This window comes from Saccharopolyspora sp. NPDC003752, assembly GCF_053605825.1.
Genome location: NZ_JBSGJZ010000031.1, coordinates 56,301 through 101,757, shown reverse-complemented (window position 1 = coordinate 101,757; position 45,457 = coordinate 56,301). Strand labels below are relative to the sequence as shown.

Sequence of the window (45,457 nt, the reverse complement as noted above, 5' to 3'; positions counted from 1 at the left end):
GTTGGCAGGGTTACCGCTGGGCACGTCAGGATCGGACTTGACGTGCTAACCCCACGGACAAATCCGGGGGTCTGCGCACTACGTCTACCTGATCAAACGCCCTTCAGAACACGATCAAGTGCCGCCCGGCCCACAGGTCCCCAGTTCGGCTTGCCACCGGGAAGGCCTCGATCTCCGTTCTGCCCCATGAGCATCAGGAAGAGGCTCTTCAGAGCGGCCAGCCCGCGGGCGCGCCGGATCGCCGCCTCGTCCGCATGCGCGTACATGTCGAAGAACCGTGCGGCCGTGCCCGCGGGTAGCAGCACCCATGCGGCGGCGAGGTCCCACGCCGGGTCGCCGGCGAACATGTCACCGAAGTCGACGATGCCCGAGAGCGTTCCGTCCGAGACGACGGCGTTCGCGGGATGGAGGTCGCCGTGCACCCACACCGGCGGGCCCTCCCACGCGTGGGCCGCAACGGCGTCGTCCCAGACGGCCCGGACGTCGGCGGCGATGTCGTCGGGGGCAACGGCCTGGAAGAAGTTCTCGAAGCCGTCCGTGCAGTTCCTGGGGTGGGCACCGCGGTCCGTGGCGATCGGCGCCTCGGCGGGCGCCTCCACGTGGAGCGCCCGGAGGAAGCCCGCCAGCGTGTCGGCCGCGTGGGCGCCGCGGCTAATCGAGCCGCGGTCCAGCGGCTCGCCGGGAACCCACGTCATCACGGTCCAGTGCTTGGGGAAGCGCTCGGACGGTTCGCCGAACCGCACCGGAGTCGGCACCGGGAGCGGCAGGCGCGGAGCCAGCACGGGTAGCCACCGCCGCTCCTTGAGCTGGAGCTCCGGGGTGGGGTCCATGCGCTGCATGCGCACGGCCAACTCATCCCCGAGACGCCACATCTGGTTGCCCCAGCCGCCCGCCACCTCGCGGATGGCCAGCCCCGCAAGGTCTGGATGCTGCTCCTGCAGCACGTCGCGAACCAGGTCTGCGGTGATCTCGATCTCGGTGTCGGTCATGCGAAGTCACAGTACTGCGGTGGCAGGCGGAGCGGATCTCGCTCCCCGGAACATCTCGCCATGATGCCTCTGGCATCATCGATTCGGTTTCAGAGAGCTACAGACCAGCGGCTTCGGGACGGACCGGCCAAAGTTCAGAGAAGCCGGGATCACACCGCCTTCTGCGGTGCTCGCCTCTACGCCCACCTTGGGATAGAATTCGGCAACGCCTGCGCGCGCTGCAACAGACCGGCGACATCCCGGCCCCCGCGACGCGCAGATCTTGCGACTCAAAGCCGACGAACGCGCACTCCGCGAGCGGCTCGCCGAGGCCACCGGCACGATCGACGAACTCAGCGACTTCCGCGCACAAGCCATCGCACGCCTGGCCACCCAGTCACCCGCCTACGCCGCGGCTGACGAGGACACCAGAACGTCGATCACACGCCTCCCACGGCGCAATGCGGTCATCGGCCCCTGCTGAAACGGGGCACCGGCAACCGAAACCACAAGCACAACACGCAGATCCGTCCCCACCAACAGAATCGAGCCGACAATGACATGGTCGATACCACGAATCACCACCGGCGCCGAACGCCGTTTGCTCGAGGTCATGCTCGACCGCAACCGGGCCGAGCTGATCAACACGGTGCGAGGTCTGCCCGAAGCAGAGGCCCGCCGCCGCCTCGTTGCGTCGCCGACCACCCCGATCGGATTGCTCAAGCACGCCGCAGTCGCCGAACGGATCTGGTTCCAGCACGTCCTGGCGCGCCTGCCCAAGAGCGAATGTGACGGCGGCACGACGGCGGGCGACGCCAGTTTCATCGTCGACGACAACGAGACCCTGGCCGACGTGATCGCCGAATTCGAGCGCGCCAGCGAGCGCTCGCGCGTGATCGCCGCCGACTTCGACCTCGACGACACCACGACGCACCCCGACCTCGGCGAGGTCAACCTGCGGTTCATCTACCTGCTCATCATGGAGGACTTCGCGCGCCACGCCGGCCACGGCGACATCCTCCACGAACAGATCAAGCATCCCGCCGCACCCACCGCCGACGTTTCAGAACAGCCGTGATCGAGTGATCTATGCCGCGAGGCAAGCGGCCAACCCCACGAGTCACCCGATGTGCGGTGCGGGGCCCGGCCTCCAAGGAGGCCGGGCCCCGCTCCGTGCCGCGATGCGACCGGCAGACGGCCACTGCGCCTGAGGCGCCTCGCGGATGTCCAGACCCCTCAGACGCAAAGCTTCCAGTCGCCGTTTTCCTTGACCAGCTTCAGGTCTGAGCTTTCCGGTGGCTGCCCGGGAAAAGCCGACTCGACGGTGGCACTGCCGGAGTCGCCGTTGTCCTGGACGCTCTTCACCGAGACCTGAACCGCCTTGAGCTGCTCCAGGTCCGCTGGCTTCGCCGTCTTGAGGAACTCTTCCTTCACCTGCTGCAGCTGTTCGATCTGCGGCATGGCCTGCTCGCACACGATGGGCCGGTAGTCATCCGCCGTGACGCTTCGGGGATCCTTGGTCTCCTTCATCGAAAGTGCCACGTAGTCTTCGGCGGCCGATTGCGCCGAACCACCTCCGAAGACCATGAGGCCAACGCCGCCACCGCCGGCCAGAACCACGACCGCCGCAGCGACGCCGAGGATCAGCCCGGTCTTCTTCTTTCCCGCTGCTGGGGTCGCATCAGATTCTTCCGGCTGCTCGTGGGCTGGTGCCTCGACCTCCTCGGCCTCGGCGAACACCGGGTGATCCTCCGAGGACGCAGAGTGCCCCGAGTCCTCGTTCTCCGGCTGCTCATCCAAGCCGCCCTGGTCGGGCTCTTGCCGTCGAGATGTCATACAACCCTTTCCGATGCGATCGCGGAACTACCTCTCCCCTGTGTACGCGACCGGGCCCGCCGGTTCCAACGTTCCATGAGCATCCTCGCGATATCCACGGTCCCCGAACCAGGAGTGGCCGCCTCGCCCACCGGGCCCTACTACCGCCCTTGGGCGCAAGGCGCCACACGCACCTGCGGAAACGGGCGACCGGGCGCCCCGGGGTTGACCCCTCCAGCAGCCTCCGCCAGTCTCATAGATACATAACGATGCATGCATATATGACTCACCGGGCTCTCGAATGACCGCGTTCGGGCATCGCGCCCGGACGCCGTTGTTCTGCAGCCACCTCACAGGGTTCGTCCCGGGTGGCCGCGATGGCGGGTGCAGCTGGCCTCCACAGTGGAGTCGGGCCGGGGCGGGCGCTCGTGCCGACAGCCTTATGATGATCTTCGGCCGAGGCCCACCCATCTCCTCGTCACCGCACCCGGCGCAGCGAACATCTCGCGCCGGCACATCCAGCCATCAGCCTAGGCACAGGGGCGCATGTCCTCTTTCACCGTGTCCGCCAGCGAGCAGACCCAGCCGATTCCCACCATCGTCGAACCTCGGGTGCGCCCGATTTGGTGGCAAGTCCTGGCAGTCGCGGCGCTCGCGCTGGCCGCGTTCAACGCTCGCACCGCGGTGACCGCGGTCGGCGCGGCATTGCCCGAGATCCGCACGACGCTGGGTCTCAGCACGACGGCGGTGGCGATCCTCACAGCACTGCCCTGCCTCTGCATCGCCGCGACGACGCTCCTCGTGCCACACCTTCGCCGCCGCAGCGGCACGCAGACCAGCGTCGTGGTGTTCCTCGGCGTCCTGCTCGCCGGCCAAGCAGTGCGCATCACCCACGGCCAGTGGCTGTTGCTCGCAGGAACCATCCTGGCCTGCTGCGCGATCGGAGGCCTGCAAGTCCTCTTGCCCGCCGTCTGCCGGCAGATCGGCGGCCTGCGCACCGCCGCGCTCACGACGTTGTCGGCCAGCATGATCGGAGTCGGAGCGGCCACGGCGACCGCGATCACTCCCTGGCTGACCACCATCCACGGATGGCGCGCGGGACTGGGAATCTGGATCCTCCCCGTCGCGGCCGCACTCTTCCTCTGGATACCGCTGTCACTGAGCCGAACGACGCGCGCCGAATCCCCACCACGTACGCCCCGCCGGCACCGCTCCCTCCTCAGAAGCGCTCGCGCCTGGTATCTGACCCTGTTCATGGGTCTGCAGTCGCTGCAAGCCCTTTCCCTGCTGTCCTGGCAGCCGGTCCTCCTACGAGCCACCGGAGTCAGCGCCGTCCACGCCGGCGCTCTCAGTGCCGGCAGCCTCGTGGTCAGCATCGTCGCCTCGATGGTCATCACCGCGTCCTGCTACCGCAGCACCACGCGCATCGGCATGTGGATGGTGCTGACCACCTGCAGCGGAGGTCTCGGTCTGCTGGGACTCCTCGTCGCCGCGACCACCGCTCCCTTCCTGTGGGCGGCGCTGCTCGGCGTGGGCATGGCCGCCCTCGCCCCCGCCCTCGCCGCCATACCCGCGCACACCACCGGAGACGACGAAACGACCCGGCTGTCCGCGATGGCCCAGGGCTACGGCTACCTGCTCGCTGCGGTCGGCCCCGCCCTCACCGGCACCCTCCGCGATATCACCGGCACCGTTGACTGGGCACTCGCCGCCCTCCTGTTCTTCTGCCTCCTGCAACTGCTCTTCGCCACCCTCGCGGCTCGTCGCCCCTACGACCTCGACCCACGGCGACCGTCCGACCGCGCGAGCCGACGCCACCCGCCCCACAGCGCTCCAGGAGGGAGACGATGTGCAGTGGCTGCGCGCACGACCACCAGGGTTCCCGGCTCGACGACCTGCTCCCGGTCCCCGAACGCGGGCTCGACGGTCAGGAAAGGCAGCTGATCTCCCGGCTTCGGCGCGTCACGCGGTCGGCCGGCGGTGCGCGAAACGGCGATGTCGTCGGCTGACGAGGTTGCGGCCGTTCACTCCGCCTCTGCCGTCGATGCGCCTCTCGGGAGCGGAATGCAGATCGTCTGCCCGATGTGGATGACGTCCGGGTTGGCGATGTGGTTGTAGTACCCCAGGCGCTGCCACTTCACGTTGTTCCGCTCACCGATCTCGGAGAGCGTGTCCCCGTCCCGCACGGTGTAGGTCTTGCACACGTTCGCGTTCTTCGACAGGCGCAGCGCTTGGCCGGGGAAGATGAGGTTCGGGTTCTCTATGTTGTTGATGTGCTGGAGTTCCTTCCACGGAACGTGGAACCATTCGCCGATCTCGGAGAGCGTGTCGCCCTCCTGCACCGTGTAAGTGTTGCAGTTCGTCATTGCTCAGCCTCCTCGTGGTCAGCTGCGCGCTCGGCGCACAGACGGCTCGTGTCCATGTAAGGCGCAGCCCGCGCGCTGCGGCAATGAGCAACGGGATCCATTGAGGATCCACCTGGCCGCGAACATGGCCGGTGCCGCAACAGCCGGGCATCGTTCAACGCGTTGGCAACGGCTCGACCCGGTCGGACAGGACCCGAATCGGCCGGTTGACGCCGTCGAAGGCGCTTACCGCCGAAGGCTTTCGGCCGGCAGTTCCATCGGGACGGTGGGAAGCATGATGCCCAAGTCGACCGGAGCGGCGTGCGAGACCAACGTCCCCTCCTCGGCGAGCTCCAGCAGGTTCGGGAGGGTGTAGGCCTCTGCGGCGCCCATGTCCACCTCGTAACCGAGGTCTTGCAGGCTGGCCACCGTGACTCTGCTGAGCGGATTGTTCTTCGCCGCGATGAACCCCGACATGAGTTCGTTGCGGAAGACGGTCTCGCGCCAGTGGCTGCCGCGAGTGCCGGCTCCGCCGGTGTTCTCCACCGGAACAGCCCGCGGTCGGCCGTCGCGCAAACGGCCGTATTCCTGCTTCGCGGCCCGGCCGGTGAACGTGGGGTTGTCGCTGTCCTCGTCCGCAAGCAGTTCCTTGCGGGACCACACCTGGCCGCCGACGCCGAGCACATGACCCATCTCGTGGGTGATCACGTCGTCGAGCGTGCCCTCTTCTTCCATCTTCTCCAGGTCATCGGTGTCGAACGACATCGCGCCCTTCGCAGGCAGGAAGGCCGAGGCGCCTGAGCCGGCCGTCCGGATGTGCGTCGGGCCGGCCTGGCCGAGGATCCTGCCGGGACCGTCGATGCGCACTCCTTGAGCGAGGATGAGGACGTCATCGATGACGTCACCCTCGATTTCGACCTCCGGCAGATCACCCACGATGACGCGAACCCACCGGTCCGCGGCCTGGGTGAACGCGGCCTGCTGCACCTCGGTCAGCCCGCCGAGGAACCGGACCTCGATGGCGAACGGGGACTCGGTTGCGGCAATCGCCTTCGCTTGACCTGCGTCGGCACGGGCGGTGTAGATCGAACGAATACCCGTCGCACTTTTCGTCATGACGAAAACCTCCTCCGCGAATAGGAAATTCGACAAGGTCTGGAATATTCCTTTCCAGTCCAGACGCGTTTCGAACATGGCACCACTTCCAGCGCTGGAACAACGGCCGAAGGTCCTGGCAGCATTGCCCGAAACCTTTGCAGGACAACGATAATCTCGTTCTGCCCTGCGGCTGATCGAGCGGCCGCGAGGCCGAGGAGTCGCGGCTGTCCCGGCCTCGCGACGACGGTCCAGGACCAATTGCCATACCCGCCACAGGCCCTGGCTTGGTATCGTGGATGAATCGGGCGTGCGATGCCTAGCGGCCAACTGAAGGGTTCTTGGCCAAGTGCCGCGGTGGCGCGGCGCTGGGGTGGTTCACAATGATCGAGCTCATCATCGTCGCCGCGACGAGGTTCTACCGGGAGGGGTTGGCCCTCGTCCTCCAGAACGTCGACGGGTTCGCGGTCCTCTCCACCCTTGCGCGACCGGAGGAGCTGGAGCCGGATCTGACCGCGCGCAAGCACGCCGTGGTACTGCTCGATATCGCCGACTTGCCGGACGGTCCCAGTGTCGTGATCTCCTTGCTGGCGAGGAATCCCGGACTGCGGATCATCGCCCTGGGCGTGTCCGATCAGGAACATGACGTCCTTGCGTATGCCGAATTGGGCGCGGCAGGTTACCTGACACGGGATCATTCGATCTCTGAACTGATTCGGACGATAGAGAGCGTCGCCAATGGGGAGTTGCGCTGTTCGCCGCGCGTTGCCGCTGCCCTGTGCCGCAGGGTGGCCGAGCTGTCGGCGGAGTTGCAGCCCAGTCCGGACGCGGAGGTCCTGAGTCGCAGGGAAGCGCAGGTCGCCGTGCTGCTGGAGCAGGGTTTGTCCAATCAGGAGATCTCCCGGCAGTTGTGCATCGCCTTGGCGACTGTGAAGAACCACGTGCACAACATCCTGGACAAGCTGGGGTTGCAGGGCCGTGCCGCGGCCGCTGCCTGGGCCCGGCAGCAACGCCTGGATCACTCCGTCCTTGTTCGTTCCACGCTGCACCAGGCCTTTCCGCCCAACAGCAGGCACCACTCCGACTGCCGCCCGGATTAGCCCTCGGGAGGGAATGCCACAGCGCAGCCGGTTGCCACCGGACCACGAATCGAAAGGCCTGATCATGCAACCTCGACACAAGCTGTCGGTTCCGCTCAACATCACGATCGAAGTAGGAGGATCGGCCACCGCCGAGACCGCTCAGGTCGCGCACCTCGATGGCGCGCCGCTCGAAATCGCCCGCCCCCGCTCCTACTACGAGGGCTACACCGGGTACGACCCAGGATTCCTCGGGCCCGAATTACCGCTACCGGAACTCTCCGGCGAACAGCGCCGCAATGCCGCGGAGATCGACAACGCCCCGCCCGGCGGAGATCCCACCGTCCTCCCGTACACGCACTTCAGCATCGTCGTGAACCGGCGCCGCCAACTCGCCTACTACACGGTGGTGAACATCGACGGCAGCAAGAGCGTCGATTTCGAACGGCAGGCGGACAAGTGGTACTTCGACTCCCGCATCGCGGAATCAGAGCAGATCGGCGAGGCCCTCTACCGGCGCAACGCGCTGGACCGGGGGCATCTCGTCCGGCGGCTCGATCCGGTCTGGGGAGACGACCTGGCACGGGCGAACGACGACACCTTCCACTTCACGAACTGCTCGCCGCAGCACGAGAAGTTCAACCAGGGGACGGAGCTCTGGCTGGGTCTTGAGAACTTCGTACTCGAGAACGCCGACCTCACGGACAAGAAGATGTCCGTGTTCACCGGCCCGGTCATGACCGATGACGACCCGCTGTACAAGGGCGCCCGGCTTCCCCTGGCGTTCTGGAAGGTCGTCGGCTACTGCAAACCCGATGGCGTGCTTCGCGTCTCCGCGTACCTGCTCGACCAAACGCAACTCATCGAAGACATGCTCCCCTTCGAAGCCATCTTCGATGCCGGGACGTACCGCATCTCGCTGGAACGACTGCGAGAACGCACCGGTCTTGATTTCCAGTACCTCGAACCGCACGAAACCCCCTTGACGTCCGGCGGGCTCGAAGCGCGAGCGCACAGCGTGCCGTTGAAGGACGACTACTCGAACCTGGTGCTCTAGCTTCGAGGGACGGGCGCCGGCAGGTGAACACGCCTGAATCCCGTTTGGATCGATGTGCTCATTGCTGTCGCTCACGCGCCACCGGCTTACTGGTCGTGCCCGCCCGCATTCCGGCGGACGGGCAGCTGTACGACGCGAGCGGAGGAACCATGCGATACCGCCCGATCGATCGAGATCCAGACGACGAGCGCCTGGGGCGTTTCCTCCCCGACGATTGGCGCCACGTCGAGAACTACCCGTTGACCGCCGCGAGCCGCCCCGCACAGGTACCGGTGGTGATCGGTGTCAACTGGTACACCGAATTCGACCGGCCCCAAGCGGGCCAGGACGGCGTTCCGTTCGTGGCCCGGGAGGGGGCGAAGTCGCTCACCAGGATCCGGGGCGGGCACGCCGTGTGCCTGGAACCCGGCGGCGAACCGGACCGCGAGCAGTGGTGGAAGTTCTACGACCAGGGAAGCGAGGGCGCCTGCGTCGGATTCGCCTGGACCCGGTGCATGACGATCCTGAACGACGAGTTGTACACGGCCTGGTGGCTGTGGGATCGGGCCAAGGACCGCGATCAGTGGCCCGAGACCAACCCGGGCGATTCCAACGGAACATCCTGTCGCGCCGCGGCCGAGGTGTTGGCCTCGACAGGGCACGTCGACTGGGCGGACTCCCAGGCCAACGACGACCACACCGAGCGCGCCCGCTACGTCGCCGACGCGGCCGACGGCATCAAGGTGTTCCGCTGGGCGGCATCGGTCGACGACGTGCATGCCGTGCTCGGCAACACCCGCGCGGACGAGCTCGGTGCCGTGCCGATCCTGAACTCCTGGGGCACCGACTACCCGCACCGGGTGTGGATGCCGGACGAGGTCCTGGATCGGCTGATGCGGGAGGACGGCGAAATCGCCGTGCCGACCGACCGCTAGCCCCGCCGGGACCAGCCGTTGAAGTCCAGCGCGAGCCATGGGCCGCGTGCCGGACCTGCTGGATCCCTTTTAGTTCCTCGAGAATCGCCTCTTCGTGATGGGAGTGGTCAGCCCGGTGTGACGACTCGGGGAGGAGACATGGAGTCACATCTCGGCGATGTGCCGTACTGGGAGGTCGAGTTCGACGCGAAGGGCGTGCCCCGCCAGGGTGGGAATCTGCCCGAGACCACCGCAACCGCGGGGCTGCGCGAGCTCTTCGTCTTCAGCCATGGCTGGAACAGCTCCTTCGGCGGCGCACGCGACCTGTACTCGACGATGTTCGGGCTCATCGCCGGGATGCTCCCGGACGAGCAGAGGGCGAATGCGGGGTTCGTCGGCGTGTTGTGGCCCGCGTTGCTGTTCCCCGAGGATGCCCCGGCCGAAACCGGCCCACCGGTCCCGCGGTCGTCGGCGACGCACGACCTGGGAGCTCTGGTGTCCCCACAGCCCACCGGAGAGATGTCCACCGGTGCCGACCTCGCGAAATCGCTCGCCCCTGCCTTCCCGAACCAGGAGGAGCGGCTGGAGCAGATCGGCCAGCTGCTCGACCGGCAGCCGCAGGACCGGGACCGGCTCTTGGAGTTCCTCCGCCTGGCGAGAGGACTCGTGACCACTTCCAGCAACGCGCCGGAGGACGCGGGAGAAGCGGCGTTGATGAGCGCACCACCGGGACGGGTGTTCGACGCGATGGCGGCCCTAGCGCCCGCCGACGGTGGGAGTGAACAGGCGTTCAATCCGTTCGGGCGGATGTGGCGGGGAGCGCGGGAGGCGTTGCGGGTCCTCAGCTACTACGAGATGAAGGAACGCGCCGGGGTGGTCGGTCGCGACGGTCTCGGCCCCCTGCTCGGACAGCTGGCGCACGCCACCCCCGGCGTGCGCGTGCACCTCCTCGGCCACAGCTTCGGCGCCCGGCTCGTCTCGTTCGCCCTCAGGGGGCTTCCGCCTGAGCGGCGTGGCGCGAACAGCCCGGTCAAATCCCTGTACCTGTTGCAGGGCGCTTTCAGCCACTTCGCGTTCGCACCGCGAGCTCCGGTGCGGGAGGGCGCCGGCGTGCTGGCCGATTGCGCCGACCGCGTCGACGGCCCGCTCGTGTGCACGTTCAGCGAGGCCGACCGCGCGGTCGGCTGGTGGTATCCCAACGCCAGCAGGCTGGCCTGGCAGGGCGCCGAGTTGGCGGACCGGATCAACTACCGCTGGGGAGCGATGGGCTACGACGGCTACCAGCAGAGCGGAGCCCAGACCGTCACGATGGCCCAGCAGGGCACGGACTACGGGTTCCAGCCGGGCGTCTTCTACCGCCTCGACGCCAACGACGTCATCAAGCGGAACCTGTCCTGGTTCGCCCAGGCCCACTGCGACATCCGGCATCCGGAGGTGGCGTGGGCCGCGGCCTCGGCCGCTCGATCACTGTGCAGGTGAGAGCCGTGAACGCCGCACGAAACACCGGTCAGGACGCCGTTCCACGACGAGGCTCTGACCGGCGATGGCCATGGGGGTTCAGGGCGCTGGCCCGCATAGACGAGCTGAGGGCATTCGTGGACTGGGCGGAGAACTGCTCCGCGCCGAGCGAGCTGTGCACCGAGAAGTTGGTGGCCCATGCCCGCACCCACCTGGAGTGCGCGCAGAGAGATGTCCGCGGCACTTGGTGGCCGCGGCAGGCTCACGGGGTGGACAGCGCGCTCGCCCACATCCACGCGGCCCACGTCCTCATCCTCCAGATCGTTTCGCTCGAAGATCTCCACAGCATGCTGCCCGACCTCCTCATGCTGATCGAGGCGAACCTGTCGCCCGAGGACAAACGCCGATTGTCCGTCGAGAGGATCTTCAAGAGCTCCGAGGGCGGAAGACTTGCACAATCCCAGCGGCAGACCGTGATCGATGCCGTGCGCGAGGCGTACCGGGTTCAGCGGAGTGAGGTCGTCCGCGAGCGCAGTTTCGCGCAACTCGTGTGGTGTTGGGCCATCGGCCTGCTGGGCATAGCCATCACGATCGCGTTCTTCACCACCTTCATCCCGAAACTCCTGCCGATCTGCTTCGGGCCCACCCCCAACGTGCCGTCAGCAGAAATAATCGAGCCACCCCGCGCACTGGTAGTCGTGTGTCCGCTCGGCCAAGATCGGTTCACCGGAAATCTGGACTTGAGCTCTGAATTGGCCGCATCGAGTGGCGACTACGCAGTCATCGAGGCAGTCGGGTTCCTCGCGGCGGCGGTGACCGCTGCCGCAACGCTGCACCAGCTCAGGGGCAATCCGACCGCGTCCAACGTGCCGCTCGCGCTCGCGTGCCTCAAGCTTCCCGCCGGTGCCTTGACAGCCGTGCTCGGGCTCCTGCTCATGCGCGGCGAATTCGTACCCGGGTTGACGTCCCTCGATTCGTCGGCGCAGATCATCGGCTGGGCCATCATCTTCGGAGCCGCACAGCACCTGTTCACGAAGGTCGTCGACGCCCGAGGCCGGGAAATCATGGAGGCGGCGCCACGACCGCAGCCCGCGACCGCGCCCCAAGGGGCACCGGCACAGCTGGAACCTCTCCACGGCCGCGCGTGAACCACGCCCGCCGCCAACGCATCGCCCGGCCCCAGGCGAATGGTGGGGTTATAGACCGAATGCCTTCGTGAGTAGGTTCTTGAACATGGAGGACGGCGGACCCAGCCGGACGGCGCTCATCACCGCGTACGCCCGCGCCTATCACCAGATCGCTGACCGGCCACCGATCTTCACCGACCCCCTGGCGGCACGTCTGCTCGGCGTCACCGCAGAGGAACTGATCGAATTGGCCACGACCGCAAGTGGTCTCCTCGGTGCCGGGGCGAGCGATCGGCCCCGCCGCCTGTTCTTCGCCGCCCGTGCCCGCTTCGCCGAGGACGCCGTGGCCGCGGCCATCGCCGCTGGTGTGCGGCAGGTCGTGATCCTCGGCGCGGGCCTCGACACCTTCGCCTATCGCAATCCGCGCCCGGACTTGCGTGTCTTCGAGGTCGACCACCCCGCCACTCAAGCGTGGAAGCGCGAACGCCTTGCTACGGCCGGGATCGACCGCCCTGAGACGTTGACCTTCGTGCCGGTCGATTTCGAAACCCAGACGCTTGCGGCTGGATTGGAATCCGCCGGGTTCGAACGGACGGACCCGGCCGCATTCGTGTGGCTCGGCGTCGTGTTCTACCTGACCCCGGACGCCGCCCACACCACCCTCGAATACATCGCTGGTCAGGCCCAGCCGGTCGAGGTGGTCTTCGACTACCTGCAGCCCGCGGCCACCGACGAGGACCGCGCGCACCAGCGGACACGTGCCGATCGGCTGGCCGGCGTCGGCGAACCCTTGTTCAGCTACTTCACACCCGACGACATCGCCGCACAGCTGCGCACCCTCGGGTTCACCGGCGTCGAAGACCACTCCGCCCCGGATCTCATCGCCGGCTACGACGAATCCGCAAGATTCGAGGGCGAACCGCCCGGCGCACTGCGCGCGATCCGCATACTGCGCGCGAGCCGCTGAGCCGAATGATTGGTATTCCGATGCCCGTCGGGCCGCGAAGCGAGCGTTTGGGGCCGGTGTCACGATTTCCCGCGGCATGAGCGGACGTTGCGAAACATGACGGCAATTGCCCGTCGACAAACGATGTGTTGGGCAAGGCCCAACGGGCGATCGGGAACATCAACAGTCAGCGGACAAGCATTGAGCCTTTTTCATCCTGGTCAGCCCGCAACCGCGGGTCGCAAAGCCGCACATCGATGAGGTGTCGCATGCGCCGCAGGCGCATAACCCACCTACGACACCCGCACCGCCGCGGGTTCTCAGAGGCTCCCTGGCGAGGACGGCCCCTCCGCCGTGTATTGGACATACATCAGGAGGGGCACCCACAGACCAGGGAGCCTCTGAGGTTCCGCTACCCGCACCGCCACGCAGAACGAGGCTGGAAAAACCTCATTGAGACATCCATCCTGTTGCACGACGGGGCATTTCATGGCCTGTGCGAAGGAGTTGGCCCATTGTCGGCGCTGTGACCTGCGGCGGGCCACCTTCGGTGGTCGAATGAGTGCGCGACTTCGCCGGTGAAGATGGACCGTTCGGCCTCCCTGTTGCACGAACCGGAATTTCGTGTCCTCTGTGGCAGGCCGATAGCTTCGGATTCATGGAGTGGAGCTTTCAGACGGCCGAAGAGCTCGTTGCCGCGTTGCGCGCCGGTGCGGTGACATCGGTGGAACTGACCGACGAGGCGATCGCCCGTATCGAGCGCGACGACGAGGTGATCAACGCGATCTGCGTGCCGGACTTCGACCGTGCGCGGGCCGCCGCACACGTTGCCGACCGGGCACGGGCGCGTGGTGAGGACCGGCCGCTGCTCGGTATTCCGGTGACGGTCAAGGAGTCGTACAACATGGCTGGGCTGCCCACGACCTGGGGCATGCCGCCGCACCGGAACTACGTGCCGGCCGAGGACGCGGTACAGGTGTCGCGACTCAAGGCCGCCGGTGCGGTGGTGCTCGGTAAGACCAATGTGCCCTTGGGGCTGCAAGATATCCAGAGCTTCAACGAGATCTACGGCACCACCAACAACCCGTGGGATCACGGTCGCACGCCGGGCGGATCCTCCGGCGGGTCGGCGGCGGCCCTGGCGTCCGGGTTCGGCGCGCTGTCCATCGGCTCCGACCTCGCCGGTTCGCTGCGTACCCCCGCGCATTTCTGCGGCATCTATGCGCACAAGCCGACAGTCGGACTGGCGGCAACCCGCGGCATGGTCGCGCCGCCGGCACCGCCATTGCCGGTCGACCTCGACCTCGCCGTCGTCGGTCCGATGGCGCGCACCGCCCGCGACCTCACGCTCCTGCTCGACGTCATGGCCGGACCGGACCCGCTGACGCTCGGCAAGGCGCACGACTTGACGCTGCCGCCCGCGCGCCACGAGCGGCTCTGCGACTTCCGGGTCTTGGTCCTCGACGAGCATCCGCTCATTCCGACCGGATCCGCTGTGCGGGCGGGCGTGAACCGGGTGGCCGACGCGCTCGTCGGCGGCGGCGCCCGCGTCGAACGGCACAGTCCGCTGCTGCCCGACCTGGCCGAGGCCGCGACGCTCTACATGCAGTTGCTGATTTCGGGCTCCGTTGCGCGTTTTCCCATCGAATCGCACGAGCAGCTGCGGACCCGCGCCGCTGGACTGAGCGTGGACGACCAGAGTCTTGACGCCGTGCGGCTGCGCGCCATGGTGTTCAGCCACCGCGACTGGATCGAGGCGAACAACCGCCGCGAACTCCACCGCCACGGCTGGCGGCAGCTGTTCGCCGAGTTCGACGCCGTGGTGTGCCCGATCACGCCGACGCCCGCGTTCGGTCACGACCACAACCCCAATCCGCTGGAACGCCGGATCGACATCGACGGCGTCGAGTACCCCTACTTCGACCAGCTCGTCTGGGCCGGCCTGGCCACCATGCCCGGCCTGCCCGCCACCGCCGTACCCGCGGGCCGGTCCCCCGAGGGCCTGCCGGTCGGAGTGCAGCTGATCGGTCCGATGTTCGAGGACCGCACCCCGCTGCGGCTGGCCGAACTGCTCGAGCAGAAGATCGGCGGCTTCCAGGTGCCGGAGTAGGGCGCACTGGCCAGCTGGCCGGGATACGGCAGGGACAGGCGTTGTCGAGAACTCCCATCCCTGCCAACGCGCGCTCGTCGGCAGTTGAGCGAGCCTGAAACCGCGCTGTGGGCATGACCGGGCATCGGGACGAGACCGTCCCGCCCGCAGGGCCGCCACGAACGGGGCGATTCAGGCTCGTGCGCTTGGCGGCGCGGGTCCAAGCGCGCACGTAGCCGAGGTGCCGCAGGCTGGACAGGTCACAACCGGTCCGGTCGAGTTCCAGGAACCACTTGGTGGCGAACGATGCTTCGGGCCCTCGATCTGGTCTTTCCCGCGCAATCCCGTCAGGTGCGCAGCAGGTGCCTGCGCAGCTCCGGCACGACCACATCCCACACGGCAGGAGGTGGGATCTCATGACCCACTCCCTCCAGGCGCACGAGCCGGGCTCCTGGAATCATTCGCGCGAGCGCCTCCCCGTGCGGGAGAGGAAACATCGGGTCGTCAGCGCCATGCAGGACAAGCGTCGGCACACGAATCCCGGCCGGGTCCACCGAGGGCCCGGGTTCGGCGATGAAGTGGTTCGCCATCGACGATGCCATGTTGCGACTGCGGCGCACTTCGAGCGTCGCCAGGGCGCGCACGCGCGCCTCGTCGAACCCGAGCGAGCCGGCGTAGGGGCGCTCGACGTCGACGCGGTGGTCGATGACCGCGATCTCGTCTGCCCAGTCGATCTCCGGCTCAGGCTCCTCCCAGGTTGCGGCGACCTCGGGGCTCGGCGGCGGCAGATCGCCATGGTCGCCGCCCGCTGGGCTGGTTTCGACGAGCGTCAGGGACCGCACCCGCTCGCGTGCGCGCACCGCGATGCTCTGCGCGATACCGCCGCCCATCGACATGCCCATCAGGTGCGCGTCCTCGATGCCCAGAGCATCGAGGATGCGCAGTGGATCGGCGGCGAGGTCATCGCCGGTGTAATCGGGCTGCCCTGGCGCGGACGTGCTCGATCGTCCGGTATCGCGGTGGTCGTACCGGATGACCTGCAACTCCCCGGCACCGAGCAGGTCGCAGAACTCGGGTGCCCACCAGTCCATCGATTGGCCGCCACCCGCGATGAGCAGCAGTGCGGGGGCGCCGTCCGGGCCGCGGCGCTCGATCGCCAGCTCGATGCCGTCGAGTTCGAGGATCTCCATCACTCCCCCAGCGGTTGCAAGTCGCAATCACTCGCGACCGGAAACCCGCGCTGTCGATGTCAGCGCCGAGCGTGTTCAAGGCTTCGAGCCGAGAACCGCGACCAGGTCCTCGTAAGTCTGTTCGACCGCACCTGCCACGCTCGTTACGACGACGGCTGCCGGCCTCAGCCGAAGCACATCAGTGAGTTGATCGTGCATAGCCGCCAGGCGCGAAGGGCCACCTTCGCGATCGACGATCTCCTTGACCAGGCGGTGCCAGGGATCATCGTCCCCGCCGCGGCGGGCGAAGCGTTCCGCAGACCGTTCCTTGGTATCCATCAACACGATCTCGCAGAACTCGGCGCCGTTGTCGTACGCGACGGCCGCGAAGCGCTCGATCTCGCTCAATCGCCCCAAGAACTGCGGCATGATGATGTCGCGGCCGGCTCGCAGGTGCGTGCCCGCCATGCTCAAGGCAATCGGCCGAACGATCTCCCCGGTCTCCGCAAACCGATCGCGCCAGCCACCGATCATTCCCCGCAGCTGGTCGATGTCAAGGTTGAGCACACCAGCGTGATCGTCCACATAACGTCGCGCGAGCGTCGACTTGCCGATGCCGGGCGGACCGTTGAGATGGATGAGGCGAGGCACGCCGTGCAGTCTAGGTCCTCCGGCGTGTCGCATGCGTGATTTCCCAGCTCCTCGGGCTTGTTCGCCCCTCGCCTGCAGGGCGTGCATGAGATCGGTGACGGCGGTCGAGCGCGGTGGCGGCACGGCTCGCCGGCCTGGCCGGACCGCCTACCGGTCGGACTGCCGGATGTAGCGGTGGTGTTCGCGGGCCAAGCGGGCCAGGTCGCGCAGCACGGGGCGGACGAGCCCCGAACTCGGCTGCGGTGGATCGACCGGCGCCGCTACCGCCTCCTGGAACCGCAGCAGCCGGTAGCCCAGCGACTTGGCATGCCGGTACTCGGCAATTCCCAGCAACACCGTGGTGATCAGTCCGAAGATGTTCAACGCGAGCCACAACCCGAGCGGAACGTTCTTGGTGTCGCCGCCGACGAATTCCTGGATGCTGATCGCCACCGCGAACGCGGTGCCAGCGAGCGGCGCGAGCAACGGGTGGACCTCGCTCATCCACAAGCTGGTGCGCACAGCCCAGTAGAACGTGCACACCACGAACGGCACGCACCGGCGATCGGACCGAACGGCCTCGCAATCCCGCTTCCCACGACCGCGACCGCGACCGCGTTGCCGACACCTGCCGCGATGCTACGCATTCGCTGCCGGTACCGCGGCAAAACTCCCTCATTTCCAACGACTTCCGGAAGCTGATCTGGTGCTCGAAGTCCGAGCGGCAACGTCGGAACATCGGGCGACGCAACACCGCTGTCCTGCCGCACCGGTTCCGGCCCGCCGCGGACCCGGAATCCGACCACCCGAGCCCGCCTGAACTCGAAGACCGCGAACACCAGTGTCCCGGCAGCCCCGCAACCCACCAGCACGAGCAACAACGTTCTAGCCGATCAGCGCCCCGATGCTCTCGGTGAGCGCGTTGCCCTCTTCCTCTTCGGAGATGACCGTTTCGCCGTCGTCGAAGCGGGTGATCAGGTTGCCGTCCCCGTCGCGGGTGGTCTCGTAGTAGCGGTCCGTTACGCGGCCGTCGTCCACTGTGCGCAGGATTCCCTGCTCCACCACTGGGGATTCATCGGTTGCTTGCCCCAACACCAGCAACGACAACAAGAGGCATACCGCACCGAGCAGCAGCCGCCACAGCAGCCTCAGCGCCCCCGGCAACAACTTGCTCCGCTGGCCGGACCGCGTCGCCACGAGCAGCCCGACGAACAGCACCGGAACGAGCACCGCAGCAGGCAACCAGATGTGCGCGAAGAGATCCAGCGAGCCGACGGGCACGCCCCCAGGCCACCGGAAGCCGACGATCGCCACGACCACCATCGTGGCGAACACCGCGCGCACGGACGCGAGCAGCGTACACCCGCTCGCCGGTGGCAACGGGCGTCCCGGTCTTGTCGGCGATCGTCCGGAACAACCCGGTTCAAAGGCTTGGGTCGGCTCCTCGCAATACGACGATCCCGAGCATGACCGGGATCGTCGTATCGGTGCCGATGATCGAGCGCAGATCCAGGAGGATGTCGAGTTGATCGCCGCCGGCCTCGCGAACCGCGGGCGGCCGCTCGACCGCTGGCGGCGGGTCGGCATCTCGGTCGTCTTCCACCCCATCCGGATGCCTGACTCGTTGCGTGCGACAGGTCGAGCTTCACCGCGTCAAAGCCGTCTCCGACGGCCTTCGCGCCTACCGCGGAGTAGGGCGGTACTTCACTCTGGACACTGGTCGCCGCATCCCATACCGTCCGGTCGGACAGCTGCGGCCCGTCCCCCGGAAGGGCCCGGCTCCGGTGGATCGGAACGGCTCGAGCAGGACCAGAATCCGTCTAATTCAGACAAATCCGATGCGTCGATATTCGTGAGTAGGCAAGGAGCAGGGCATGACCTTCCTCGAAGATGCCACAGCGATGCAGGGTGACCTGGTCGAGCTGCGCAAGCGGCTGCACAGCCATCCGGAGATCGGGCTCGAGCTGCCACGTACCCAGGAGGCGGTGCTCTCCGCGCTCGGGGGACTCCCCCTGGAGATCACGACGGGCACGAGGACGACATCGGTCACCGCGGTGCTCCGTGGTGGGCGACGGGAGGCAGCGGACCCGAAGACCGTGCTGATCCGCGGCGACATGGACGCGTTGCCGGTCCATGAGGAGACCGGGCTGGACTTCGCCGCGACGAACGGCGCGATGCACGCCTGCGGGCACGACCTGCACACCACCTCGCTCGTCGGCGCCGCGAAGCTGCTGTGCCAGCATCGCGACACGCTCAAGGGCGACGTGGTGATGATGTTCCAGCCCGGCGAGGAGGGCTTCGACGGCGCAGGTGTCATGATCGAGGAAGGCGTCCTCGACGCTGCCGGCAAGCGCGTCGACGCCGCCTTCGGCATGCACGTGTTCTCCAGTCAGCTGCCGTCGGGGCTGTTCACCAGCAAGGCCGGGACGGTCATGTCCGCTTCGCACGGTCTCTCCGTCACCGTCCGCGGAGCCGGTGGCCACGGGTCGGCTCCGCACCGGGCGAAGGACCCGATCGTCGCGGCAGCGGCGATGGTCACCGCACTGCAGACGATGGTGACCCGCACCTTCGACATCTTCGACCCCGTCGTGATCACCGTCGGGCGATTCGCCGGTGGCACGAAACGCAACGTCATCCCGGACACCGCGACATTCGAAGCGACCGTTCGCTGCTACAGCGAGGCGAACGCGGACCTCCTCGCCTCCTCGATCCAGCGCACGCTGGAGGGCGTCGCGGCATCGCACGGCGTCGACGTCGAGTACCGGTTCGAGAGCGAGTATCCGACGACCGTCAACACGGCTGCCGAGGTCGACTTCGGCGCCGACGTGGTCCGCAACGTCCTCGGCGAGGAGCGCTACCAGGAGATGCCCCACCCGGTGTCGGGGTCGGAGGACTTCTCCCGGGTCATAGCCGCCGTCCCCGGTGCGTTCCTCGGCATCGGCGCCACCCCGCCGGGGCTCGACCCGGATGCCGCCCCGATGAACCACTCGCCACGCGCGGACTTCGACCCGGCCGTGCTCTCCGACGCGGCCGCCATCTACGCCGGCCTCGCCGCCCGCAGGCTGGACGCATTCGCCGAGGAGGCGACATCGTGAGCGACACACCTCAGTCCAGCGGCCACATCCAGACTTCCGCTGACCAGAGCAAGGCCCGCACTCTCTTCGGCATCGGCTCCGGCAATGCGATGGAGTGGTTCGACTGGGGCGTCTACACCACCTTCACCCCGTTCTTCGCCTCGCAGTTCTTCCACAGCGGCGACCCCGTCTCCGACGTGCTGAAGACGCTCATCGTGTTCGCGGTCGGGTTCATCGCCCGCCCGTTCGGCGGCGCGTTGTTCGGCTGGATCGCCGACAAGATGGGCCGCAAGCTCTCCATGTCGCTGTGCGTCGCGCTCGCCGCGGGCGGCAGCCTGCTGATCGGCATCTCGCCGAACTACGCCACCATCGGCATCGGCGCCTCGCTCATCCTGGTCCTCGCCCGCCTCGCCCAAGGCCTCGCGCACGGCGGCGAACTGCCCTCCGCACAAACGTACATCGCCGAGACCGCGCCCAAGGAGAAGCGCGGACTGTGGTCCAGCCTCATCTACTTCTCCGGCACCATCGGGCAGCTCACCGGCACCCTGCTCGCCGCCGTGCTCTCCACGATGCTGACCCCCGAGTCGATGAACGCCTACGGCTGGAGGCTTCCGTTCATCATCGGTGGTGTCTTCGGGTTCTACGCACTGTTCATGCGCTTGCGCATGCACGAGACCGAGGTCTTCGTCGAGGAAGCCATCCACGACGACCCCACCGGCAACGAGGACGAGGATCACCTCCACACCGAGAAGGGCGCCATCTGGCAGACCGTCAAGGCGCATCCCAAGCTGCTCTTCCAGGTCATCGGCATGACCGTGGGTGCGACCGTCCTCTACTACGTGTGGGCGATCTCGGCCCCCGCGTACGCCATCAGCGTGATCAAGGTGCCGGCGGCTCAGGCGTTGTGGGCCGGGGTCGGGGCGCAGATCGTCTTCCTGGTCGCCGTCCCCCTGTTCGGCGCGCTCTCGGACCGGATCGGCCGCAAGCCGATCCTGCTGACCGCGGTCGTCGGTCTCTCGATCCTGAGCTTCCCGCTGAACGCGATGCTCAACGAGTCGGCGTGGTCGTTGTTCTTCGCGATGTCGATCGCGCTGATCTTCCTGGCCATGTCGACGTCCATCGGGCCCGCCGTCTACGCGGAGATCTTCCCGACCCGGATCCGGGCGATCGGGCTGGCCGTGCCCTACTCGATCGCCGTGGCGCTGTTCGGCGGCACCGCCCCCTACCTGCAGACGTTCTTCGCCAGCCAAGGCATCTCCAGCGCGTTCACCTGGTACAGCATTGCGCTCGGCCTGATCAGTGGCCTCGTCGTGCTGACGCTGCCGGAGACGAAGGGCATCGACCTGAAGGACAAGTCGGTCGGGCAGCACGGGCGCCGCAAGGCCCTGCGCGAGGTGTCGGGCTGAGAGCGCCGGCTGGTCAGGGGGCTACGTCGCTCCCTGACCAGCCCGGCCCGCTCCTCGTGCGGTGCCCCACAACTCGGTGCGCGGGTTGACCCCGTGCCTTGCTGATCGGAGTCAAGCGGCTCGGGCGCACTCGTTGATCAGTCCGTTGAGGACTTCGCGGCGCCGGATGGGACCGTCGTCGGATCGGGTGCGGGCGCGCGTTGGTCGCTCTGATGTGGACGATGGACCTCGAAGTGGTCCGGTTGACGTTGCCTGGTTCATACGCGCATCTCCAGCAAGGGACGGCCGGTTCCCGTGGTGACGAGCAGGAGCGACACCTGGTCACGGGGAATCGCGGACGCGCCCGACAGCCGGGCTTCACTGGTCGGAGTCCGCGACCACGTGGCAGCCTGCTCCGCTCGGCCGTCGCGGGCCACCACCCAGGCCACGAAGCGGTCGTCCGGCGGCAGGTTCTCCACGTGCAGCGACACCGCCGTCCCCCATGGACGGCTCTCCAGCTTGCCGTGCCCGTGCGATGCCACGCCCGCAGCCGCCACCAGCTCGGACCCCTGCGATTCCCACGAGACCGCGGCCATGCCGCCGAGGGTTCCCACGCCGAGCAGCACCACTGCGGCGACGGCCAGCAGCCACCTCCGGCTTCGCGGTGGCGCCGCTCGTTCGGTGCGGGCTTTCTCGATCAGCTTCGCCCACTCCGGCTCGGACGGTTCGATCGGCTCCGGCGGTGGACCGGCGCGGTGCAACAATCCGGGAAGCCCCGCGTAGCCGGACAGTTCTTCCCTGCATTCCGCGCAGTGGCCGAGGTGCTCCTCGAAACGCCGGCGCTCTTCCGGGTCCAGACCGCCGAGCACGTAGGCCCCCAGCAGCCTGCGAACTTCCGCGTGCTCCTCGTTCACCGGACCACTCCCATCTCCTCCAAGGCCGTTCGCAGCGATCGCACCGCGTAGTAGGCGCGGGACTTCACGGTCCCCTGTGGAATCCCCAGTTGTTCCGCCGCTTCGGCAACGCTGCGCCCCTGGAAGTACAGCGCCACCACGACTTCGCGGTGCTGGGCCGACAGCCGCTGGAGCGCTTCACCGACGAGCCAGCCGTCCAGCAGCCGGTCCAGGTCGTCGGCCACCGGCAGCGATTCGACGACCCCATCGTCGCGGACGAGGCGCGGGCGACGCTGCTCGGCGCGCCAGTCGTCGATCAGGATGTTCCGCGCGATCGAGAACAGGTACGACCGGGGGTCGCCGCGGCCGGGATCGATCGAATCGAGGTTGCGCCACGCGCGGAGCAGCGTCTCCTGCACGACGTCCTCGGCCCGCTGCCGGTCTTCCGTGTACCGCAGGACGAACGCGGTCAGCATGCCCCCATACTCCTCGTACATCGCACGAAGCAGTCGCTCGTTCGCACTCATCGCACTCCGTCCTGCGTCAGCCGCATTCTCCCGCGACCGGGTGTACGTCGCGCGCACCCGGTCGGTTCAGTGATCCTCGCTACCTTCTTGCGCTGAACCGCCGCGCGACCGCAGACGTACGGGGAGTCAAGGCAACCGAACGGAAGGGAACACCATGCCAATGCGCGCAATCGCGGTCCTGGCCACCGGCGCCTGCATGATCACCATCGCGGCGTGCGGGACGAGCGAGCAGCCCGGCGCCCAGCCGCAGCCGGCCGCCACGCCTGCACCCGCTGCCACCGTGGTCGGCACCCGCACCGCACCCACCGGCGACTACCTGGTCGACGCATCGGGCCGGACTCTCTACCTCTTCACCAAGGACGAACCCAACACCTCTCGGTGCGAAGGCCCGTGCGCAGCGAATTGGCCGCCGCTGAGCGGAATTCCGCAGGCCGGCCCTGGAGTGGACCTGGCGAAGCTCGGAACCGTGAACCGCCCCGACGGCAGCCGGCAGATCACCTTCGCCGGAAAGCCGCTCTACTACTTCGCAGAGGACATGGCTGCCGGAGACGTCAAGGGGCAGGACAAGATGCACGCTTGGTATCTCGTCAGCCCCAACGGCGAAGCGATCAAGACCGCCGCGCCGACCGGCTGAACCGCGATGGGCCGTTCTCGGGCAGCCGGTCCTGCCCGAGAACGGCCTGTTCCATCGCATCAGGGCAGCGCACCGCAGTCGACGCAACGGACGTGACCGGCTCGTCCCGCACCACGTCGATGTGATCGGCACCACTGCGATCGGTTGAACGATGCGGCTTCGATCCGCGTATTCCTCCCGGAGTTTCCGTGTTCGAGGAGGAGACATGAACGATGACGTGGAAGGCTCCCGCCTGCCACACCGCCCGGTGGTCAACCGTCGATCCGCGCTCCTGGGACTGACCGGGGTGGCCGCTGCGAGCGCGACGAGCCTCGGCGCATTCCTCTATTCCGGCGGGTGGTTGAGCGCCGACGAGTTGACACCGAAGCGAATCGCGGACCGGTTCGAGCAGGTGAACGGCAAGCACGAGGGGTTCAGGCGCAACCACGCCAAGGGCGTGAGCGTCTCCGGGTTCTTCGACAGCAACGGTTCGGGAGCCGCGGTCTCCAGAGCGGCGGTGTTCCAAGGTGGCCGCATCCCGGTGACAGGACGTTTCTCACTGTCCGGCGGGATGCCCTATGCCGCCGATGCCCACAGCACGATTCGCGGACTCGGGCTGCTCTTCCACGTGCCCAACGGCGAGCAATGGCGCACCGCCCTGATCAACATCCCGGTCTTCCCGGATAGGACCGTGCAGGGATTCTACGAACGACTCCTCGCGTCCAAGCCACTTCCCGGTACGGGCAAACCGGACCCGCAGAAGATGTCCGGCTTCCTCGCCCAGCACCCCGAAACGGCCAAGGCGATGGAGATCATCAAGGCGAACCCGCCGACGTCCGGCTTCGACAACAGCACCTTCAACAGCCTGAACACGTTCCTGGCGACCAACGCGGCGGACGTGACGACTGCGATTCGCTGGTCGCTGGTGCCTCCTCACTCCGCAGCGCCGGTGCAAGCGGCTGCCCCTGCCGGGCGGGACTACCTCTTCGACGAACTGGTCGGCAAGGTGGCGAAGAACCCGTTGCAGTGGCGTTTGATCCTGACCGTCGGCCGGCCGCACGATCCCACGGACGATCCGACCATCCCGTGGACGGGCGACCACCAGAAGATCGACGCGGGCATGCTCACGATCGACTCCGCGCAGACCGAGGCGAGCGGCAACGCCCGGGATACCAACTTCGACCCCCTCGTGCTGCCCGACGGGCTGGCGGCCTCCGATGATCCATTGCTCAGCGCCCGCTCGGCCGTTTACGCCCAGTCGTTCACGCGGCGAGCCGGCGAACCCAAGCACCCCGGTGCGATCGACGTAGCGAAGGGGCCCCGATGAGCAGGAATCTCCAGAGCCGGCGTTTCACCGTTCTCTCCCGCCTACTGCACTGGACGATGGCCGTCATGGTGATCGCGATGCTGTTCATCGGAGTCGCCATGGTGGTCTCCCCCACCGCCTACGACGCGTTGCGGTCTGTTCACCGTCCGCTCGGGGTCGCCGTCCTCGTGCTCGCCGTGGTCCGCGTCGTCAACCGGCTCCTGCACCGGCCGCCACCACATCCACCGACGATGTCGCGGCCTGAGCGCGTTGTGGCAATCGGGTCCGAGTTGCTCCTCTACGGCCTGCTGCTCGTACAACCACTCGTCGGCTGGGGAATGACGTCAGCAGCCGGGACGCCTGTCGTGCTGTTCGGAAGCCTGCGCCTCCCGCGCATCCTACCGACCGACCCCACCCTGTACGCCGCGCTCCACCAAACGCACACGGTCCTGGCTTACCTGCTCTTCTTCGCCTTCTTGGCGCACATGTCGGCGGTGCTGTTCCACAGTCTCGTCCTGCGCGACGGGCTGCTCGACCGCATGGCGTTCTGGCCTGCCGCACGCGGAAAGGCGCAGTCGTCATCCGACGCGGACGGCACCTCGGCCGGCACGTAGGCGGATGATGCCCTGCTGATCAGCCGCAGCCGTCACGGCCCGCATGCGCGCTGCCGCCGAGTGCCGGAGTCGGTGATCGGCCGACCTCGGACCTTCCTATATCGTCCCCATCACGCTCACGTCCGCCCGATGAGGTGTGGATCACTGAAATTGGTGCGTCGAGGCAGTCGGGAGGGGCGCCGGCCGGGTCGATTTGGCGATGCCAAACGATTTTCGGGGCGCACCACGCCAGGGTTTCGACATATCCATACCCGCCGGTAGCCAGGATGGTGTGCTTAGCGGGGCGTTGCCGCCCCCAGGAGAGATAGCTGCAGGAGGTCTGCTCGGTGTTCAGTCGTGTTGCGATCGTCAATCGTGGGGAAGCTGCGATGCGGCTGATCCATGCCGTGCGGGAGGTCGCGGCAGAAACCGGGTCCCGGATCGAGACCGTGGCCCTCTATACCGACGCCGACCGCACGGCCGCCTTCGTGCGCGAGGCCGATCTGAGCTACGACCTCGGCCCGGCGCAGGCGCGCCCCTACCTCGATCTCGGCGCCCTGGAGCGGGCGCTGACCGAGACCGGGGCCGACGCGGCGTGGGTCGGCTGGGGCTTCGTCGCCGAGGACCCGGCGTTCGCCGAGCTCTGCGAGAAGGTGGGCGTGACCTTCATCGGGCCGAGCCCCGAGGCGATGCGCCGGCTCGGCGACAAGATCGGCGCGAAGCTGATCGCCGAAGAGGTCGGCGTCCCGGTGGCACCGTGGAGCCGCGGCGAGGTCGCCGACCTGGACGCGGCGATCCGCAGCGCGAACGAGATCGGCTACCCGCTGATGCTGAAGGCGACCGCCGGTGGTGGCGGCCGCGGCATCCGGGTGATCAACGACGAGCAGGAGCTGGTCGACGCCTACGAGCGCACCCGGATGGAGGCCGAGCGCGCCTTCGGCAGCGGCGCGGTCTTCCTCGAGAGGCTGGTCACCGGCGCCCGGCACGTCGAGGTCCAGGTGATCGCCGACGGGCAGGGCACGGCGTGGGCGCTCGGGGTGCGGGACTGCTCGATCCAGCGGCGCAACCAGAAGGTCATCGAGGAATCGGCCTCCCCGGTGCTCAGCGCCGAGCAGAGCGGGGAGCTCAAGGCCGCCGCCGAGCGACTCGCCCTCGCCGTGGACTACCGGGGCGCGGGGACCGTGGAGTTCCTCTACCACCCCGGCGACCGGCTGTTCGCCTTCCTGGAGGTCAACACCCGCCTCCAGGTGGAGCACCCGATCACCGAGGCCACCACCGGCGTCGACCTGGTCAAGGCCCAGCTGCACGTGGCGTCCGGCGGCAAGCTGGCGGGTGAGCCGCCCGTCGAGCGCGGGCACGCGGTCGAGGCCCGGCTGAACGCCGAAGACCCGGACCGCGACTTCGCCCCCTCCCCCGGCAAGATCGTCCGCCTGGACTTCCCGGCCGGTCCCGGCATCCGCGTGGACACCGGGGTCGGCGAGGGCGACACCATTCCCGCCGACTTCGACTCCATGATCGCCAAGATCATCGCGTTCGGCCGGGACCGCGACGAGGCACTGGGCCGGCTGCGCCGGGCGATGGCGCAGACCACGGTCATCGTCTCCGGCGGCGCGACGAACAAGAGCTTCGTGCTCGACCTGCTCGACCGGCCCGAGGTGATCGACGCCACCGCCGACACCGGGTGGATCGACCGGGTGCGCGCGCAGGGCGAGCTCCAGGCGCACCGGCACTCCGCGATCGCACTGGCCGCGGCCGCCATCAAGGACTACGAGGACGCCGAACTCGCCGAACGGCAGCGGTTCCTGGCCGCCGCGCACGGCGGCCGCCCCCAGGCGCGCCACGAGAGCGGCCGACCGCTGGACCTCAAGCTCCGGGGCGTCGGCTACCGGGTGCAGGTGGCGCGCGTGGGGCACCAGCGGTTCCGGGTCGGCATCGGCACCGCAGGCGGCGGCGACGTCCACCCCGCGGACGTCGAGGTCGAGCGGTTCGACACGCACGCCGGGCAGATCTCGGTCAACGGGCAGCGGTACCGGCTGGTCACCGACACCCACGGTCCCGTGCACTTCGTCGAGGTCGACGGCGTCGCCCACCGGGTCAGCCGGGACGAGGGCGGTGTGCTGCGCGCACCGGCGCCTGCCCTGGTGGTCGCGACCCCGCTGGAGATCGGCGCCGAGGTCGAAGCGGGTGCTCCGGTGCTCGTGCTGGAGAGCATGAAGATGGAGACCGTGGTGCGCGCGCCGTTCCGCGCGAAGCTGCGGGAATGCAGGGTGCGGGCGGGCAGCCAGGTCGAGATGGGCGCGCCGCTGCTGCGGCTGGAGCCGCTCGGCGACCAGGACGAGGCCGGCCCCGAGCAGCCATCCGAAGAAGCCGCCGCCGACCTCGCCCTGCCCCAGCGGCCGAGCGGCCTCAGCGCGCGGCAGCGGGCTACCCGCGGTCAGCAGGACCTGCGCGGTCTGCTGCTCGGGTTCGACGTGGACCCGCACGACGAACACCGGGTGCTCGCGGACTACCTGACGGCCCGGGCGGAACTCGCCGAGGCCGGGCAGCGCCCGCTCACCGAGGAGATCGAACTGCTGGCGGTGTTCGCCGACCTCTCCGAGCTGAGCCGCAACCGGCCGGTCGGGGAAGAGACGAAGGCGGACTCGCGGGTGCACAGCCCCCGCGAGTACTTCCACACCTACCTGCAGAGCCTGGACGTCGAGCGGGCCGGGCTGTCCGAGACGTTCCAGCAACGCCTCGTCCGGGTGCTCGGTCACTACGGGGTCCACGAGCTGGACCGGGCGCCCGAGCTGGAAGAGGCCGTCTTCCGGATCTTCCTCGCCCAGCAGCGCGCCACGACGGGCGCGGCGGTGGTGACCGACCTGCTGCGGCAGTGGCTCGCCGAGGCACCTCCGTCCAGCGAGGCTCGCCAGGCCGCGGGCCTGGCGCTGGAACACCTGATCGCAGCCACCCAGCTCCGGTTCCCCGCCGTCTCCGACCTGGCTCGCACCGTGGTCTTCCGCTGGTTCGCCCAACCCATGCTGCGGCGCCACCGCGCGGAGGTCTACGCGGGCGTGCGCGAGCACCTGCGCCACCTCGACGAGCACCCGGACGCACCGGACCGGGCGGAGCGGATCTCCGCCATGGTCACCAGCGCCGAACCGCTGGTCCGGCTGGTCGGGCAGCGCATCGGCCGCGACGGCACCGACCCGGCGCCGTTGCTGGAGGTGCTCACCCGCCGCTACTACGGCAACCGGGAGCTCGAAGACGTCCGCACGACCCGGGCCGCGGGCTGCACGTTCGTCAGCGCCGGGCACCGGAGCGCGCGCACGCGCGTGGTGGCCACCGCGGTGGACTTCGCGGCCCTGCCCGACGCCGTGCGGGCGTTGGCCGAACTGGCGCCGGACGGCGATCTGGTCGCCGACATCTACCTCGTCTGGGCAGATCAGCCCGAAGACACCGACGCGATGGCGGCAGGGCTGGCCGAGGTGCTCGCGGCTCAACCGCTGCCGAGCCAGGTCAGCCGGATCACCACCACCGTGGCGGGCCGCAGCGGCGCGGTGATGCACCACCACTTCACGTTCCGGCCGTCGCCGGCCGGTTTCGCCGAGGAACGCCTGATCCGCGGGCTGCACCCGCTCATCGCCGAGCGGATGCAGTTGGAGCGGCTGAGCGAATTCGACCTCACCCGCCTGCCGTCGGCCGACGAGGAGGTGTACCTCTTCCGCTGCGTGGCGCCGGACAACCCGTCCGACGAGCGGTTCGTGGCACTGGCCCAGGTGCGCGACCTGACGCCGCTCCGGGACGACGACGGCAGGCTCGTCGCGCTACCGGCCGCGGAAGGCGTGCTCACCGCGTGCCTCGACGCGGTCCGCAAGGCGCAGGCGAAGCCCGGCGCGAACAACGGGAACAACCGGTCCGGCACCAACCGGATCACCATCTACGTGTGGCCGCCGAACGAGCTGTCCACGGACGAGCTGAACACCGTCGCGCAACGGGTGCTGCCCACGACAGCGGGTGCCGGGCTGGAGGAAGTGCTGTTCCTCGGGCGCCGGCGCGACCGGGAGACCGGCGAGCTGAGCGAATTCGCCGTGCGGATCGGCTACGACGCCGGCACCGGGATTCAGCTGTCCGTCATCGAACCGCCGACCGAGCCGATCGAGCCGCTGGACAGCTACCGCCAGAAGGTGCTGCGCGCCGCCAAGCGCGGTACCGCCTACCCGTACGAGCTGACCGGCATGCTCGCCGGGCCCGACGGCACGTTCGTCGAGCACGACCTCGACGAAACCGGCGCGCTGGCGCCGGTGGACCGCCCGAAGGGCCAGAACTCGGCGGCCATCGTCGCCGGCGTCGTCAGCACGCCGACCGAGCGCCATCCCGAGGGCGTGACCCGGGTGATGCTGCTGGGCGATCCGACCAAGGCGCTCGGCGCGCTGTCGGAACCGGAGTGCTCGCGGGTGATCGCAGCCCTGGACCTGGCCGAACGGCTGCAGGTGCCGCTGGAGTGGTTCGCGCTGTCGGCGGGTGCCCGGATCTCGATGGACTCCGGCACGGAGAACATGGACTGGGTGGCCGCCGCGCTCAAGCGGATCGTCCAGTTCACCCAGGACGGCGGCGAGATCAACATCGTGGTGGCGGGGATCAACGTCGGCGCCCAGCCGTACTGGAACGCCGAGGCCACGATGCTCATGCACACCAAGGGGATCCTGGTGATGACGCCGGATTCGGCGATGGTGCTGACCGGCAAGCAGTCGCTGGACTTCTCCGGTGGCGTGTCGGCCGAGGACAACTTCGGCATCGGCGGCTACGACCGGGTGATGGGCCCGAACGGCCAGGCCCAGTACTGGGCACCGAACCTGGGTGCCGCGCGCGATGTGCTGATGGCGCACTACGACCACACCTACGTCGTCCCCGGCGAGGCCGCGCCGCGGCGGGCCGGGACCGCCGACCCGCACGACCGGAACATCTCCGGTTTCCCGCACGCGTTGGCCGGCAGCGACTTCTCCACGGTGGGCGAGATCTTCTCCGCCGCAAGCAACCCGGACCGCAAGAAGTCGTTCGACATCCGCACGGTGCTGCGGGCCGTCGCCGACCAGGACCACCCCGTTCTGGAGCGCTGGGCGGGGATGGCCGACGCGGACACCGCGGTCGTGCAGGACGCGCACCTCGGCGGCTGGCCGGTGTGCCTGCTCGGGATCGAATCGCAGCCGGTGGCGCGCCGCGGTTTCCCGCCCACCGACGGGCCGGACTCCTACACCGCCGGGACGTTGTTCCCGCGCTCGTCGAAGAAAGCAGCGCGGGCGATCAACGCGGCGAGCGGGAACCGGCCGCTCGTGGTGCTGGCGAACCTGTCCGGGTTCGACGGCTCGCCGGAGTCGATGCGGAAGCTGCAGCTGGAGTACGGCGCCGAAATCGGCCGGGCCATCGTGAACTTCCGCGGCCCGATCGTGTTCTGCGTGATCTCCCGGTACCACGGCGGCGCCTTCGTGGTGTTCTCCAAGGCGCTGAACCCGAACATGACGGTGCTCGCCGTGGAGGGCTCGTTCGCCTCGGTGATCGGCGGCGCGCCGGCGGCCGCGGTGGTCTTCGCGGGCGAGGTCAACACCCGGACGGCGAACGACCCCGCGGTGCGCGAGCTCGAAGAGCTCGTCGCCGAGGCCGACGGCACCGAGCGGGCGACGCTGAACCTGAAGCTGGCCGATGTCCGCGCGGCGGTGCGCGCGGAGAAGCTCGGCGAGGTGGCGGCGGAGTTCGACCGGGTGCACAGCATCCAGCGGGCCGTCGAAGTCGGCTCGGTCGACGCGATCGTTCGCGCCGACGAACTTCGGCCGCGGATCATCGACGCCATCGAGAGCGGAATGCGGCGGGCGTAACCGGTTCCGGGGCATGAGACAGGCCCGTTGACCGCGCGAAAGCGTTGGTCAACGGGCCTTCTCGCGCCTGGCGCGGGAGTTCCCGGCCGTCGCCGGTCAAGACCGCAGCGCAACCGGAAGCACTGCCGGACAAGGCCTTGAACCAGATGCTCGGCGACGACGAGTTCCAGCCCCGCACCGCGTGCTTCCACCTGAGCCGCCGGACCAAGCGACTTGCTGCGTGTACAGCTCCGGCCTCCGCCCGGCGAACTCGTGCACATAGCCGCACCGGTCGCAGATCAGGCCGAAAGCGCCTTCCAGTCCAGGGCGCGTTTCTGGATCTTGCCGGTGGCGCCTTTGGGCAGGGCGTCGACGAATCGGATCAGGTGCGGCACCTTGTACGCGGACAGCTGCTCCTTCGCCCAGGCGCGGAGCTCCTCGGGGGCGATCTCCGCACCGGGGCGTGCGGTGATGACGGCAGCGACCTCCTCGCCGTACCTCGCGTCGGGCACGCCGATGACGGCCACCTCGACGATGTCCGGGTGCTGGTAGAGCACCTCCTCGACCTCGCGCGGGTAGACGTTGTAGCCACCGCGGATGATGAGGTCCTTGGCGCGGTCGACGATGTAGAGGTAGCCATCCCCGTCCAGCCTGCCGAGATCACCGGTCTTCAACCACCCGTCGGCGAGATCGGCCGCCGTCTCCTCGGGGCGGTTCCAGTACCCCTTCATCACACTCGGCCCGCGGAGGTACACCTCCCCCACCTCACCTGCCGGGAGCGCGTCACCGTCCGGGTCGCGGACCTCCACCGCGGTGCCGGGGAGCGGTAGTCCCACCGACCCGGCCCGCTGCTCGTGGTCTGGAGAGTTGTACGTCGCGGCGGCGGTGGACTCGGTAAGTCCATAGCCATCGAGGATGGTGCAGCCGAACCGCTCCGCGAACGCACTGATGATCTCGCCGGGGAGGGATGCGCCACCGGAGGAGGCGAGTCTCAGGTCGGCGAAATCATCGGGGCCGAAGTCGCCGGCGGCGTGCAGCATGGCGTTCCACATCGTCGGCACACCAGCGACCAAGGTGAGCCGGTCGCGCCGGATCATCCCGAGCATGGCCGTCGGGTCGAAGGGCGAGAGCAGGGAGATCGAACAACCGGCCGCCAGCGCCGAGTTGAGGCAGACCGCCTGGCCGAAGACGTGGAACAGCGGGAGCCCGGTCCCGCAGCGGTCCGCCGCCGTGAGGTGCAGCTGTTCGACGAAAATCCGTGCTGTGTCGAGGAGATTGGCCACGGTGAGCTCGACACCCTTGGGCCGGCCGGTGGTCCCGGAGGTGTACAGCAGGACCGCCGTGCTCTGGCGGTCCAGGTCCACCGGGGTGTGCACGGGCTCGCCCTCCTCCGCCGCAGCTCCCGGCCCGAGCACCCGCAGGTGCAGGGCGCGCTCTTCGGCCACGCGCTGCGCGGACTCCCGCGCCTCGTGCCAGGCGACCAGGAGACGGGCTCCGGAGTCCTCGACGACATAGTCGATCTCGGGCGCGGTGGCCATGGTGTTCATCGTGATGACCACAGCCCCGACCAGGTGGGCGCCGAGGTAGGCGACCGCGAACTCGGGGACGGTGGGCGCCACCAGCAGCACCCGGTCTCCCGCCCGCACGCCGTGCGCCCGCAACTCCCCGCCGAAGGCGGCAGAAGCGTCGCGCAGCCGCGCGTAGCTCCACACGTCTGCGCCTGCCCTGACCGCCGCCGCGTCCGGCGTCGCGGCGGCGTGCTCCCACAATGATCCAGCGACGCTGGGCATGTTCCTCCAAGCATCAGGCGATCGCAGCGATCGCCAGGTCGATATGGCTTCAGCGAAGGGGCGTCGTGCTCATGACGGCAGGTCGACCAGCCCAGCGAGCACCCCGCGGTGGTGAGCTGGAAGGCCCCGACCGATCTGGTCCGCCTTCGCCCGCTTGAGGTAGAGGTGCACCGGGTGTTCCCAGGTCATACCGATGCCGCCGTGCAGCTGCACCGCCTCCTCGGCAGCGTGGACCGCCGCATCGCTGCAGTACGACGACGCCACCTCGGCCGCGATCGCCGCGTCGTCCGCACCCGCGGCCGAAGTGCCGGCTGCGTACCAGGCCGCGGCCGAAGCGGACTCCACCTCGACGAAGAGGTCCGCGAGCCGGTGCTTCAACGCCTGGAACCCACCGACCGGTCGGCCGAACTGGCGCCGGATCTTGAGGTACTCCACCGTCGTCTCGAAGCACCAAGCCGCCACGCCCGCCTGCTCGGACGGCAACAGCGCCGCGCTCGTCGCCAGCGCCCGGCGGACTGCACCGGCGCCTGCGTCTGCTCCCACGACCAGCTCACCGGCGGCTCGGTCGAGCACCACGTCGGCAAGGGGCCGCGTCATGTCGAGGGACATCACCGGCGTCACGGTGGCCGCACTCGCCTGCACGGCGTGCACCTCGGTGCCCGCAGGCGTTTCCACCGCCGTTAGCAGGACATCAGCGTCGAGCACCCCCGCGACGCTGGTGACGTGTCCCGTCAGGCGTCCCGCCGCGTCCGCTCCGATCGACGGAAGCGGTGAGTCCGCAGCCGCGGAGAAGGGCACCAACAGCGCGGCCGTGCGGTCACCGGAGGCCAGTTCTCGCACCAGCTCGGAGCCGCCGGCCAGCAGCACGGTGGTGGCCTCGACGGCACTGGAGAGGAACGGCAGTGGCGCGACGGACCTGCCCAGTTCCTGCAACACGACGGCGACCTCGCGGGCGGACGCGCCCGCACCGCCGCGGTTTTCGGGCACGAGCAGGCCGGCCAGCCCGAGATCGGACGCGACGACCTTCCACAGGGTCTGCGTCAACGCGTGGTCGCCCTCGTAGGCGCGCATCACCGAGGCCGGCTCGCAGTGGTCCGCGAGCAAGTCGCGCAGCGTGCTCCGCAGGGACACCTCGACGTCGGTTTCGAGGAGGTTGATGTCGTCGCTCATCGCTTGAGGTCCTTCCAGGGGATGCCCTTGTCACCACGCGCCTCGACCGGCAGACCCAGCACGCGTTCGGCCACGATGTTGCGCAGGATTTCCGAGGTGCCTCCCTCGATGGAATTCCCCTTCGCGCGCAGGTATCGGTAGCCGGCGTCGCGTCCGGTGAAGTCGACCTCGTCGGGGCGCACCAGGGTCCAGTCCTGGTAGCGCAGGCCGTCCTCGCCGAGCAGCTCCAGCTCGAGCCCGCTCAGCGCCTGGTTGATCCGCGCGAAGGTGAGCTTCAGCACCGAACCCTCGGGGCCCGGTTGTCCCGCCGCGACCTTCTGGCGCAGTCGGGCCGCGGTGTACCGGGCGACCTCGGCCTCGACGTAGAGCCCCATCAGCCGGTCGTGCAGCTCGGGTGTGCGCTTGTCGGGGCGCTCCCGCCAGGTGCGCGCCACCGGGCCGAGGACGCCGCCTTCACGTGGGATCGGCTGCCCGCCGATGGAAACTCGCTCGTTGTTGAGCGTCGTGTTCGCAACCCGCCAGCCCTCGCCTTCCGCTCCGAGGCGGTGGCTGTCGGGAATGCGGACATCGGTGAGGAAGACCTCGTTGAACTCCGCCTCGCCGGTGATCTGGCGCAGCGGCCGCACCTCGACCCCGGGATCGGTCATGTCGCAGATGAAGTAGGTGATCCCCTGGTGCTTCGGCAGGTCGGGCGCTGTGCGGGCGACGAGGATCGCGAACCTGGCGAAGTGGGCGCCGGAAGTCCACACCTTCTGGCCGTTCACCACCCATTCTCCCCCACTCCCGGCGTCGCGGACAGCGCGGGTTCCCAGTGCCGCGAGGTCGGACCCCGCGCCCGGCTCGCTGAAGAGCTGGCACCAGATCTCCTCCCCTGTCCAAAGTGGACGCAAAAATCGCTGCTTCTGCTCCGCGGTGCCGTAGGCGAGGATCGTCGGTGCGGCCATCCCCAGACCGATGCCGTTGGTCTGCGAGCTGTTGTCCGGCGCACCGGCGGCTTCGAAGAGCTCGTCGACGAACGGTTGGAGCTCACGCGGCGAGCCGAGCCCGCCCAGGCCTTCGGGGAAGTTCACCCACGCCAGCCCGGCATCGAACCGGACCCGGTTGAACTCCACCGGATCGCTGGTAGCCGGGTCGTGCTCGGCCAGGACCTCCTCGACCCGCCGACGCAGGTCGGCGCGCAGGGGATTGTCATGTTCCATCAGAGGTGCTCCTCGGGAGAGATTGAGGTGGTGGTTCCGAAGCACCGGGTGACGGCCTTCTCCGCGTCGACGTGGATTCGCTGGTGGCAGCCTGCCGACTCACGGGACGTACACCACCCGGCCGACGGTGACGCCGTCGGCGAGGCGCTGGACGCCCTCGGCCACGGTGTCCAGGGCGAGCTTCTCGCTCACCAGCGGGCGCACGATGCCCTGGTCCGCCAGCGCGGCCAAGTCGCGATGGCACTCCCCGACCGAGGCCGGGTCGTGGGTGTTGTAGAGGCCCCAGTGCAGCCCCACGATCGAATAGTTCTTGACCAGCGCGTGGTTGAGCGCCGCGCTCTGGATCTCGCCCCCGGCGAAGCCGACGACCACGATTCGGCCTTCGAAGGCGATGCACTTGGTGGATCGCTGGTAGGTCTGGCCGCCGACCGGGTCGTAAACGACATCGGCACCCCGACCACCGGTCTCGGCCTTGACCACCTCGACGAAGTCTTCACGGCGCCGGTCCACGACCACGTCCGCACCGAGGCTGCGGGCGTACTCGGCCTTCTCCGACCCGCCGACCACTCCGATGACGCGCGCTCCCGCCGCCTTGCCCAACTGGATCGCCGCGCTGCCGACGCCGCCTGCCGCGGCGTGCACGAGCAGGGTTTCCCCTTCCCGCAGGCCAGCCCTGCGGTGCAGGCCGAACCAACCCGTCTGGTAGCCGATGAACAGCGACGCGGCCTGGGCGTCGTCGAGCGATTCCGGTGCGGCGAACGTGGTCGCGGCGTCCATCAGCGCCATCTCGGCGAACCCGCCGTGCGGGAGCACGGACCCGCCGAGCACCCGCTGGCCGACAGCGATTCCGTCCACCTCGGCGCCGACCGCCACCACCTCGCCGCAGAGTTCCACACCAGGTGTGAAGGGCAGCGGAGGGCGCGTCTGGTAGCGCCCGCGGCACATCAGCACGTCGGGAAAGTTGGCTGCTGCTCCTAGAACTCGCACCGAGACCTGTCCTGGGCCCGGCTCGGGCTCGGGCACCTCGACGAGCTCCATCACGTCGCGAGGCTCCCCGAGCTCGGCGACCTGCCACGCCTTCATCTCACTCACCACCCGTTGTCCTGATCACGAATTTCGTACAGTCGAAGGAAAACCGTGCGGCCACACCGGCGCTGAACCGCTTGCCGGCATCGGAAGCTCTCGCCGCGTTGCTCGCGCATCGCCGGCTCATGACAGCCGCTGCCCCTTGGCCGACGCCGGACGAATTGCCGGAGAATCACCGATTCCCGGCCAGCGGCACCCACCTCCGCACTGTCACGTGACGCGCTGGAGCGCGTCGGGCGTGAGGTCGGCGAGGGTCGGGTAGCCGTCGACGGCCATGATCAGATCGGCCTCGGCCAGCAGCGAGCGGAGGACGTGAACGACTCCGTCGGTGCCGCCGAGGGCGAGGCCGTAGGCGATGGGCCGACCGACACCGACGGCGGTGGCGCCCAGAGCGATCGCCTTGACGATGTCGGCGCCGCCGCGGACGCCGGAATCGAAGAGCACCGGTAGCCCATCCGCTGCCTCGACGACGGCCGGCAGGGTGTCGAGGGCGGGCAATCCGCCGTTGGCCTGACGACCTCCGTGATTGGAGCAGTAGATGCCGTCCACGCCCAGATCCTTGGCACGCCGTACGTCGTCGGGGTGGCAGAGGCCCTTCACGATCAGCGGGAGCTCGGTGAGCGACCGCAGCCACGGAAAGTCGGCCCAGGTCAGCGGATTGCCGAAGATCTGCGCCCACATCAGGGTGGCGGCCTGCGGGTCTTCCTCCGGCGCGCGGTCCAGGCGCGCCCGGAAGACCGGGTCGCTGGTGTAGTTGGCCAGGCAGTGCCCACGCAGCTGCGGGAAGTTGCTCGTCGCCAGATCCCGCGGCCGCCATCCGGTGATCCAGGTGTCGAGGGTGACCACGATGGCTTTGAAGCCGGCGCGCTCGGCTCGATGCACGAGGCTCTCGGCCAGCTCCCGATCAGTGGGTGTGTACAGCTGGAAGAAGCCAGGTGTCGCACCGTATTCCGCTGCGACCTCCTCCATCGGATCGGCGGACAGCGTCGAGGCGACCATCGGCACGCCCGTGTTCGCGGCGGCGCGTGCGGTCGCGAGGTCGCCGTGTCCGTCCTGCGCGCAGATGCCGAGGACGCCGACCGGCGCCATGAACAACGGACCCGGCAGGGTCATCCCGAACAGGTCGACGGACAGATCGCGTTGCGACGCACCGACGAACATCCGGGGAATGAGACCCCAGCGTTGGAATGCGGTGGTGTTGGCCCGCTGCGTGTGCTCATCTCCGGCACCTCCGGCGACGTACGACCACACCGACGGCGGCAGTGCCGCCTGTGCCTTGGCCTCCAGCTCGGCGTGGACCATCGGGAACCGCGGCAGGATCCCGGCAAGGCCGTTGAGGTAGATCTCGTTCTGGTAGGAGCCGAACGGATGGCTCATGGGACAGCCTTTCTTGGTCGGACGATCAGGCATCGGCGACGGCTCCGGCCGGACCGCGGGTTCAGCGCGACCAGGTCCGTTGCCCGCTGAGGTAGGTGGCCGAGACTTCGACCGCTTCGCGGAAGCGCTCGACGGGCACGGCGCGCGGGTCGCGGGAGAGGATCACGAGGTCTGCGCGCATCCCGGTGCGCAGCATGCCGATCTCGTCCTCCAGGTGCAGTTGCCACGCCGGGTTGGTCGTGACCGCGCGCAGGGCTTCGTCGATGGTGAGGCGCTGGGATGTTCCGTGGACGCGACCGCTCTGCGATCGGCGGGTGAGCGCGGTGGCGACGCTGGACAGCGGATCAGTGGGTGAGCAGACGCCGTCGTTGTGCAGGGAGACGCGGTGCCCTGCGTCCCAGGCCGACCGCGCGGACATCCAGCGGTCGGCCACTTCGGGGCCGAAGAGGTCGTCCGCCAGGACGTCTCCCCACCATCGGACGTGGTCCATGAAAAGGCTGACGGTGGCGCCCATGTCGGCCGCGCGGCGGTACTGCTCCGCGGTAACGGCTCCGCAGTGCTCCATCCGCGGCCGCATCGCCCGCAGCGCCTCCGGATCACCGGCTCCGGCGTACGCGTCGAGGACGGCTTCGAAGGTGACGTCCCCGTGGACGTGGCAGGCCAGCGGGAAGCCCTGTGCTGCGAAAGCGGTGGCCAGCTCGGCGAGTTGCTCCGGGCTGTAGTTCATCGGACCGTGCGCGCAGTGGTCCATGCCGATGCGCAGGGTAGCGTCGTTGTCCTTGAACGAGAAGCTGGTCGCGACGCTGCCCTGCCACGGGGTCCCGTCGGCCCACAGCTTCATGCCGGAGATGCCGAACATCTCGCTCGCGGGAGCGTGCCCGGCGAAGCGCCGTTCCCGCTCCGCGGCCAGCTCGGGAGTCCCGATGAGGTACGAGCGGATCCGCAGGACGGCACCGGGGCGTTCAGCGGCGGCGCGCAACGCCAGAACGTTCCGGGGATCGGTCGCCATGTCGGTCGCCGTGGTGATCCCCACCCGGGCGTGCTCGGCGAACGCCCAATCCAGTGCGGCGGACACCTGCGCATCGTCGCGGAAGTCCTCCCCCAGCGCTTCGAACAAAGCCAGGATGGCGCCGGTTTCCTGGGCCTCGCCGGTGGGTTCGCCACTCTCGTCGCGGACGAACCGCGCGCCCGCAGGATCGGGCGTGTCGGCCGTGATCCCCGCTGCGCGCAGGGCCGCGGTGTTTCCGTAGGCGGCATGGCCGCTGTTGGAGACCACCACGAGCGGAACGCCGGGGCTCAGATCATCGAGCAGTGCGCGGGTGGGCAAGGCCAAGTCGCGCTGGAGCAGCAGGTCGATCCCGTAGGCGCCGACCGGCTCTCCCGGGGCGGCCGCCACGGCCTCGCTGATCCTTTCGTAGACCTCCGCACCCGTGGGCACGGTGAACGGGCGGACGTCGATCGCGGGTGGGGCGAGCGTCAGGGCCATGGTCGAGGGGTGCCCGTGGGCCTCGACGAAGCCGGGCAACAGCGCCCGCCCGTCGAGGTCGACCACCCGCGTGCCGGGGCCGCGCAGGGCGAGGACCTCAGCTGCTCGCCCCACGGCGGTGATCAGGCCGTCGCGGACGGCGAGGGCTTCGGCTTCGGGGGCTGCGGTGTCCATGGTGAGGATGGGCCCGCCAGTGAAGATCAGTTCTGCGGAGTCGGGCACGATCTCAGTTCCCTCCCGGAACATCGGAATGTCCCTGTTGGACAGTCAGCCACGGCGCGGCCGCGGTGAGCAGGTAGCGCACCCCCAGCCCGATGGTCGGATCGGGCACCGGGGCGAACAGCTCCGAGTGGTTGCCCGGGATGTGCGGCGGAATGCCGTTCTCCAGCAACGCCTCCCGGTCGATGTCGCCGAACGCGGCGTGGTCGGTCCCGCCGAACATCCAGTACACCGACGGCGTGTCGAGAGCGGCGCCGAAAACACCGAAGTCCTCACTGCCGGTGACGGCCTGCGGCATGGTGAACACCAGCTCCGCGCCGAAGGTCTCGGTGAACGCGCGGAACACCGTCCCGGTCGCCGCCGGGTCGTTGACGGTCAACGGGAAGCTCTCGGTGATCGTCACTTCGGGATCCCGGTCGGCTCCGGACGCGATGGCTTCGCCGTGCACGATCCGCCGCACAGCCGCCAGCACCTGCTCGCGGATCGCGGCGGTCTCGCTGCGAACGCTGATGTGCAGCTCGGCGGTGGACGGGATGATGTTCGCCTTGGTCCCGGCGTGGATCGCGCCCACGGTCACCACGGCGAGCCTCCCCGAACCGACCTCCCGGGCGACCACCGTCTGCAGGCGCGTCACGATCGCAGCCGCCAGCACCACCGGGTCCACAGTGGTCTCCGGCCTGGAGCCGTGTCCGCCCCGGCCGAACAGCCGGACCCGCAGGGTGTCGGCCGCGGCCATCACCGAGCCGGGCCGGGTTCCGACGGCTCCCACCGGTATCGGGCTGACGTGCTGGCCCAGGCACACGTCGGCGCGCGGGAACCGCTCCGCGAACCCGTCCTCGATCATCGCCGTGGCACCACCGACCTCCTCCGCGGGTTGGAAGACCGCCACAACGGTGCCCCGCCAGGCGTCCCGGTTCCTGGCCAGCAGCGCGGTGGCACCCAGCAGGCACGTGACGTGCATGTCGTGACCGCAGGCGTGCATCACGGGCACCTCGTTGCCCTCGGCGTCCACCGCGGTCCGGGTGGAGGCGTAGGGCAGGCCGGTCGCCTCCTTCACCGGCAGTGCGTCCATGTCCGCCCGCAACAGCACCACCGGCCCGTCGCCTGAGCCCAGCACGCCGACCACGCCGGTGCCGCCGACCCCCTCGGTGACCGCCCACCCCTGCTCGCGCAGCCGGGAGGCGACGATCCGGGCCGTGCGCGTCTCCTGGAACGACAGCTCCGGGTGGGCGTGCAGATCCCGGTACAACTCGTGCAGTGCCGGCAGTTGGTCGTCCAGACCGGCGAACAGGGCAGACATCAGACCTCCGATTCCGTTCGAGCTGGTGGCAAGTGGGATGACTCGGCCCCGCTCCGCGGGAACCGCACCAGCAGCGTCAGCAGTGCGGCGAAGACGAGGACTCCGGACAGCATCAGGAAAGCCGGGCCGAGTGATCCGGTGCTCTCCTTGACGGCGCCGACGAACGTCGGGCCGACCAGACCACCGAGCTGCCCGATGCTGTTGATCAGCGCGATACCGCCGGCCGCTGCTCGACCGGTGAGCAGCCGCGCGGGCAGCTCCCAGAACACCGGCAGCAGACCGCTGGCGCCGAAGGAGGCCGCCGCAACGGCGATCAAGCTGAGCCCGGGCGGGAGCACCGCCGCGGCGGAGAGCCCGACGATGCCGATGAGCAGGCCGATGAGCAGAAGACCGCGACCGTTCTCAGTGCGCCCCGCCTTGCGGCCGAAGTACAGCAGGCCGATCGCGGCCACCAGGGTGGGGACCGTGACCAGCATGCTGAACGCGGTCGTGCTGAGCTGTCCGATCTGACCGACGAGCGGCGCGAGCCAGAAGGTCACCCCGTTCGTCACGAGGTTGTAGCACAAGAAGATCATCGCCAGCAGCAGGACGCGTCGGTCCCTTAGACCCTTCCCGAGAGAGAGCGGTTCCCGGCCCCGGACGGCCGCCGCTTCTGCCGCGATAGCGGCCTGGACGGCCTGCGCGGTCTCGGCGTCGAGCCACTCGGCGTCTCCCGGATGATTGGGCAACCGCCGAGCCGCCCACAACCCGACGACGACGGCGGGCAGCCCTTCGACCAGGAAGAGCCACTGCCAGCCGTGCAGCCCTGCCGTCCCGTCGAGCCCCAGCAGGAGACCGGCCAACGGTCCACCCATGACCCCGGCGATCAGCGGCCCGGCGAACAGCAGTGCGGTGGCGCGCGCCCGCTCCCGCTCGGGGAACCACTGCGTGAGCAGGAACAGAACGCCGGGGAGGAAGCCCGCCTCGGCGATGCCCAGCAGCACGCGGAAGACGATCAGCGAGGTGGCGTCCCAGGACAGCGCGGAGAGCATGCTCACCGCGCCCCAGGTGATCATGATCCGCGCGAGCCACCGACGTGCTCCGAGGCGGTAGAGGATGAGGTTGCTCGGCACTTCCAGCAGTGCGTAGCCGAGGAAGAAAGCTCCTGCCGCGGCGCCGAACACCGTCGCGCTCAATTCGAGCGTGCGCGAGATGCTGGGTTCGGCGTAGCTCAGGTTCAGCCGGTCCAGGTACGAGATGACGTACATCAGGACCAGCACCGGTATCAGCCGCCGCTTGGCCAGCGCGACACCCCTGTCGATCAAGGACTCGTCCAGGGGGGCCGGGCGGGCGGGCTCGGGGACGGATGCAGAGCTCATGTCGTCCTCCCCGAGCCGCTCAGTCGAACAGGTCCGGTTGCTCCTCGGTGATGCGGTCCCACATGGGCCGGAACTGGAACCATCCGGACAACGGGCTGCCGATCTGCTCGCGCACCTGGAGGGCGGTCTCGCGGTCGATCTCGTGCGGATGCCCGGCCGCCATGGCCAGCAGCTGCGCCTGGCAGGAACGTTCCATGGTGACGAACCACCAGGCGGCCTCCGCCACGGTCTGGCCGACCGTCAGCAGGCCGTGGTTGGCGAGGACGACCGCCTTGTGGCCGCCGAGCGCGACACCGATCCGCCTACCCTCCTCGGTGTCGTTGACCACCCCGCGAAAGTCCTCGTACAGGCCGTGGTCTTCGAAGAACGCGCAGGCGTCCTGGGTGATCGGGGACAGATGCCGGCGCAGGGTGGCGAACGCCTTGCCGTGCAAGGAATGCGCATGGGCCGCCGCGACGGCGTCCGGTCGGGCCTTGTGCACTTCGGAGTGGATGCAGAACGCCGCGCGGTTCACCGGTCGGCGGCCCTCCACCACGTTGCCCGCGTGATCGACCAGGATCAGGTCGGAGACCTTGATCTGGCTGAAGCTCATCCCGAAGGGATTGACCCAGAACCACTCGGGGTTCTCCGGGTCGCGAGCCGTGATGTGCCCGGCCACCCCTTCCGAGAAGCCGAGCTTGCCGAACAACCGGAAGGCGGCGGCCAGTTCCTGCTTGCGGTGCAGCCGCTCCTCCTCCACCGAGTCGAAGGTGGGGGGGAGCATGGCCTGGAATCCGGGCGGGGTCGGTCCGAGTCCGATGTGCACTTCGGCAGCTGTCGTCTCCATCAGAAGTCTCCTCGAGGATCAACGGAACGAGTGCGCAGTCACTTCTCATACAGGGCCGTATTTCATACAGAGCTGTATGTCATACGGTGCTGTATGGTGAAGGGCGTCACGTTCGGATGTCAATGCCCGTGGAGGAATGCGTTGCCGAGGGGACAGACCAAACGTCGTCCGAAGACCACCGAGCTCCTGCTCGACGCGGCGCTCGAGACGTTCGCCGACCGCGGCTTCTACGGCGCCTCGATCGAGGAGATCTGCGACCGGGCGGACCTCACCCGCGGAGCGTTCTACTACAACTACCGCACGAAGGAAGACCTGTTCTTCGCGTTGTTCGACCTGCACGCCCAACGAGTCATCGACCGGCTCGCCCAGGCGATCGACGAGATGCGGGACGCGCCGGACCCGCTGGGCACGCTGATCAAGCGCACCAGCGCGGTCGACGACAGCGAACGTCGCTGGTACCTGCTGTCGACGGAGTTCACGCTCCACGCCATCCGCAACCCCGAGACGGCACGCGCCCTGGCCGAGCACGACCGCCGCCTGCGCGACGAGATCGTGCGACTGCTGGGCGCGCTGTTCGACCGCCTGGGCCGACAAGCCACCGTCGACCTGGACTCACTGGCCCGGCTCATCACCGCCCTGCACGAAGGCGCCCTCGCACAAAGCCTCGTCGAGCCGGACCAGCTGGCCCCGGACGAGCTGGCGACGACCTACCTGCCGCCACTCATCAAGTCCATCTCCCGAAGTCGCGCCACGCGGAAAACCAACCCCTGACCCGAGTTCAGCACGATGCGGCGTTCGCAACCGGCAGGATCCACCGGGGTTACCGCACGTCGGCTCGGGCTCGACCCCTGAGCCCGTGGCCGCCTTCCGCATCACTGACGTCAAAACGGCTCAGCGGGAACGCTTTCGGTGCTCGACCTGGTACAGGACCTGCGCCGGTATCGCGTGAACGCTGCTCCCATCCTGCGGCAAGCGATCCGGGTCGACACCTTCAGCAAGTGCCGGCCGCGACATGGCCTCGTAGAGTTGCCGAACGTGACACTTGAGGACTTCCAGCGACGCCTGCGCGTGTTCGCAGATGAATCGACTTGAAATATTCGAACCCAGGATTCGTGGATGTCGAAGGCGCTCACGCGCCGGGCTGGGCCGCCTGCCGGGTGGCCACGACCCGGGGGTCGGTGAGCAGGAAGTCCACGAAGGCCGCCGTGAAGCTCGGCAGCGCGGCGTCCACCGACGTGACCAGGTGCAGCTCCCGGGCGGCCCACGGCTCCAGGATGCTCAGCGCGGCCACCCGGCCGCTTTCGGCCATCGGCCGGGCCACGCTCAACGGCACCAGCGACACCCCGACGCCCGTCTCCACCAGGTGCAGCACGGCGTTGAACGAGTGGACGTGCAACCGTGCGTTGAGCGTCTGCCGGTCCCGCTTCGCCACCTCGGCCAGGAACAGGTAGTTGCTGCTGGTCCGGCTCATGCAGATGAAGTCGAACTCCAGCGCCGCGCCGAACCGGATCTCCGGCTGGCGGGCCAGCGGGTGGTCGATCGGCGTGACCACCACCAGCTCGTCCACCGCGTACCGCATCGACCGAACGCGGCTGTCGGAGACTTCCCCGGCCAGCACACCGACATCGACCTCGCCGGTGGCCACGCCTTCCGCGATCGCACCGCTCAGCCGCTCCTCCAGATCCAGGTTGACGTCGGGGTGGGCCAGCAGGAATCGGCTGATGCTGGGCAGGATGAAGCCGTTGAGGGAACTGCTGTTGGCCCACAGCCGCACGCTGCCCTTGAGCCCCTGCGAGAACCGGGACACGTCCCCGTGCATCCGGTCCACACCGGCCAGCAACTCCCGGACGTGCGTCAGCAGCACCTCACCGGCCGGGGTCAACCGCATCCCGCGCGGCGTCCTGGTGAACAACGCGGTGCCCATCGCGTGTTCGAGGTTCTTCAGCCGGTAGCTGGCCGAGGACGCCGTGATGAACACCGCCGACGCACCGGTCGACAGGCTCTCCGCCTCCGCGATGGCGCGGAACAGCCGGAGATCGGTCAGTTCGTACCGCATGCCGCCGCCCAATCCGCCACCTCCACACCGGTCGCGCGCACGGCCCCTCACCTGCGGTATCGACCCGGCGAAATTACCACGGCCCGAAGCCCAGGCGAGGACCCGACGAGACGGCCATCACAGCGTCCCGGCCGCGCGCCGCCGGTGATCACGTGGGTGGATTGAACCCCGCTGCCCGCCCTGCTCCGAGAGGCGGGCAGCACATCTTCGATCTCGGTCCCCGGTTCGTTCCGCGATCGCCCCCTCCGGGCCGCGACCGGGGCGGACCCGGTTCATCGAACCGCGGTCACCGGGAGCGCTTCCGGTTCAGGAATTCGGCCATGAACCGCTGCGGTTCACCGGTGTCGAAGGCTGCGGCGAACTCCGGGATGCTGGCCGCCACGGCCTCGTCGACCGGGAGGTCCTCCCACGAGCGCAGCAACCGCTTCTGCTGGCGCAGCGCGGCCGGGCCCAGCTCGGCGAGACGCTTCGCGTTGCGGGCTACCGCGGCATCCAGCTCGGGTAGTTCGCAGATCTCGTGCACCAAGCCCCAGGACAACGCGGTGGGCGCATCGATCTGGTCGCCGGTGAGGGTCAGCCAGGCGGCGCGGCCGTTGCCCACCAGCCGTGGCAGCAGCGCGGCGTGGATCACCGACGGAATGCCGACCGCGACCTCGGGCATGCCGAAATGCGCATCGCTGCTGGCGATCCGCAGGTC

40 protein-coding genes (1 of these 40 running past the window's edge) are annotated in these 45,457 nt (G+C 68.7%); 18 read left to right on the top strand and 22 right to left on the bottom strand.

The window, feature by feature from the left end; genetic code table 11:
• Positions 1 to 92: 92 nt before the first annotated feature.
• Positions 93 to 989, bottom strand: a complete 897-nt coding sequence (locus tag ACWEV3_RS31820) for an aminoglycoside phosphotransferase family protein (RefSeq protein ID WP_452617414.1) — start codon at positions 987 to 989, stop codon at positions 93 to 95.
• Positions 990 to 1,251: 262 nt separating this feature from the next.
• On the opposite strand from ACWEV3_RS31820, the gene ACWEV3_RS31815 reads away from it, so the two are divergent.
• The gene (locus ACWEV3_RS31815) at positions 1,252 to 1,452 is read left to right on the top strand and encodes a hypothetical protein (RefSeq protein WP_452617413.1); all 201 of its coding nucleotides are present in this window, start codon (positions 1,252 to 1,254) and stop codon (positions 1,450 to 1,452) included.
• A gap of 129 nt (positions 1,453 to 1,581) precedes the next feature.
• Entirely contained in the window at positions 1,582 to 2,046 is a 465-nt protein-coding gene (locus ACWEV3_RS31810; protein ID WP_452617412.1) for a DinB family protein, read from the top strand.
• Positions 2,047 to 2,204: 158 nt separating this feature from the next.
• Here the strand turns inward: ACWEV3_RS31810 and ACWEV3_RS31805 are convergent, their stop codons facing one another.
• Positions 2,205 to 2,708, bottom strand: a complete 504-nt coding sequence (locus ACWEV3_RS31805) for an Rv0361 family membrane protein (RefSeq protein WP_452617411.1) — start codon at positions 2,706 to 2,708, stop codon at positions 2,205 to 2,207.
• 621 nt (positions 2,709 to 3,329) lie between these two features.
• Between ACWEV3_RS31805 and ACWEV3_RS31800 the strand changes: the two genes are divergently transcribed.
• Positions 3,330 to 4,727: an MFS transporter gene (locus tag ACWEV3_RS31800; RefSeq protein WP_452617410.1), complete on the top strand. Its 1,398-nt coding sequence runs from the start codon at positions 3,330 to 3,332 to the stop codon at positions 4,725 to 4,727.
• A gap of 80 nt (positions 4,728 to 4,807) precedes the next feature.
• Here ACWEV3_RS31800 and ACWEV3_RS31795 read toward each other — a convergent pair whose 3' ends face one another.
• Positions 4,808 to 5,149 carry a LysM peptidoglycan-binding domain-containing protein gene (locus ACWEV3_RS31795; RefSeq protein WP_452617409.1) on the bottom strand — a complete coding sequence of 114 codons (342 nt, stop codon included), beginning with the start codon at positions 5,147 to 5,149 and terminating at the stop codon, positions 4,808 to 4,810.
• 225 nt (positions 5,150 to 5,374) lie between these two features.
• The gene (locus ACWEV3_RS31790) at positions 5,375 to 6,484 is read right to left on the bottom strand and encodes a leishmanolysin-related zinc metalloendopeptidase (RefSeq protein WP_452617408.1); all 1,110 of its coding nucleotides are present in this window, start codon (positions 6,482 to 6,484) and stop codon (positions 5,375 to 5,377) included.
• Between the two features lie 122 nt (positions 6,485 to 6,606).
• Here ACWEV3_RS31790 and ACWEV3_RS31785 point away from each other — a divergent pair, with 122 nt between their 5' ends.
• From ACWEV3_RS31785 to ACWEV3_RS31755, 7 genes are all read left to right on the top strand, one after another.
• A complete protein-coding gene (locus ACWEV3_RS31785) occupies positions 6,607 to 7,323 on the top strand; it encodes a LuxR C-terminal-related transcriptional regulator (RefSeq protein WP_452617407.1) in 717 nt (238 codons plus the stop codon).
• Between the two features lie 64 nt (positions 7,324 to 7,387).
• A complete protein-coding gene (locus ACWEV3_RS31780; protein ID WP_452617406.1) occupies positions 7,388 to 8,359 on the top strand; it encodes a DNA/RNA non-specific endonuclease in 972 nt (323 codons plus the stop codon).
• A gap of 149 nt (positions 8,360 to 8,508) precedes the next feature.
• The gene (locus ACWEV3_RS31775; RefSeq protein ID WP_452617405.1) at positions 8,509 to 9,273 is read left to right on the top strand and encodes a hypothetical protein; all 765 of its coding nucleotides are present in this window, start codon (positions 8,509 to 8,511) and stop codon (positions 9,271 to 9,273) included.
• A gap of 138 nt (positions 9,274 to 9,411) precedes the next feature.
• Positions 9,412 to 10,731, top strand: a complete 1,320-nt coding sequence (locus tag ACWEV3_RS31770; RefSeq protein ID WP_452617404.1) for a hypothetical protein — start codon at positions 9,412 to 9,414, stop codon at positions 10,729 to 10,731.
• Positions 10,732 to 10,979: 248 nt separating this feature from the next.
• Positions 10,980 to 11,858, top strand: a complete 879-nt coding sequence (locus ACWEV3_RS31765; RefSeq protein WP_452617403.1) for a hypothetical protein — start codon at positions 10,980 to 10,982, stop codon at positions 11,856 to 11,858.
• Positions 11,859 to 11,943: 85 nt separating this feature from the next.
• Positions 11,944 to 12,804: a class I SAM-dependent methyltransferase gene (locus ACWEV3_RS31760; RefSeq protein ID WP_452617402.1), complete on the top strand. Its 861-nt coding sequence runs from the start codon at positions 11,944 to 11,946 to the stop codon at positions 12,802 to 12,804.
• A gap of 637 nt (positions 12,805 to 13,441) precedes the next feature.
• Positions 13,442 to 14,893 (top strand): amidase, encoded by a 1,452-nt coding sequence (locus ACWEV3_RS31755; protein ID WP_452617418.1) that lies wholly within the window; start codon positions 13,442 to 13,444, stop codon positions 14,891 to 14,893.
• Between the two features lie 326 nt (positions 14,894 to 15,219).
• Here ACWEV3_RS31755 and ACWEV3_RS31750 read toward each other — a convergent pair whose 3' ends face one another.
• The 5 genes from ACWEV3_RS31750 to ACWEV3_RS31730 all read right to left on the bottom strand — a co-directional run bounded on the left by ACWEV3_RS31750 (position 15,220) and on the right by ACWEV3_RS31730 (position 18,274).
• Positions 15,220 to 16,062 (bottom strand): alpha/beta fold hydrolase, encoded by an 843-nt coding sequence (locus ACWEV3_RS31750; RefSeq protein ID WP_452617401.1) that lies wholly within the window; start codon positions 16,060 to 16,062, stop codon positions 15,220 to 15,222.
• 75 nt (positions 16,063 to 16,137) lie between these two features.
• Complete coding sequence (locus ACWEV3_RS31745) at positions 16,138 to 16,692, bottom strand: AAA family ATPase (protein WP_452617400.1); 555 nt, start codon at positions 16,690 to 16,692, stop codon at positions 16,138 to 16,140.
• A 147-nt stretch (positions 16,693 to 16,839) separates the two neighbouring features.
• A complete protein-coding gene (locus ACWEV3_RS31740; protein WP_452617399.1) occupies positions 16,840 to 17,226 on the bottom strand; it encodes a hypothetical protein in 387 nt (128 codons plus the stop codon).
• 330 nt (positions 17,227 to 17,556) lie between these two features.
• Positions 17,557 to 18,015 (bottom strand): hypothetical protein, encoded by a 459-nt coding sequence (locus ACWEV3_RS31735; RefSeq protein ID WP_452617398.1) that lies wholly within the window; start codon positions 18,013 to 18,015, stop codon positions 17,557 to 17,559.
• 79 nt (positions 18,016 to 18,094) lie between these two features.
• Positions 18,095 to 18,274 (bottom strand): hypothetical protein, encoded by a 180-nt coding sequence (locus ACWEV3_RS31730; RefSeq protein ID WP_452617397.1) that lies wholly within the window; start codon positions 18,272 to 18,274, stop codon positions 18,095 to 18,097.
• 271 nt (positions 18,275 to 18,545) lie between these two features.
• On the opposite strand from ACWEV3_RS31730, the gene ACWEV3_RS31725 reads away from it, so the two are divergent.
• Together ACWEV3_RS31725 and ACWEV3_RS31720 are read left to right on the top strand one after the other, a co-directional pair.
• Entirely contained in the window at positions 18,546 to 19,766 is a 1,221-nt protein-coding gene (locus ACWEV3_RS31725) for a M20 metallopeptidase family protein (RefSeq protein ID WP_452617396.1), read from the top strand.
• Positions 19,763 to 21,151, top strand: coding sequence for an MFS transporter (locus ACWEV3_RS31720; protein WP_452617395.1), 1,389 nt, complete (start codon positions 19,763 to 19,765; stop codon positions 21,149 to 21,151). The genes ACWEV3_RS31725 and ACWEV3_RS31720 overlap by 4 nt, the downstream gene beginning before the upstream one ends.
• A gap of 257 nt (positions 21,152 to 21,408) precedes the next feature.
• Here ACWEV3_RS31720 and ACWEV3_RS31715 read toward each other — a convergent pair whose 3' ends face one another.
• Positions 21,409 to 22,044, bottom strand: a complete 636-nt coding sequence (locus ACWEV3_RS31715) for a zf-HC2 domain-containing protein (protein WP_452617394.1) — start codon at positions 22,042 to 22,044, stop codon at positions 21,409 to 21,411.
• Positions 22,041 to 22,550 carry a sigma-70 family RNA polymerase sigma factor gene (locus ACWEV3_RS31710; RefSeq protein ID WP_452617393.1) on the bottom strand — a complete coding sequence of 170 codons (510 nt, stop codon included), beginning with the start codon at positions 22,548 to 22,550 and terminating at the stop codon, positions 22,041 to 22,043. The genes ACWEV3_RS31715 and ACWEV3_RS31710 overlap by 4 nt, the downstream gene beginning before the upstream one ends.
• A gap of 160 nt (positions 22,551 to 22,710) precedes the next feature.
• Here ACWEV3_RS31710 and ACWEV3_RS31705 point away from each other — a divergent pair, with 160 nt between their 5' ends.
• The 4 genes from ACWEV3_RS31705 to ACWEV3_RS31690 all read left to right on the top strand — a co-directional run bounded on the left by ACWEV3_RS31705 (position 22,711) and on the right by ACWEV3_RS31690 (position 30,914).
• Entirely contained in the window at positions 22,711 to 23,184 is a 474-nt protein-coding gene (locus ACWEV3_RS31705) for a COG4315 family predicted lipoprotein (RefSeq protein WP_452617392.1), read from the top strand.
• 205 nt (positions 23,185 to 23,389) lie between these two features.
• Positions 23,390 to 24,490, top strand: coding sequence for a catalase family peroxidase (locus ACWEV3_RS31700; protein ID WP_452617391.1), 1,101 nt, complete (start codon positions 23,390 to 23,392; stop codon positions 24,488 to 24,490).
• A complete protein-coding gene (locus ACWEV3_RS31695; protein ID WP_452617390.1) occupies positions 24,487 to 25,083 on the top strand; it encodes a cytochrome b in 597 nt (198 codons plus the stop codon). Before ACWEV3_RS31700 ends, ACWEV3_RS31695 begins: the two co-directional genes overlap by 4 nt.
• 326 nt (positions 25,084 to 25,409) lie before the next feature.
• On the top strand, positions 25,410 to 30,914 hold the full coding sequence (locus ACWEV3_RS31690) for an ATP-binding protein (protein WP_452617389.1): 5,505 nt from the start codon (positions 25,410 to 25,412) through the stop codon (positions 30,912 to 30,914).
• Positions 30,915 to 31,192: 278 nt separating this feature from the next.
• Here ACWEV3_RS31690 and ACWEV3_RS31685 read toward each other — a convergent pair whose 3' ends face one another.
• From ACWEV3_RS31685 to ACWEV3_RS31645, 9 genes are all read right to left on the bottom strand, one after another.
• Positions 31,193 to 32,683 (bottom strand): long-chain-fatty-acid--CoA ligase, encoded by a 1,491-nt coding sequence (locus tag ACWEV3_RS31685; RefSeq protein ID WP_452617388.1) that lies wholly within the window; start codon positions 32,681 to 32,683, stop codon positions 31,193 to 31,195.
• 69 nt (positions 32,684 to 32,752) lie between these two features.
• A complete protein-coding gene (locus ACWEV3_RS31680) occupies positions 32,753 to 33,853 on the bottom strand; it encodes an acyl-CoA dehydrogenase family protein (RefSeq protein WP_452617387.1) in 1,101 nt (366 codons plus the stop codon).
• Positions 33,850 to 35,052, bottom strand: coding sequence for an acyl-CoA dehydrogenase family protein (locus ACWEV3_RS31675; RefSeq protein ID WP_452617386.1), 1,203 nt, complete (start codon positions 35,050 to 35,052; stop codon positions 33,850 to 33,852). The genes ACWEV3_RS31680 and ACWEV3_RS31675 overlap by 4 nt, the downstream gene beginning before the upstream one ends.
• 99 nt (positions 35,053 to 35,151) lie before the next feature.
• Positions 35,152 to 36,135 (bottom strand): NADPH:quinone oxidoreductase family protein, encoded by a 984-nt coding sequence (locus tag ACWEV3_RS31670; protein WP_452617417.1) that lies wholly within the window; start codon positions 36,133 to 36,135, stop codon positions 35,152 to 35,154.
• A 213-nt stretch (positions 36,136 to 36,348) separates the two neighbouring features.
• Entirely contained in the window at positions 36,349 to 37,515 is a 1,167-nt protein-coding gene (locus ACWEV3_RS31665; RefSeq protein ID WP_452617385.1) for a lactate 2-monooxygenase, read from the bottom strand.
• A 61-nt stretch (positions 37,516 to 37,576) separates the two neighbouring features.
• Positions 37,577 to 39,223 carry an amidohydrolase gene (locus ACWEV3_RS31660; RefSeq protein WP_452617384.1) on the bottom strand — a complete coding sequence of 549 codons (1,647 nt, stop codon included), beginning with the start codon at positions 39,221 to 39,223 and terminating at the stop codon, positions 37,577 to 37,579.
• A gap of 4 nt (positions 39,224 to 39,227) precedes the next feature.
• On the bottom strand, positions 39,228 to 40,520 hold the full coding sequence (locus ACWEV3_RS31655) for an amidohydrolase (protein WP_452617383.1): 1,293 nt from the start codon (positions 40,518 to 40,520) through the stop codon (positions 39,228 to 39,230).
• The gene (locus tag ACWEV3_RS31650; protein ID WP_452617382.1) at positions 40,520 to 41,878 is read right to left on the bottom strand and encodes an MFS transporter; all 1,359 of its coding nucleotides are present in this window, start codon (positions 41,876 to 41,878) and stop codon (positions 40,520 to 40,522) included. The genes ACWEV3_RS31655 and ACWEV3_RS31650 overlap by 1 nt, the downstream gene beginning before the upstream one ends.
• Positions 41,879 to 41,897: 19 nt before the next feature.
• The gene (locus ACWEV3_RS31645; RefSeq protein ID WP_452617381.1) at positions 41,898 to 42,704 is read right to left on the bottom strand and encodes a class II aldolase/adducin family protein; all 807 of its coding nucleotides are present in this window, start codon (positions 42,702 to 42,704) and stop codon (positions 41,898 to 41,900) included.
• Positions 42,705 to 42,845: 141 nt separating this feature from the next.
• Here ACWEV3_RS31645 and ACWEV3_RS31640 point away from each other — a divergent pair, with 141 nt between their 5' ends.
• On the top strand, positions 42,846 to 43,475 hold the full coding sequence (locus ACWEV3_RS31640) for a TetR/AcrR family transcriptional regulator (protein ID WP_452617380.1): 630 nt from the start codon (positions 42,846 to 42,848) through the stop codon (positions 43,473 to 43,475).
• A gap of 138 nt (positions 43,476 to 43,613) precedes the next feature.
• Positions 43,614 to 43,796, top strand: coding sequence for a hypothetical protein (locus tag ACWEV3_RS31635; RefSeq protein ID WP_452617379.1), 183 nt, complete (start codon positions 43,614 to 43,616; stop codon positions 43,794 to 43,796).
• 37 nt (positions 43,797 to 43,833) lie between these two features.
• Here the strand turns inward: ACWEV3_RS31635 and ACWEV3_RS31630 are convergent, their stop codons facing one another.
• Positions 43,834 to 44,760: a LysR family transcriptional regulator gene (locus tag ACWEV3_RS31630; protein ID WP_452617378.1), complete on the bottom strand. Its 927-nt coding sequence runs from the start codon at positions 44,758 to 44,760 to the stop codon at positions 43,834 to 43,836.
• Positions 44,761 to 45,046: 286 nt separating this feature from the next.
• On the bottom strand, positions 45,047 to 45,457 hold the 3' portion of the coding sequence (locus tag ACWEV3_RS31625) for an enoyl-CoA hydratase (RefSeq protein ID WP_452617377.1). Its footprint extends 372 nt past the window's final position; 411 of the gene's 783 nt are visible here — the last part of the coding sequence; the start codon falls outside the window, past its right edge — the gene reads right to left on this strand; it ends in the stop codon at positions 45,047 to 45,049.

Coding starts and splice junctions, on each gene's coding strand:
- ACWEV3_RS31655 (WP_452617383.1), bottom strand. CDS start 40,520: ATGTCTGCCCTGTTCGCCGGTCTGGACGACCAACTGCCGGCACTGCAC.
- ACWEV3_RS31630 (WP_452617378.1), bottom strand. CDS start 44,760: ATGCGGTACGAACTGACCGATCTCCGGCTGTTCCGCGCCATCGCGGAG.
- ACWEV3_RS31780 (WP_452617406.1), top strand. CDS start 7,388: ATGCAACCTCGACACAAGCTGTCGGTTCCGCTCAACATCACGATCGAA.
- ACWEV3_RS31665 (WP_452617385.1), bottom strand. CDS start 37,515: ATGAGCCATCCGTTCGGCTCCTACCAGAACGAGATCTACCTCAACGGC.
- ACWEV3_RS31680 (WP_452617387.1), bottom strand. CDS start 33,853: ATGAGCGACGACATCAACCTCCTCGAAACCGACGTCGAGGTGTCCCTG.
- ACWEV3_RS31695 (WP_452617390.1), top strand. CDS start 24,487: ATGAGCAGGAATCTCCAGAGCCGGCGTTTCACCGTTCTCTCCCGCCTA.
- ACWEV3_RS31700 (WP_452617391.1), top strand. CDS start 23,390: ATGAACGATGACGTGGAAGGCTCCCGCCTGCCACACCGCCCGGTGGTC.
- ACWEV3_RS31820 (WP_452617414.1), bottom strand. CDS start 989: ATGACCGACACCGAGATCGAGATCACCGCAGACCTGGTTCGCGACGTG.
- ACWEV3_RS31710 (WP_452617393.1), bottom strand. CDS start 22,550: ATGAGTGCGAACGAGCGACTGCTTCGTGCGATGTACGAGGAGTATGGG.
- ACWEV3_RS31795 (WP_452617409.1), bottom strand. CDS start 5,149: ATGACGAACTGCAACACTTACACGGTGCAGGAGGGCGACACGCTCTCC.
- ACWEV3_RS31775 (WP_452617405.1), top strand. CDS start 8,509: ATGCGATACCGCCCGATCGATCGAGATCCAGACGACGAGCGCCTGGGG.
- ACWEV3_RS31810 (WP_452617412.1), top strand. CDS start 1,582: ATGCTCGACCGCAACCGGGCCGAGCTGATCAACACGGTGCGAGGTCTG.
- ACWEV3_RS31800 (WP_452617410.1), top strand. CDS start 3,330: ATGTCCTCTTTCACCGTGTCCGCCAGCGAGCAGACCCAGCCGATTCCC.
- ACWEV3_RS31750 (WP_452617401.1), bottom strand. CDS start 16,062: ATGGAGATCCTCGAACTCGACGGCATCGAGCTGGCGATCGAGCGCCGC.
- ACWEV3_RS31650 (WP_452617382.1), bottom strand. CDS start 41,878: ATGAGCTCTGCATCCGTCCCCGAGCCCGCCCGCCCGGCCCCCCTGGAC.
- ACWEV3_RS31770 (WP_452617404.1), top strand. CDS start 9,412: ATGGAGTCACATCTCGGCGATGTGCCGTACTGGGAGGTCGAGTTCGAC.
- ACWEV3_RS31725 (WP_452617396.1), top strand. CDS start 18,546: ATGACCTTCCTCGAAGATGCCACAGCGATGCAGGGTGACCTGGTCGAG.
- ACWEV3_RS31670 (WP_452617417.1), bottom strand. CDS start 36,135: ATGAAGGCGTGGCAGGTCGCCGAGCTCGGGGAGCCTCGCGACGTGATG.
- ACWEV3_RS31675 (WP_452617386.1), bottom strand. CDS start 35,052: ATGGAACATGACAATCCCCTGCGCGCCGACCTGCGTCGGCGGGTCGAG.
- ACWEV3_RS31705 (WP_452617392.1), top strand. CDS start 22,711: ATGCGCGCAATCGCGGTCCTGGCCACCGGCGCCTGCATGATCACCATC.
- ACWEV3_RS31760 (WP_452617402.1), top strand. CDS start 11,944: ATGGAGGACGGCGGACCCAGCCGGACGGCGCTCATCACCGCGTACGCC.
- ACWEV3_RS31645 (WP_452617381.1), bottom strand. CDS start 42,704: ATGGAGACGACAGCTGCCGAAGTGCACATCGGACTCGGACCGACCCCG.
- ACWEV3_RS31785 (WP_452617407.1), top strand. CDS start 6,607: ATGATCGAGCTCATCATCGTCGCCGCGACGAGGTTCTACCGGGAGGGG.
- ACWEV3_RS31685 (WP_452617388.1), bottom strand. CDS start 32,683: ATGCCCAGCGTCGCTGGATCATTGTGGGAGCACGCCGCCGCGACGCCG.
- ACWEV3_RS31755 (WP_452617418.1), top strand. CDS start 13,442: ATGGAGTGGAGCTTTCAGACGGCCGAAGAGCTCGTTGCCGCGTTGCGC.